The sequence below is a fragment of the Achromobacter pestifer genome (assembly GCF_013267355.1).
Lineage (GTDB): Bacteria > Pseudomonadota > Gammaproteobacteria > Burkholderiales > Burkholderiaceae_B > Achromobacter > Achromobacter pestifer_A.
In genome coordinates this window covers 5,517,983-5,575,353 of record NZ_CP053985.1, presented here as the reverse complement: position 1 = coordinate 5,575,353, position 57,371 = coordinate 5,517,983, and the positions used below count along the sequence as shown (strand labels likewise).

Genomic DNA, 57,371 nt, shown 5'->3' with positions numbered 1-57,371 from the left:
CGCTCGGCAAGGACGCGCTCGATGCGATCCGAGCGCTGGGCATGCGCGTCGTGGTCGATGATTTCGGCACCGGCGGCGCCAACCTCAAGTATCTGACGACGTTTACGTTCGACGACCTGAAGATCGACAAGGTCTTTGTGCAAGGCATAGGCACCAACGCCGTGACCGCCGAGGTCGCGTTCCATATCGTCCGGATCGCGAAATCGCTCAACATGGGCCTCATTGCGGAAGGCGTGGAGACTGACGTGCAGGCCGAAAGCCTGCGCCAGGCGGGCGTGGAATCGGCGCAAGGCTGGCTGTACTCGCGGCCGCGGACCACGGCGGCACTGATCGATGCGCTACCGGAGACGACGGCAGGCCCAACCGGCGCCGCGGCTCCGCGCCCATGACGGCAGCCGGCCAGGCTACCCGAGAATCAGCAGCTCACCGGGCTCGCGGCGGCACTCGCCAACTCCACCCGGTTCCCGCCCAGCGCCTTCGCCCGGTACAAGGCCCGGTCCGCCGCGGCCAGCGCATCGGCCAGAGGCGGAACCTTGTCCTCGAACTGCGCCAGCCCGACGCTGACCGTGGCCGGTATGCCCAGACTGTCGTCCCGACCCGATACCGTCACGGCAAAATGCTGCGCCACGGCTGCCCCCAGCACCGTGGCGCGGCGCGCATCGGGGCCGGACAAGAGCGCGGCGAATTCTTCGCCGCCGATGCGGGCCAGCAAAACGCCGTCGCCCAGCACGCAGCGCGCGGCGTCCGCAAAGAACTTCAGCACCTGGTCGCCCGCCTGGTGGCCGTGCCTGTCGTTGATGGCCTTGAACTGGTCCAGATCGAAGGCCAGCACGGCCACGGGCCCGCGCCCTGCTCCGCCCTCGATGATGCGGGCGCCCTGCTCGAAGAACCAACGGCGGTTGCCCAGGCGGGTCAGGTAGTCGGTCTGGGATTCCCGCAGCAGCTGGCCATGGGTCTCTTCGCGGATCAGCTTGAGCAGCGTCATCGGCAGAACGATTGAATACAGCACCCCTTCGTACATGGTGAGGGTGCTGGCGGCCAGATGTACCCCTGGCCCATGCTCGGCCACCCACCAGGGCAGGATGAAGGCCCGGGCGGTGTAGACCAGCGCGTGGATGCTCGCCACCGCAGTGGCGATGCGCAGGGGCGTCAGCGACCTGAGGGACTGGCAGCGCAGCAGCTCCCAGGCGGTCATGCCGCTGACCAGCGCGATGGGGAAGGCGCTGATGTACTTCCAGACCACGTCCTGCCCCTCGTCGCCGGCAGCCAGCCAGATCAGGGCCATGACGATCAGCAAACCGTAGGAAGCGGCGCGATAGCGCCTGCCGCTCAGCGAGGCCGCGCCATTCATGATCAACAGATAACCGCTGAGCACGATCAGATTGGCGACTGCCGAGCCGAACGCGCCAGGCAGCTTGGCGCGGAACAGCGCGACGGTGCACCCCACGGCAAGCGTGGCGAAGCCCGCCGCCAGGATACGCAATGATCCGCTGCGGCTGGGATGGGTCCGATGCTCCCAGAACGTCAGGCCTGCACTGGCGAGCAGCGTTCCGATGATGATGAAGTAAAGAGTGAGGAGATCGACGTACATCTTGAATGCATGGGTATCGCGCCGCCGCAACGCGGGGCCAGCAGGAATTCTACGTGGGAAATATGTCCTGGAAACATAGCGTAACCCCTTGCACAAAGCGGTTTCTCTCTATGAAAGCCAAGACGAAACAGCCCCCTCCCAACGCAAAAAAAGCGCCATAAGTGGCAAATTCGCCACTCATCTACAATCCGGGGCGGTGCCGGTTGCCAACCGCAATCGGGCAGTAGCTCACAGGTAGTAATGACGCGCGCGAAGACACCCGCTTCCAGGAAGAGAAGTCCCCCAAGCAGATCCAAGGCCCGTGCCGGTTCCCGGTCCAGCGGCCGTTTCCCCCGATTCCTGAAGGCCCTGCTGTTCTCGTCCCTGGCGAGTTTCGGCGCGGCCACCTATGTGCTGAATCCGCAGTGGCGGATTCCGGCGCCGGTGCAGGAAGTCATTACGCGCCTGGGCTGGCCGCAGCAACGCCAGCCCGCGGCCCCTGCAGCGGTGCCGACCGCGGCGCGGACTGGAGCGCCGGTTCAAACGATGTTTGCGGAATGCCGGCAGTTCTTTCCGCACTCGCGCCCGCCCGAGGTGCCGAGCGGCCAGAAGCTACGGGAGGTGTGTTTTTCGGCCTTCGCCATCCTGCATGACGGGCAGACCAAGACGCCGGTGTTCGTGGCGGAACGCCTGAACCGCCAGATGCTGACCCAGGCCCAGGGCCAACGCCGCACCGACAAGTTCTACGCCGAGGCGCGCCTGCCGCGCGCTGAACGGGCGGAACTGGACGACTATCGCGGCTCGGGCTATTCGCGCGGGCACATGGCCCCTGCCGGCGACATGTCCAACCCCGAAGCCATGGCGCAGAGCTTCTCCCTGGCCAACATGGTGCCCCAGGACCAGACGCATAACGGCGGCGCCTGGAGCAGCATCGAGCAGGACACTCGCAAATATGTGATGCGCGCGGCGGGTGACGTGTATGTCTTTACCGGGCCGGTCTACGCCGACAAGCCCAAGACCATAGGCTCCGGCGTGGCCGTGCCCACTTACATTTACAAGGTTGTGTACGACGCGACCTCGGGGCGTTCGTGGGTGCACTGGCAGGCGAACGCCGCCAGCACCAAGGCCGGGCCGCCCATCAGCTACGAGGAATTCGTCAAGCGCACGGGAATCCGGGTACTGCCGGCCGGGGGTTGAGGGCCGGGACCAACAGGCAGCTCATAGCTTGGATTCGAAAAACTCCACTTCGATGCGGTCCGCGCTCAGGTAGCCGCAGAGGTTGGCCGGGAAGCGCGCCCGGCTGCATGCGGTGTACGCGTTTCCATATAACACCGCGGTCTGGAGAAAATTGCGGCTGAGCGCCGTGCTGTCTGAGTGGATGCTGCGCTTGAGGTCGGCTTGCAGCCGCTCGCTCGCCGCGCGCATCGGGCGCAGGATTTCCGCCTCGAACCTGCGGGCCACGCCCGCTTCCGCTTCGTTCGCCGGCACGCTGGATTGCGCAGGGTCATAAGCATCCAGCAGTTCGTTCGGGGCTCGGCGTGCGCAATAGAATGCCTGATAGTACGAACCCGTCGCGGGCCGCTTGAGGCGGGCTCGCGCAAGGTAGGCCAGCGACGGCACGGAGGAACTCCAGGAAATCAGGGTACTGGTCGTGCCCGGCTTCACCGTGCTTACGTACGCGGGCAGGCAGGCGCCGAGGGGCTCGCGCCTGGACCGCAGATCCGCCAGCCTTGCGGCGGCGTAACGGTCGCCGTAGCGCAGCACGTCCTCGTAATTGCCGCTGAGATGGCTGCCGATGATTACCCCTTGCACCACCCAGATGCAGTAACCGTCGACGGACTGCCCGTCCTGGCAATATGTCGCCAACGCTCGCTTCATGCTGGGCCCCATCGCCTGAAAGCCCAGATCCAAGGCATCGGAATATGCTCTATACAACGCCTGGCTTCTCTCCTCTCCCAAGCCCAGCGGCGCGCCCAGGGTCGAAGACGCCAGCACGGCCGCCACCACCGAAGCGAACAATGGCATATCACTTCTCCTGTTGGGTGGCAGAAAGCCGGCTGCGGTCGCGCGCGCTCAGCACCGTATCGGGATAGCGGTACATCCAGCGTCCGTCCCGGCATTGATAGACACGCCTGCCATAGACGACGGTCGAACCTTCGCCGTAATAGTTCAGATGCGCGGCGTCCGAGGGGCGGGTGAAGTACTCGCAGGCCTGGCCGGCGTAGTCGGCCCCGGGATCCTTGGGCCCGGCATTGGCGGAAGCCGATGGATTTGGTGCATCGGCTGGAACATTGCGGGGCTTGTCGCGCATCGCGGAGTTGTTCCAGGGATTCAGGGCGGGATCCGTGCCGTAGCCCTCCTTGATCCGGTCGCGGTCCCGCTGGTAGTCGGCCTCCCGCTTCGCCCGGGCCTGGGCCTCCGCCGCGCGCTGCGCGTCCTCGTACTGCTGGCGCAATCGGTCCTGCGCGCCCTGGTCAAGCAGCGCGTCGTCCTGCTGGCCGGAACTGCGCAGATAATCGCTCAACACCTTTTGCGCCGCGTCGATGGCGGCGCCGGTGTTGCTGCGCGAAGAAGATGAGGAACGTGACGTGCCGGTGGCCTCGATGGCCTGTCCGGGCCCCGCATGGGCCCCGACGCCGCAACCTGCCAGCACGACCAGCGCCATGATGCGAACCGCGAGCCTGGCCATAGGAAAGCTCCCCGAGCAAAACAGCGCAAACGCCTGCTAGCCTCGGAGCGAGCCATGTGGATGGCCTGTCCCGGCGCGGCGCGGCGCTTCCATGATAGATCGCACCGCCGCCGCCGGAATCAGCCAAAAGGGGGAATCAGCCCCCTACCCCCGCCGCGCCGCCTCGATGGCCGCGATATCAATCTTGCTCATCGTCATCATCGCGTCAAACGCGCGCTTGGCGGTGGCGGGGTCCGGATCCGAGATCGCTTCGATCAACATGCGCGGCGTGATCTGCCACGACAGGCCCCACTTGTCCCGGCACCAGCCGCATTCGCTGGCCTGGCCGCCGTTGCCGATGATGGCGTTCCACAGGCGGTCAGTCTCAGCCTGGTCTTCGGTGGAAATCTGGAAGGAAAAAGCCTCGCTGTGCTTAAAGGCCGGACCGCCGTTCAAACCCACGCACGGGATGCCCGCGACGGTGAACTCCACCGTCAGCACATCGCCCTGCTTGCCGGAGGGATAGTCGCCCGGCGCGCGCAGGATCTTGCGCACGGCGCTGTCCGGAAAGGTCCGCGCGTAGAACTGCGCGGCTTCCAGGGCGTCGCTGTCGTACCAGATACAAACGGTGTTCTTGCTGGACATGTTTGCTCTCCTGTCTAGGGCGAGCGCAGGAACCGCCTGCTCGGCGAGTCCGAGGCGCGCTGCTCCAGGATAGGGAAGGCGCGCTTTCGGGCCGACCAGGGCCGCCGCTGCTCCATGTTGCCCGCATACCCCAATGGGGTTGTGCCCCCAAGGGGCCGGATGTCGCCAAGCCACGATTCTTCCTGGCGACTTGCAAAAAAAACTAGCATAGACTTAAGTGTTCGTTTTGAAAATCCGGCTTGCCAGCCTTTCTGGAAACCCAGAGTAGCGCTGATCTGCCGTGCGGCGGGTTGGGCCACCGTGCTTTTGAATGTCCGATTCGTGTTCTGGTAGTTCCCCCCCAAGGAGCGCAAGAATGAAACTTGGACTCGCAATTCTGTCGCTCGCCTTGCTGCCGCTGGCGACCGGCATCCCGGCCGCACTCGGCGCGCCGCAGGCGCCCGGCGCCAAGACCGCGCTGACGCTACCGGCGCCAGACGTCATCATGCACCCCGAGTACGCCAAGGCCATAGGCCGCTACGCCTATGTCTGGGGCTGGCCCATGGTGAACATGCTGAACCGCAATGACCGGATAACCAAGGCGCCCCGCCCAGGCTTGCTGGGCGGAATCCTGCCTGCCGCGCCGCGTGGGCAGGTGGGCATGCTCCACGATTACATCGTCCCGCAAGAAACCTTCGTAACCTGTCCCAACCAGGACGTGGTGTACGGCCTGGGCTTTTTCTCCTTGGACGAAGAGCCCGTGATCGCCCAGGTGCCCGACTTCGGCGACCGTTTCTGGGTCTATGCGCTCTATGACCAGCGCACCAACCAGTTCGGCCAGTTGGGCAAGCCCTACATGAGCAAGCCAGGGTTCTATCTGCTGGTCGGCCCCAACTGGAAGGGCAAGCGGCCGGCCGGCGTGCAGGCGGTCATCCGCAGTCCCACCGCGCTGGCCAACGCCATCCCGCGCATTTTCATGGATGACACGGAACAGGATCGCAAGGCCATCCAGGCCAAGATAAACCAGGTGGTGTTCTATCCGTTGAAGGACTTCAACGGCAAGATGAAGACCATAGACTGGAAGACCGCGCCCGAAATCCCGAACCCTCAGACCGACAGCGCCAACTCGGGCGAAACGCGGTGGGTGGTCCCCGAGACCTTCTTCGACCAGTTCGGCAAAGTGCTGGACATGGTGCCGCCGCTGCCCGGCGAAGAAGCCATGTACGCGCAGTTCCGTTCCGTGCTTGCCGCGGCCGCGCGCGATCCCGCCATCAAGGAAGCCCTGCTCCAGGCCGCCAAGGAAACCGAGGACCAGGTCATTGCGCCGTTCTTCCAGTGGAAGCACAACGGCCGCCCCGCCGGCAACAACTGGAACCGGTCCACCAACAACGCCCAGACCGGGCTGGATTACTTCAACCGCACGGGCACGGCCAAGTCGAACATGTTCGACAACCGGCCGACCGAAACGCAGTATTTTTATACGGACTTCGATTCGGCCGGCACGCAGCTGGACGGCAACCAGCGCTATGAAATCACCTTCCCCAAAGGCCAGCTTCCGCCCGTCAAGGGTTTCTGGTCGCTGACGCTCTACAACAAGCTGCACCTCTTCAGTCCGAACGAACTCAAACGCTACTCGCTGGGCACCAAGAACAAAAACCTCGCGCGCAATGCGGACGGATCCTTGACCCTCTACGTTGAGCCGACCTCGCCTGGCCAGGACAAGGAAGCCAACTGGCTGCCATCGCCAAAAGAACCGTTCTCGCTCTACATACGCGCGTACTGGGGCCAGCAGGCCGTACTCGATGGCAGCTGGAAACCGCCGCAAGTCAAGAAAATGGATTGATCTTCCGGGCCGGCCCGCCGGTCCGCGCTTTTTCCTTTCCACTTCGCCATGGCATGCGCGGAGCGTATCCGCAGCCGTTATCAGGAGTTCCTTCATGCGCAACAAACCGAGACTCACCCTGCTGTCCGCCGTGCTGCTGGCCGCTCTTTCCGCAGCAGCGGGCGCCGCGCAGGAACAGGCCACCGTCTCGCCGCTGGTCAAACAGCTCAACAACGGCAATTGGCTCGCACAGGACGAGGCGGAGCGCCTGCGCGACGAACTCTTTTATCAGCGCGCCATCCATGCCTACATGACGATGCTGCCCGCGCTCAACGTGATCGGCATGCGCGATGGCTCCGAGAAGACATTTGGAGCCGGGTACAACGTGCTGCCCATCTGGAAGGAGCGCATGGACGCCAAGACCATGGTGCCCACGCCCAATGCAGACGTCATCTATTCGATGAGCTACCTGGACCTGAAGAAGACCGGCCCGCTGGTGGTCAAGGCCCCGGCCAATGTCATCGGCATGTTTACCGACTTCTTCCAGCGCACCATCACCGACGTGGGCGCCATCGGCCCGGACCGCGCGCGCGGCGGCCTGTATCTGCTGCTGCCGCCGGACTACGACGGCCATATTCCCAGCAGTTATTTCGCATTCAAGTCACCGACCTACAACGTGTTTCTGTTTTTCCGCACCGTCATGGCGAAGGGCGACGGCAAGCCCGACCCCGGCCCCGCCGTCAAGGCGGCGGAGACCACTCGTGTCTATCCCTTGTGGGCCGAGGAGAAAAACATCAAGCCCATGGAATTTCCGGACGCCAGCGGCAAGCGCGTCGACATGATGTACCCGGTGGATGGCCAGTACTGGCAGAAGCTCAAGGACTTCGTCGACTACGAACCGGTGTCCGCCATCGATCCCGAGCTGCGCGGCGTCCTGGCGTCCATCGGCATCGTCAAGGGCCAGCCCTTCAAGCCGACCCCGCGCCAGCAGGAGATGCTGCAAAAGGCCGTGGAAACCGCGCCCAGGATGATACTGGCGCTGCGCCAACTGGGACGCGAGGACGGCCGCAATCTCTATTACAAGGACCGTCAATGGGAGCGCGCCTGGGCGGGCGGCACGGCGGAATGGATGCAGGAAACCTATCTGGACGTGAACCAGCGCGCCGGCTTCTTCCAGTACGCCTATTCATCGGCGCCGGCCATGGTCATGCGCACGACGGGCGCGGGCTCGAAGTATCCTTACACAGCCAGGGATGCGGCCGGGAACTTCATGAACGGTTCAAATACCTACAAACTGAGGCTGCCGGCAAACGCGCCGGCGGCCTTGTTCTGGGCGGTCACGGCGTACAACGTCACCGACGGCACCATGCCGGAAACGCAGCAGCTCATGCCGTCCACCAACGGCTACTACGACATCCCCAAGCAAGCGGACGGTTCACAGGAAATCTGGTTCGGGCCGCGGAAGCCGGAGGGCATCGCCGATGCCGCATTCATCCAGACCATACCCGGCCGCGACTTTCTGATCGCGTTGCGGCTATACGGAGCGGAAGATGCCTTCTACGACCAGACCTGGAAGCCGGACGACGTCGTCAAGATGAAGTAGGCGTGCATCCGTGCCAACCAACGCGGGAGGCCGATATCGGCCTCCCGCCCCCCGCCGCTAGGGCGTCACGATGTTGAACCAGAACGGGAAGTCGTCCAGCGCGCCGAAAACTTCGGCGAGCTTGGCCTGATCGCCGCTGACCTTGACATCGCCTTTGGCCATGGCGTCCTTCAGCGTAGTCTGCTTCAACATGATGTTGTTGAGGGTGTCGCGGGTCAGCGACACGCTGGCGCTGGGGTCCTTGGCCTGCCTGCCCTCGGAATGGTTGAGTACGCTGTTGGCCATTTCCAGCATGTATTGCTGTTTCGTGTCGGTGAAATCCACATTCAGCACGACGTGCTTGCCCTCGGTCTTTTCGCGGTTCAGCCGCACCGCAAAATAGTCGAACAACATGTCCAGCGTCATGGCGCGCACGGTGTCCGGGCTGGCGGTGTCCGGTACCGGCAGCTTCTGCACGCCTTCGCGCAATTCCTTGGCGCCGGTCAGGTAGAAGTTGCGCCACGGGCCGCTTTCAGCCTGGTAGCCCAGCTGCTCCAGCGCATCGGCCTGCAAGCTGCGTGCCTCCTGGTTCTTCGGATCCGCGAATACCGCGTAGTTGACGACCTCGGCCACCCAGCGGTAGTCGCCCTTGGCGTAGTATTCACGCGCCTTCTTCACCACGGCGTCCACGCCGCCCATCATGTCGACGTAGCGCTTGGCGCCTTCTTCGATGGGCAAGGTGTGCAAGGTGGCGGGATTGCCGTTGAACCAGCCGAGGTAAAGCACGTAAGTCGCGCGGACGTTGTGGTTGACGGACCCGTAGTAGCCCCGGTTGGAGAACTTGGTGGCGATCGACTTCGGCAGCTTGACCTGTTCGGCGATCTCTTCCTTGTTGAGGCCCATGTTGGCCAGGCGCAAGGTCTCGTCGTTGATGTAGCGGTACATGTCGCGCTGCAGGCTCAGCTGTTCGCGCACGTCCTTGTTGTTCCAGACCGGCCAGTGGTGCATGGCGTACATCACTTCGACGTCGTCGCCCCATAGGTTCAGGGCCTCGTTCAGGTACTTCGACCAGGCCAGCGGGTCGCGGATCTTGGCGCCGCGCAGGGAATAGGTGTTGTGCAGCGTGTGGGTGGAGTCCTCGGCGGTGTTGAGCGCCTTTTTCTCCCGGATGTAGTACAGCATCTCGGCGGGCGCTTCGCTGCCGGGCGCGTACAGAAATTCATAGGTCAGGCCGTCGATGGTGCGCTTCTCGCCGGTTTTCTCGATGATGTCGGTGGGCGGAATCAGCGTGACCGTGCCCGCCGAGGTTGTCGTGCCCAGGCCCGCGCCCACCTGGCCGGTCGCGCTGGGCGGCAGCAGGTTGCCGTACATGTAGCTGGCGCGGCGGCTCATGGCGGTGCCGGCCATCACGTTTTCGGCCACGGCATGTTCCAGGAATCCCAGCGGGGCATAGATCTTGACCTTGCCCGCCTTCACGTCGGCCTCGTCGACCACGCCGCGCACGCCGCCGTAGTGGTCCACGTGGCTGTGGGTGTATATCACCGCCACGACGGGTTTCTTGGGGCGGTGCTTATAGTAGAGGTCCAGTGCGGCCTTGGCCGTTTCGGTGGAGATCAGCGGATCCATGATCGTCAGGCCTTCCTTGCCTTCGACGATGGTCATGTTCGATAGATCCTGGTTGCGCACCTGATAGATCCCGTCCATCACCTGGAACAGGCCCGAGATATTGATCAGCTGCGCTTGCCGCCACAGGCTGGGATTGACGGTGTCGGGCGCATCCGAGCCTTCCTTGATGAAACCGTACTTGTCCGAATCCCAGACCAGGTTGCCCTCGGCGCCCTTGATCATGCCGGCGGGCAGCGGCGCGACAAAGCCCTTGTGCGCCAATTCGAAGGCCGTCTTGTCCGAGAACGGCAATTCCTTCAGCAGGGCCGCGTTGGCTGCCTTGGTGGGCGCTTCGGCAGGCTTGGGACCATCGGCCGCCCATGCCGGCGCCGCAAGCGCGATAGCCAGCGACGTCAATGCGGCCGGCGCCGAACGTGGGCGCCTGGGCACCGGGCTTTGCTGTGTATGGAAGACCGTCGCGCGGCGAAGCAGCTTCATGATCACTTTCTCCAGACGGGGCAGTGGACAAACCGCTCGGATGGGCGGTCCGGCAAGCAATGAAGTCAGGCGAATGCAGGAGCAAAATCACACGTGCGAGCGCGGCAAAGCGTGATGGATCAAGCGGCGGAAGTAATAAGAAATTACAGACGTGAACGGCATCACGCGGCGCTATGTTGGATATACCGCACAAAGCCTACACATTTTCTTCGTTAAATCAATCGTGGATTGCAATTACGGAAGCCCGGTATTGCGGCATGTTTCGTGCCCATTTATCGTTGTCAAACTAGACGCGGTCGATACACCAGTACGCATGGGATATTGCATGGAGTCTCGATGAGCCCTCGGTCAAGCTACACAGGCACGCGCAAGCGCAAGGTCGGATTGCATGCGGTACTGGTCACCCTGGCCGTGCTGAGCGTGGCCGTCGGCTTTTCCAACGCCATGTACTCCAGCTACCAGGTGCAGAAAGCGCAGATCATCAGGAACGCGCTGGCCGCCAACCACGCCCGCGCCGAAAAGCTGGCCGAGGTCATCGACGTCTATATTGCCGCGTTGCATCGCCAGGCCCGCAATGCCGCCAGTCAGTTCCCCGCGTCCATGGACAAGCCGCAGGCGCTGCAGAACGAACTGCAGCGCCTTGCCGGCCAGATCGACTCGCTGCACGCGGTCATGCTGGCCGACACCGCCGGCCGTATCGTTGCCCGCTCCCCTACCGGCCAGCTTGCAGATGCAAAGATCCTGCGTCTTGCCGATCTGGGCGTGAGCGCCCCGGGTCCGGGCGCCTGGGTGACGACGCTTCCCAGTACCCAGGCCGCGGTGCTTACCGTGGTGGAACCGGTGGAAGACCCGGCAGGTGCACCCCTGGCCTATCTGGCCATCGCCATCAAGCTGGACGCCGGCAGCGGCATGGACCGGATCATCGGCGACCGGGACGAAATCGCCGGCATGTCGGTGTTCCTGGTCGGCAACAACGGCGACGTGCTGTACCGCCGGCACGCCGCGCCCGGCACGCTCGATCTGGCCAGCGTCGAACCGGCGCGGCACGACGGCGCCGCCCTGTACCCGCAAGCGGAGGGCGGCGCCGTATTGACCGGCTACGCGCCCTTGGCCAAGGGCAATTGGGCGGTGGTGGCGCAGCGTACGCTGGACCAGGTGCTGTCGCCGCTGCGTGAATTGCTCGGGGATGCGTTGCGCGCCGCCATCCCCGCCATCGCGCTCACGCTGCTGCTGGTGTGCGGCCTGGCCTATGCCATCGCCTCGCCGCTGTCGCGCTTGACCCGCGCCATGACCGCGGGCAAGTCGGCCGGCGTGGACCTCGAGCGGCTCAACGCTTGGTACGCCGAGGCCGACACCTTGCGCGACGCCGTCCAACTGACGCTCAACCTGCATCAGGACGAGGTGGGACGCCTGAACACCCAGGCGCTGACGGATCCGATGACCGGTCTGCTGAACCGCCGGGCCATGACCGAGGTGCTGAGCGCCTACGCGGCCGACGGCACCTCCGTGGCGGTCATAGCCATGGATCTGGATCATTTCAAGCGCATCAACGACAGCTTCGGCCACATGACGGGCGACAAAGTGCTGGTCGCGCTGGCCGAGGTGATCCGGGCCTGCCTGCGCGACCAGGATCGCGCCTTCAGGGTGGGCGGGGAAGAATTCATCGCGCTACTGCCCACCCATTCGGCCGCCAAGGCGAGCGAGGTCGCCGAACGCCTGCGCACGGCCGTGGCCCGGCGTCTCATGCCAGACAGCGTGGGCCGCGTGACCGTGTCGATCGGCGTCGCGCTCTGGCCGCAAGACGGCGAATCCGCTGCCGAAGTCATACGGCGGGCGGACGAGGCCCTGTACGAGTCCAAGCAGACAGGACGCAACCGCGTCACGCTGTGGCGCGACCAGGCCCCGTCCGGGCCGCCATCGCCGGCTCGCAGCCGCTAAGCACACCGTGACCCCAGCGCAACTTACTCCGGAGATGACATGCCCCTGTCCCTGAGCATGGCGAGGCAACGTACAGGCTGGCTGCTTGCCCTGCTGGCCTGCGGGGCCGGACCGCAAGCGTGGGCGCAACAGGGCCTGCGCCTGAGCCAGGACGATCTGCAAAAGCGCGCCAACGGGGTGCTCGCCCTCATGTCGTTCTCCATCGTGCCGGACATCACAACCAGCTCGCTGAACATAGGCGGGAGCAGCGGATCGGTCACGGGGTCCAGCGAATTCGCCATGACGCAGCTGGGCGGCGGCGACACCATATCCAAGTCGGTCCCCATCTACCTGGAAGGCGTGCTGGCCGCGAGCCGCTACGATCCGACCTTTGTCGCCACGCAGGGCGCGGAGTCCCGCAGCGTCCCCACCAAGTGGAACAGCTTCTCGGCCACCGGCGGCATAGGCTGGGACTTCAAGCTGACCGACGAACTGAAGCTGCGGCCGATCTTCAATTTCGCGCTGGGCAACGTCACCAGCGACCTGCGCGCCGCCAGCTGGTATGTGGGACAGCAGACAGGCAAGGACATCAGTTTCCTCGACAAGGGTTCGCTCAACGCCTATGGCCTGGGCGGCTCGCTGATGCTGGATTACGAACACTACCGTCCCGGCTATGAGGTCGACGTAGAACTGCGCTACTCCGACATGCGGCTGCAAAGTTTCAACAGCTCTGCGGCGGTCCAGGGCCATGCCACGGCGCAGTCGGCCAATCTGTGGGCGCGCTACCGCGCGCCCACGGGATTGGTGATGCTGCAACGGCCGCTGCGCTACGTGCTGGAACTGACCCATTCGGAATTCCTGGGAGACCAGCGCGGCATCCTGGGGTTCGACCGGTTGACCTCCGTGGGCGCGGGCCTGGAGCTGGACTCCAGCGCCTATGACGTGATCATCACCCGCACCCGGCTGGTGGGCCGCTATGTGTTCGGCTCCAATGTGTCGGGTTTCTCGGTGGGGCTGGCGGTGAGCTTCTGAGGCCGGCGCCGGGTGGCATTATTCGTCGACGACCGTTGCGTGCTCGGCCGGCAAGATCACTTCCAGCAGTTCGCAGTCATCCGACCACCCCACGACGGTGTGCCGGATATTGGGCGGTTGTATCCAACAGGTGCCCGCCTTCATGGTCTGCACGCCCTGCCCTTCGAAATCGCTTTTGAACCAGCCTTTCAGCACATAAACCAGCTGGAATTGCACCTCGTGATGATGCCGCTGGCTGAACTTTTCCGAGAACGGCTCGATCATGCGGATGACGTGCGCGGTGGCGGCCCCTTGCGTCGCCGCGGCAATGCCCAGATCGCGATAGGACGAGTAACTGCGCAGCCCGCCCGTCTTGAAATCGTCTTCGTTGAGATGGCTGACCGTGAAGCGCTGGCTTTGCTTGGCATGACCTGTCATGACTATCTCCTTGGGGATGACCCATCTGATAGAACAGCACGAAACATTGCCGGGCACAAGCAGCGCAATGCAAACCCGGAATGTCGCCGCATTTGTTACTCCCCCGCTTGGAATCGACGGTGACAGACTACCTCTGGGGCCGCAAAGATTGGAGCCGCGCGCAAACCTGGCGTTCGGAGCCCGGCCCGATCTGGAGGTTTGAAACCATGGCTACATCAAGCAAGAACGAAGGCAAAGGCGGACGCTCCGCCATGCGCACGCCCCTGGTCGTATCGCCACAGGAGTGGCAGGCCGCCCGCCAGCAACTGCTGGTCAAGGAAAAAGCCCACACCCGCGCCCGCGACGCGCTGGCGGCCGAACGCCGGCGCATGCCCTGGACGCCAGTGACCAAGGCCTATGCGTTCGACGGCCCTGCGGGCACGCTAGCCCTGCCCGATCTGTTCGACGGCCGCCGCCAACTGATCGTCTACCGCGCCTTCTTCGAACCGGGCGTGTACGGCTGGCCGGAACATGCCTGCCGTGGCTGCTCCATGGTGGCGGACCAGGTCGCCCATCTGGCGCACCTGAACGCCCGCGACACCACGCTGGTCTTTGTTTCCCGCGCGCCGCAGGCGGACATCGCTCGGTTGAAAGCGCAGATGGATTGGAAAATGCCCTGGTACACGCTGACCGATGGGTTCGACGCCGACTTCGGCGTGGACGAATGGCACGGCACCAATGTGTTCTACCGCGACGGGGACCGCATCTTTCGCACCTACTTCCTCAACAACCGCGGCGACGAGCAGATGGGCGGCACCTGGAACTACCTGGACATCACGCCGCTGGGACGCCAGGAAGTCTGGGAGGATTCGCCCGAGGGCTATCCGCAGACGCCGACCTACAAGTGGTGGAACTGGCACGACAGCTATGTGCCGGACGCTGCGCCCGACAGGAAATGGGTCGAGATTTCCGATGCGGGCGAAGCCGCATTCCGGGCGCAGAGCGCAGCCGCCAAACAGTGAGAGGGCGGGGGGCATGGACTGGCGCGACGGCTGGCCGTATTCATTGGTAATGTAAATAACCAATGGATACATAAGCTCAAACAACAGCAATTATCGGGGTCCGATGACCGTGCTAAGTTATGCGCCCGCCGACCTTCGGCCCAAGCGCATCCGCGGCGGCGTCCCCGTCAGGCAGCCCTTGCCGGGCGGCCGCGCCCTCCTACCCCTTACTTGACGAGAACCATGCACAAGAACCTCGAAAGCGACACGATCATCGCCAAGGGAAAACAGCGGATGTCCAGCCTGCTGCTGGCGGCAGGCCTGGCGCTTGCAGCAACCGCGCCGGCCATGGCTGTGCCGCCGATAAAGGCGCACGGCGCGCCCGCCACCGCGCCCGCCGCGGCCGCAACCTCGGGTTCGGTGCAGAAGACCGACATCCAGAACCAGGCCGCCTACGAGCGCCTGCTGAACAACAGCGGTATCACCTTGCAATGGCTCTGGTCGGCGCAGCGCGGCCACCTGACCGCCACGGATGAAAACGACGTGGTGCGCATCGAGGGCACGCAGGCCAACCACGAGGGCACGCTCAAGATCAAAGGCGATATCGTCTCCATCGCCGGCGACCGCTTCATTTTCCGCGGCACCATCCTGATCCTGGACGCGCCGGACAAGGGCCGGCGCTGCGAACGCAACGGCGAATTCGAGTTCCGAGCGACGGGCAAGCGCAAGTACTGGCGCCTGCAGCAGATGGAAGCCTGCGGCGGGCTGACGGACTACGTGGACGTGTATTACTAAGCCAGCCTGCAAGAAGGCTATGCTTGCGGCTGCATGCCGGCGGCCTGCCCATCCACAGCCGCCGGCCCCCTGCCGCGCGGCATACACGAGGAGGCTCGCATGATTACCGAAACGGACAAGAAGCATCTGGCGCGCTGTGTCGAACTCGCCAGACGGGCGCTGGAAGCAGGCGACGAGCCCTTCGGCTCGGTGCTGGTTTCACCCGACGGCGTGGTCCTGTTCGAAGACCACAACCACGTGTCCGGCGGCGATCGCACGCGGCATCCGGAATTCGAGATCGCGCGCTGGGCCGCGAACAATGTGCCGCCGGCCGAACGCGCCGCCTGCACCGTCTATACCTCGGGCGAACACTGCTCCATGTGCGCCTCTGCGCACGGCTGGGTCGGACTGGGCAGGATCGTCTATGCCAGCTCCTCCGCGCAGTACCGGGAATGGCTGCGGGAATGGGGTGTCGCCCCCACGTCCAAGGTGCGGCCGCTGGCCATCGCCGAGGTCGTGGACGGCATCCCCGTCGACGGGCCGGCGCCAGAGTTCGCCGAACAGGTCAGGCTGCTGCACCAGGAAAGAATGCGGCGCCGGGCCTAGGCGCAGCGGCCCCGCCCTGATGACGGTTACCGCCCGTCTCATTCGTCAGTAGCAATCCGCAGTATTCTCGCTGCACCGCATTATGAACAGGACTCCCGCATGCCTTCTGCCCTGACCAAGTGGCTCACCAGCATCGCGTTCGGCCTGCTCGTCGCCTGGGCCAGCGGCGGCGTCGTCAATCCGGTCATGCAGCAGGCATTCGGGCTGGCGGACTTGACAGGGCTTGCCTATATGGCAGCGCTGGACAGGATGCTGATTGCGACGGGCATCGTGTCGCTGCTGATCGGCGTGGCGCTCGTCGCGGCGCTGGTCCGCATTCCCAATTTCCGCCGCCTGATCGGCTGGGGCTGCGCCATGCTCGGCCTGGCCGTCCTGCTGAACCTGCTCGGCGCCCTGCTTGCGATGGAGCCCGGCATCTTCAATCCGGCCACCGGCGGCAAGCAGGCGGCCAACGACGCCTATACGGCGCTGTTTTTCTGGGTGCTGATTTTCGGCCTGCCTTATCTGGGGGCCGGCCTGGCGCTGACCATAGGCGGCTGGGTCCTGATCCGCAGGAATCCCGGCCCTGGCGCAGCCCGGCCGGCATGACACGGCCGCCGCGCGCCTTTACAGTGTGAATTTACCGGGAGCCCAGGCGGCTCCCTTCTCCCTATTTTTTCTCGTCCTACTCGCTCCATGTCCAACCTCATCGTCCACGGCGGCACCCCTTTGCGCGGCCGCGTCATCCCTTCGGCCAACAAGAACGCGGTCCTGCCGGTGCTGTGCGCCACCCTGCTGACGGACCAGCCGCTGCGGCTGCACGGCGTGCCCGACATCACGGACGTGCGCAAGATCCTGGAAATCTTCCGTACCCTGGGCAGCGACGTGCGTCTGGACGAGTCCACCCGCACGCTGGACCTGCACCACCGCGACACCGCCTTCGACGCCGCCCGCCACCGGCTGCCCGAGGAAATGCGCTCTTCCATCATGCTGGTGCCGCCGCTGCTGGCGCGCTTTGGCGTGGCGCGGCTGGAAGACAACGTCAAGGGCTGCACGCTGGGCGTGCGCGAGATCGATCCGCACGTGGACATCTTCCGCTCCTTCGGCGGCGAGGTGGAACGCGCCAGCGGCTCGCTGCTGGTCCGCAGCAGCGAGCCGCTAAAGCCGACCCACCATTGGCTGGACTACGCCTCTGTGACGACCACCGAGAACTTCGTGCTGTGCGCCGCCGCCGCGCACGGCGAATCGACCCTGACGAACGCCGCCTCCGAGCCGCACGTGCAGGAGTTCTGCCGCTTCATGGCGATGATGGGCGCGGACATCGACGGCATCGGCACGTCGCGGCTGACGGTGCGCGGCGGCGCCCGCCTGGGCGGCGGCGAGTTCACCTTCGAGGAAGACTTCCACGAGATCACCACCTTTCTCGCGCTGGGCGCGATCACGGGCGGCGACGTGGTGGTGCGCAACAGCACGCCGGAGAACTTCCCGCTGATCGACCGCACCTTCGCCAAATTCGGGGTGCGGATCGTGCATGAGAACGGCTGGTCGCGCGCGCTGCGCGCCGGCCCGCTGAAGGTCCAGACGCCCTTCACCAGCAATGTGCTGACCAAGGTCGAAGCGGCGCCGTGGCCCTATTTCCCGGTGGACCTGCTGCCCATCTTCATCGCGCTGGGCGTGTGCGCCGAAGGCAACGCCATGTTCTGGAACAAGGTCTACGACGGCGCGCTGGGCTGGACCGGCGAACTGTCCAAGTTCGGCGCCCACGTGTTTTCGTCCGATCCGCACCGACTGATCACGTTCGGCGGCCGGCCGCTGACGCCCGCGGTGGTCGAGAGCCCCTACATCATCCGCGTCGCCATCGCGCTCTTCATGATCGCCAGCAGCATCGACGGCCGTTCGGAGATCCGCAACGCCACGCCGATCCGCCGCGCCCATCCGCGCTTCGTCGAAAACCTGCGCAGCCTCGGCGTGCAGGTGGAATGGACCAGCGAGGAGTAAGCTTTCCGGATACGCACGCCACGGCGCGCAAAACGGGAGCCGGCCGACTGGCTCCCGGCGCGGCGCGCCGCCCTTCCAGGGGCATGGCCCCTCACGCAGGAGGCGTATCCCATGCCGCGCCCGAATCCATAGACGGCCCGGGCCTGCCCACAGGCCCCAGTTTCAGAGGTTGTTCACGAAGCAGCACCTTCAAGGAGGTGTGTGATGAGCAAGCTTTCCGATAGCGCCCTGGATGATCTGAAAGCCTCGGCCCGAGGCCAGGTCCTCTGCCCGGGCGACCCCGGCTACGACGACACCCGCAAGATCTGGAATGCGATGATAGACCGCCGGCCGGCGGTGATCCTCCGATGCGCCGGCGCCGCCGACGTGCGACGCGCCGTGGATTTCGCGCGCGATAACGGCCTGGTCCTGTCCGTGCGCGGCGCAGGCCACAATATCGCAGGCACCGCGGTCTGCGACGACGGGATGATGATCGACCTGTCGCCGATGAAGTCGGTGCGCGTCGATCCCCTGCGCGCCCGGGCCTATGTGGAGCCCGGCGCGACGCTGGCCGATTTCGATCATGAGGCCCAGGCTTATGGGCTGGCCACGCCACTGGGCGTGAATTCCACCACCGGCGTGGCCGGGCTGACGCTGGGCGGCGGCTTCGGCTGGCTGACCCGCAGGTTCGGCATGACCATCGACAACCTGCTTTCGGCCGATGTCGTCACCGCGGACGGCAAGCTGCTGCACGCCAGCGAACAGGACAACCCGGACCTGTTCTGGGCGATCCGGGGCGGCGGCGGCAATTTCGGCGTAGTCACGATGTTCGAATTCCAGCTGCATCCGGTCGGCCCCGAGGTTTATGGCGGCCTGGTGGTGCTGCCGCTGGAACAGGGCAAGGAAGCGCTGTCGAAGTACCGGGATGCGCTGGCGACCCTGCCCCAGGAACTGACGGTCTGGGCCGTGCTGCGGCTGGCGCCGCCGCTGCCCTTCCTGCCGCAAGCGGTACATGGCAAACCCATGGTCGCCTTCGCCATGTGCTATTCGGGCGATCCGGCACTAGGTCCGGCCGCGGTCGACGTGGTGCGCGGCTTCGGCAAGCCTTATGGCGAGCATCTGGGGCCCATGCCGTACACCGCCTGGCAAAAGGCTTTCGATCCCTTGCTTACGCCCGGCGCCCGCAACTACTGGAAGTCGCACAATCTGGGCGGCCTGGAAGACGGACTGATCGACGCCATTGTCGCCGCGGTGGAAAACCTGCCTTCGCCGCAATGCGAGATCTTCCTGGGCTACATCGGCGGCGTGGCCGCGCAGGTCCCGGTGTCCGCCATGGCCTATCCGCACCGTTCGGCGCAATTCGCCATGAACGTGCACGGACGCTGGGACTTCCCGGAAGAAGACGAGCGCTGCATCGCGTGGGCCCGGACGCTGTTCCGGACCACCGAGCCCTATGCGCAAGGAGGGGTGTACGTGAACTTCCTGACGCAGGACGAACCGGAGCGGCTGGGCGCGGCCTACGGGCCGAACTTCGACCGGCTGGTCCAGGCCAAGACCCGCTACGACCCGCAGAACCTGTTCCGGCATAACCAGAACATCAGGCCGGCGGCTGTCTGACCTGATCGGCGCGCCAGTTTGCCCTGGCTGCTATCCTGATGCCCCGGCGTCCGCCGGGGCACGGGACGCCTGGGCCGGATTCCTGGCGTGCGTGGCAACGACATCCGAGGTTTGCTTCCCTGCATGGCTTCCTGCTTTTCCCTCCCTCGCATTTTTGCCGTCGGCTTCTCTCTATGGGCGTCGTGGTGCTCCGCCCAGACCGTGGCCCTGACTTTCGACGACGGACTCAATCCCGATAAGCAGCCCCAGGCCGCGCTATGGAATTCCCAACTGCTGGACGCCTTGCAAAAGCACGGGATCCAGTCCGCGCTGTTTCCTGCGTTGAGCAGCATAGGCGGCGCCGACGGGCTGGAACTGGTGGCGCAATGGTCGCGGGCGGGGCATTGGGTCGGAAACCATACGGCCAGCCACCGCAGCCTTGCCGACCCCAAGGTGTCGCTGGAATCGTTCATTGCCGATGTAAAAATCGCGGATGCCGCCCTCAGGAGCCTGCCTGCCTTCGTGCCGATGCTGAGGTTCCCGTACTTGAGAGAAGGCGATACGCAGGCCAAGCGAGACGGCATGCGGGACTGGATGGCGCAGAACCGCTACAGGAACGGGCTGGTATCCATAGATGCAAGCGACTGGTACTACAGCCGCGTCTATGCCGGTCACATGAAGGCGGGCGACACCGCCCGGGCCCAGGGCGTGAAACAGCGATACGTCCGCCATTTGCTGGACCGGGCGGCCTATTACGACGGGCTGGCCCGCAAGGTCCTGGGCCGCAGCCCCAAGCATGTCATGCTGCTGCACACCAACCAGCTCAATGCAGAAGCCCTGCCGGACGTGATTGCGGCGCTGAACGCCCAGGGCTGGACGATCACCCCGGCGAGCGCCGCATTTGAAGATCCGCTGTACGCGCAGGCGCCTGATACGCTGCCCGCCGGCGAAAGCATCGTCTGGGCGCTGGCCAAGGCCAGCAAGCTTCCGAACCTGCGATATCCGGCGGAGGGCTCCGAATATGAGGAGCCGCTGTTGCGGGACGCCGGGCTGTTGCCCTGAACCCCAGGCGCAAGCTATTTTTTCACGCTTGCGGACTTGCCCGCCCCATTCAGGCGCACCGCGGCGCGGATCAGCGCCTGCAGCGCCGTTTCGTCCAGGGTTCCGCCCTCGCGGATATCGATGGCGCGCCGCGTGTTGCCGTCCAGGCTGGCATTGAAAAGCCCTGCGGGATCGGCCTGCCTGATGATGTCCCTGACCCGCGCGAGCGTCTGGCCGCGCCAGTCGTCCAGTTCGCGGATCCTGGCGTCTATCAGGCGGGAGGGGGTCTCTTGCGTTGCCTCTTTTCCTGCGCTGCTCGTCTTGGTGTTCATGCCATGTCCCGGGAAAGATCGCAGACGGATGCGTCAGGAAGAATACCTGCATAGCTGCCGGAAAATTTGTTAACTTGGTTAGCAAACCAAAATATCGAGCACCGTAACGGGGTCACGGGAGAGGAGAATCAAGCGCAATGGCTAATCTGGTTTTGCTGCTGCTGGGCGTGGACTATCTGCGCAAGCGCGCCCGCGGACTGTATGTCATCGGCGGCCTGCTCTTCATTACGGGCGTCACGCTGTTCATAGACGCGCTCGACAACGCCGTCTATTTCCCGCTGAATTTCTTCGCGGCCCTGCTGGTCATCGAAGGCCTGGCCACGCTGCTGATCGCCAAGTCCGGCGTGGGCGGCCAGCGGGTGCTGCGCTATGCCAAGGGCGCCATCGTGCTGACGGCGGGCATGCTGGTCCTGATCGGCCACCACCACGGGCACTTCGTGCTGTCCATGCTGTTCGGCCTGATGTTCCTGGTGGATGGCCTGATCCAGTGCACCGCCGCCTACGTGGTGCGCTACGAGCGCTGGCGCTATGTCTTCGCCTCGGGCGTGGCGGAAATCCTGCTGGCCATCTTCTTTTTCCAGCCCTACCCGACCCACTACGTCGGCACGGTGCCTTACTGCCTGGGCCTGTTCCTGGCGTTCTCGGGCCTGCGGCTGCTGTCGCTGGCGCGCCGCGTCCGCAACCTGGACTCCAACCCGGCGCTGGACGTCAATCCGCATCCGGACTTCATGCCGACGCGCGCCGACGCCCATGCGCAAAAGGTGTTCGATGGCCCGCCCCTGGAATCGGAGCGCGCGCTGACCGTGCACGTCTGGACGCCGTCGGGCTCGGCCAAGAACGAGACGCGCAACTATCCCGTGGTGAACCGCTACATCGCCGCGGTCGACATCAATGGGGTGGTGTCCACCGGCCACGCCGCGCTGGAATCGCCGGAAGGGGTGTACATCAGCCTGTATCCGGCCCAGGAGATCGACCACTCCCCGGAGCAATTCGGCACCCTGCTGCGCGCCACGGCCGAGAACAACGTGCCGGGCGTGTTCCAGCCCGACTACGCCACCGAATCCAAGGCCTGGACGCCGTCCACGATGCGGGTGCGCATCCGCAACTACGACGCGGCCAAGCTGCAGGCCTTCTGGGACGAGTACCGCAAGACCGCGATCTACAACCTGACGCACCGCAACTGCTCCAGCTCCGTGTCCAGCGCGCTGGAAGCGGCGCTGGACGGCGTGGTCGGCCGCCTACATGGCCCGGATGCCGGATGGCGCGTGCTGCTGCGCCTCTTGCTGACGCCGGAACTGTGGGTGGCGGCGCAGATCCGCAAGCGCGCGCTGACCATGGCCTGGACCCCGGGCCTGACGCTGGACTATGCGCGCGCGCTCAGCATGCTGGCCGACCCGCGGCCGTTCGGTTGGTGGAAGATGTCGCAGGACGCGCTGCGCCAGATCGCCCGCATGCGCGCCGGCTGGCGCAAGCAGGACCGCAAGGCGCTGGCCCGCAACGCGGAGCAAGCCGAATCCTCGCAAGGGGCGCAATGACTGCCGCGCGCGGGAACGGCCCCGCTACACGCATGCAAGCGCCATGATTCTGCAGATCGCGACCGGCGTGGCCATCATGGCCGGCGCCGCCTGGGGTGCGCCGGCGCTCTGGTTCCAATCTCCGTACACCGGCCGCGGGCGCGCCGTCCTGCCCGCAGCCTGGCTGGCGTTGGCAGCGGCCGCGCTGATCGGCCTGGCTATCGGACAGCCCCTGCCCGCATGGCTGTTCGGCGTCCTGCTGCTGGCGCTGTTGGCCTGGTGGTGGCTGGGCGTGCGACCGTCGAACGAGCGCCAATGGATGCCGGAGGTGGCGCGCCAGACGCAGGGCTCGGTCGAGGGCGATGTCGTCACCCTGCGCAACGTACGCAACTTCGACTGGCGTTCGCGCACTGACTACGACATACGCTGGGAGACCCGCAGCTACGACCTGTCACGCCTGGAATCGGTGGACCTGGCGCTGTCCTATTGGGGCCGGCCCGCCATCGCGCACGCCTTGGTGTCGTTCGGCTTCGGGGACGGCCAGTACGTGGTGTTCTCGGTGGAGATCCGCCGCAAGCTGCACGACGTGTTCTCGGAGATCGGCGGTTTCTTCCGCCAGTACGAGCTGTCGGTGCTGGCCTCGACCGAGGAGGACAGCCTGCGCGTGCGCACCAATGTGCGCGGCGAGGAAGGCTATCTGTACCGCGTGCACATGCCGGAAGGCGCGGCCCGCAAGCTGTTCCTGGCCTATGTGGAAACCGCCACCCGGCTGGCGCAGAAGCCGCGCTTCTACAACACGCTGACGGGCAACTGCACCACCATCGTGTATCGGCTGGCCGACCAGATCGTGCCAGGACTGCCGCTGGATTACCGCGTGCTGTTTTCGGGCTATCTGCCCGAGTACCTGTACCGCCTGGACGCACTCGTAGGCGCGGACAGTCCGCTAGCGTATCGGCAGGCTGGGCATTACACGCAACGCGCCCGCGCCACCGTGGACGCGGCCGAATTCTCGCGCAACATCCGCCGCGGCGTGCCAGGCGTGCCGCAGGCGCCCGTCCTCGCTCAGGATGCCAGGGCCATGCCCGGCGCAGGCGCGCGCAGCAGCTCCACGTAAGCCCCCAAGGTCTCCACGTGGCGTTCTTCCGCGCGCAGCCCGACATGGCCGTCCGCCCTGACGGCCAGCACCAGGATATGCCGCACGCCTAGCCTCCCGGCCACCGAGAGATCCAGATAGCCGTCGACGCCGTCCATGTCCGCATTCGCCGTCAAGGCGACCACGGCTTCAATGATGGCGCCGTCGGATAGCGGCTCGATTGCGGCGCGGACCTGAGCGAGCATATCCGCGGACGTCCGCGGACCGCCCAGGATGAAGACCGTGTGGCCCTTGCGGTGGGTGCGCTCGTGCAACATCCCCGCGCCGCCCGCCGCAAGGCGGATCGGGATCTGGTCCGGCAGCCGCTGGCCCGGCGAAACCGGGTCGTGCCGGTCTCCCATGACGATGGGCGAATCGCGGTAGTCGATGTCCAGCTCCGCCTCGGCCACCGCCTCGTGATGCTGCGAGGCGCCGTCCTCGAAGGCTTTGCGGATGGCGGCATTGCGCTCGCGCAGCACGTCCGGGTCCGTGGCCAACTGAGCGCCTTCAGCTTCGTCGCCCGATGCCAGCACGCGCTGCGCGGCCGGCCGGCGCTCTGCCTGGTAGCTGTCAAGCAGACTATCCGAGCACTGCCCGCCGCAGACCAGCGCGAGTTTCCAGGCCAGGTTGACGGCGTCATGCAGGCCGCTATTCATGCCATGGCCCTGGGCCGGACTGCAGGTATGCGCGGCGTCTCCGGCCAACAGGACGCGGCCGGCCCGGAATTGCCGCGCGACCTTGGTGTAGCAATGGAAGCGCGCCGGATGGGCCACGTCCTCGAAGTTGGCCTCGGGCAGATAGCGCCGCAGCGTGGACAAGGCATCGGCCACCAGATCGGAGTCTTCGGCGCTGGGCCGCAGATACACGCGCCAGCGCTGGCCTGGCAGCGCCGTCAGGATCACCGGGATCCGGTCCAGGTAGGCGTAGTTGGCCTCGAAGATCTCGGGCCAGCCGCTGATCGCCGCGTCGAACACGGCCCAAGGCTGGCTGATGTCGTGGCCGTCCTGCTCGATGCCGGTCAGCTCGCGCACCGTGCTGTGGTGGCCGTCGCAGCCTATCACCCAGTCGGCCAGCACTTCGATATTGCCGTCCGGCTGTTCGATCCTCGCCAGCATGCCGTCCGGCCGTTCCTGCAGGTCCACCAGCTTGCTGGCCCGCTGCACGCCGCCGCCATGGCTGGCCAGATAGTCGGCGAGGATGGACTCGGTGACCTCTTCCGAAATCCCGATGTTGTAGGGGTAGCGGCTGCCGCAAAGGTTCAGATCGATCTCGCCCAGCACCTTGCCGTCGGCATGGATGCGCGCGCCGCGCTGCTTCACGCCCGCGGCCAGCAGCGGCTCGACGATGCCCAGCGAGTCGAAGATCTCCAGCGAGCGGGGGTGGACCACCGTTGCGCGGTCCCACTCCAACGGCCGCTCGTGCGCGTCGATCAACAAGCATTGCACGCCGCGCCGTTGCAGCTCGGCGGCGGTCAGCAGGCCCGCCGGACCGGCGCCAACCACCAGGACTGTCGTTGCAATCACCATGATGTCGCCTCGCGGAATTTCGAGGCGGCGTGGATTGCGCCTCGGCAGGAATCCAAAAAAATAAGACCGCGCATCGCTTACCGTCAAAGATATTGAGGCTTACGCCGCTGGCATGACGCCGCGGACTGTTCTCAACCTTTTGGACCGATCCCTAGCGGCTCATGGGTGGCCGGCCAGCTGCGCGGCCTCGCCCAGCAGCGCGTCCAGCAGGCGGCGCGCCGGCACGGTCAACGGCGCATCGGCGCGGTGCGTTACGTGGATGACGGTCTTGGGCAAGGGATCGGCGATGGCCAGCCGCAGCAGCCCCAGCGCCGGGCCGTAACGGTCCAGGAACCCCTGCGGCATGATGCCGATCAGGTCCAGCTGCGGCATCAGCGCCAGCAGCGTGGAGAAGGACTCGCATTCGAGCTGCAGATGCAGCGCGCGCGCCTGCGCTTCGTTGGCATACAGTGCCCGCGGGTCGCCCGGCCCCTGCGCCGGCCCGGTCAGCACCCAGGCGGCTTCGGCCAGCTCGCTCAGGCGCCGGGCGCCTGCCAGCGGATGCGACGCCCGCGCGACGATGACCGACTGGCTTTCGAACAGCGGCTGCACGGCCAGGTCGCCGCCGCCGCCCGCGACGGGCAGCGGCCCCAGCGCCATGTCCAGCTCGCCCGAACGGATGCGCTCCAGCGCCTGCGGATACAGCGTGTCACGCACCCGCAGCCGCACCTGCGGCCAGCGCGCGCCGTAGCGCGCCACCGCGCCCGGCGCCAGCAGGATCGCGGCGGCGGGCGACACGCCCAGCGTCACCTGGGCCTCGGCGCCGCGCAGATGCCAGGCCAGATCTTCGCGGGCCTTTTCGATTTCGCGCATGACGACCGCGGCGCGCGCCGCGAGGATCTCGCCGGCCTGCGCCAGCCGCACGCCCTTGGGCGTGCGCACCACGAGTTCGGCGCCGACCTCTTCCTCCAGCTGGCGCAGCGACTTGGTCAGCGCCGGCTGCGACACGTTCAGCACCTGCGCCGCGGCGCGCATGCTGCCGGTCCGGGCCAGGGTGAGCAACAGGTTCAGATGCTGGAGTCGCAAGCCGCCTCTCCGGCCGATTACCTGGAGTAATCGACATCAAAACAATTCAAGGGATGCGCGCGCAGGCCGTCGATAGAATTCCTGCATGCCCCATCGGAGCAAGGAGCCTAGCATGACCCGAGGCGTGAAGAACATTCTCTTCATCATGTGCGACCAACTGCGCTACGACCATCTTTCCTGTTTTGGGCACCCCACGCTGAAAACGCCGAATCTGGATGCGCTGGCGGCGCGCGGCATGATCTTCGACCGGGCCTACGTGCAGTCGCCCGTTTGCGGCCCGTCGCGCATGAGCTACTACACGGGGCGTTATGTGCACGCGCACGGCGCCAGCTGGAATTTCGTGCCGCTTAAGGCCGGCGAAATGACCATAGGCGACCATCTGCGGCCGCTGGGCCTGCGTTCCGTGCTGGTGGGCAAGACCCACATGCGCGCCGACATGGCCGGCATGTCGCGGTTGGGCATAGACCCGGCCTCCGTCATCGGCCGCCGCATCGCCGAATGCGGCTTCGACGCCTATGAGCGCGACGACGGCATCCACCCGTATTCGGGCCACGACCCGGACCCGCGCTACAACGACTATCTGCGCGCGCAGGGCTACGGCGGCGACAACCCCTGGGAAAGCTGGGCCAATTCCGCCCTGGACGCGGACGGCGCGGTGCGCTCGGGCTGGTTCCTGAAGTATTCCAACCTGCCCGCGCGCGTGCCCGACGAGCACTCGGAAACGCCCTACATTACACGCCGCGCGATGGACTTCATCAGCGAGGCCGGCGAGCAGCCTTGGTGCCTGCACCTGTCCTACATCAAGCCGCACTGGCCCTATCTGGCGCCGGCGCCCTATGCCGGCATGTACAGCGCCCAGGACGCGCTGCCGGTGGTGCGATCGGAGGCCGAACGCGCCGAGCCGCATCCGGTGTACGCGGCGATGATGCAGCATCGCGTGTCGGCAACCTTCTCCGAACCCGGCGTGCGCGAGGCGGTCATGCCGGGCTACATGGGGCTGATCAAACAGATCGACGACCAGCTCGGCGTGCTGTTCCGCTTCATGGAGGCGCGCGGCCTGTTCGACAACACCATGATCGTGTTCACCTCCGATCACGGCGACTATCTGGGCGACCACTGGATGGGAGAAAAGGACCTGTTCCACGAGCCGGTCATCCGCTCGCCGCTGATCGTCTACGACCCGGATCCGCGCGCCGACGCGGCACGCGGCACGCGCTGCGCGGCCCTGGTCGAAGCGATAGACCTGGCACCGACCTTCCTGGAGGCCTGCGGCGGTGTGCCGGTGCCGCACATCATGGACGGCCGGTCGCTGCGACCGCTGCTGTTCGGCCAGACGCCGCCGGACTGGCGCGACCACGTCATCTGCGAATACGACTACGCCTTCCAGGATTCGCGCATCACGCTGGGCACGCCGGCGCGCCAGGCCTGGCTGCGCATGGTGCGCGACGACCGCTGGAAGTACGTGCTGGCGGAAGGCTACCGGCCGATGCTGTACGACCTGCAGGAAGACCCCCACGAGTTCGTCGACCTGGGCGCTTCGCCCGCGCACGAGGTGGTGCGCAAGCGCATGGAGGACATGCTATTCCGCTGGGCCCGCCAGCCGCGCCAGCGCAACACCGTGGCCGATGGCACCATCGAATCCACCGAGGTGCAGCCACGCATTTCTGAAGGCGGCATCCTGATCGGCTATTGGGACGAAGCCGACCTGGCCCGCGCCAGGCAGACGTTCAAGCCCCGTTACGCTTCATCCAACCCGCTCGTGAAGCCGACGCTGGATCGGCTGTCGCAATCCTGAGGAGTGCAGCATGATTCTCGAAACCCCCGACATCACCCGCGCCCAGGCCGGCCTGGACGGCGTCTCCTGGAACATCCTGGGCCAGGTGTACGTGCCCAAGCAGATCAGCCTGGACAGCATTTCCTGGCACGCCACTTTTCCGGTGGAGACTTTCGTGCCGCCGCACGTGCATCCGAACCAGGACGAGTACATCTTCGTGCTAGCCGGCCGCATCGACCTGCTGCTGGACGGCAAGAAAGCCTCGGCCGGCCCCGGCGACCTGGTGCGCATGCCTCGCGGCGTGCCGCATGCCTTCTTCAACAATTCCGGCGTTCCTGCCACCGCGCTGTTCTGGGCCGCCCCCGCGGGCAAGCTGCTGGCGCTTTACCGCCGCATCCACAACATGTCGAGTCCTGCGGAGGTAGTGGCAGTGGCGCCGGAGTATGACGTGATCTTCATGCCGCCTGTTTCGTCCGTGGCCTGAGCCATGCGCCGCCGCACGCTACTCAAGGGCCTGTCCGGGGCCCTCGCCTGTACCCTGCCGTGGTCCACGCGGGCCGCCTACCCGGACAAACCGCTGCGCATCATCGTGCCGCTGCCGGCGGCCAGCCCCGCCGACGTGCTGGCGCGTGTGCTGGCCGAAAGGCTGCAGCGCCTCTGGGGACAACCGGTGGTGGTGGAAAACCGACCGGGCGCAACCGGCATGATAGGCCTGGACGCGGTCGCTCGCGCCGCGCCCGATGGTTATACCGTGGGCATCATGTTCCTGAGTCACACGGTGCTGCCGGCGCTGTTCGGCAAGGTGTCCTACCGTACCGACGGCGATTTCGCGCCGATCGCCAACCTGGTCTGGCTGTACAACGTCCTGATGGTCGCGCCTGGCAGCGACATTACCGACGTGCGCAGCCTGGTCGAGCAGGCAAAGCGCCAGCCCGGCAAGCTCAGCTATGGTTCGGGCGGCAATGGGTCGCCCGCCCATTTGCTGGGCGCAGCCTTCTGCCAAGCGGCGGGCATAGACATGCTGCACGTCCCGTACAAGGGTCCCGCCGAAGCCGTGCAGGCACTCATGGGCGGCTATGTCCAGACCATGTTCGCCACGGCGTCCATCGCCGTGCCGCTGGCGCAATCCGGCAAGCTGCGCGCCCTGGCGGTCACGCGCGACGGCGGCATGGGCGCCCTGCCGGGGATTCCCACGCTGGCCGAAGCCGGCGTGCCCGCGTACAACCTGAAGGAATGGGAGGGCGTCGTCGCGCCCGCCGGCACGCCGGCGGATCTGATCGCCAAGTGGAACGGCGCCATGACGACCATCCTGGCCGAACCCCAGGTCCGCGAAAAGCTCGCCGGCCTGGGCATGGAAGCCGCGGATGCCAACACCCCGACGGCGTTCGCGGGGCTGATACGGGGCGAACTGCAGCGCTGGTCGGCGTTCGTATCGGAACAGAAGCTGCGCAACGGGTAGCCGCCGCGCCCGCGGGGCAGGCCTGCCCGGCCGCTCGCCTGCCCGCATTCCTGCCGCGTTGCCAGACCGTCTGCCAGACGCGTTCCGGCCCGCTTGCATGGCCGTTTATCGGGTCGCGCCCCCCACTCTCCCCAAGAAATCCAGCACCGCCAGATAGGATCCTTCATTCCCCGCCGCGTTCGCGCTGGGCGTTCCGCCCGCGTCCAGCAGCAGGCCGGACATCGCGTGCGGCTTGCTGATCAGCGTGGCGGGCAGGCAGGGATAGTGCACGTGGTGGCCGGCGCCCATGCAGACGTGGTGAAAGGTCGGCAGACCATGTTCCTGGCGCCGGCGCATGACGATTTCCGAATAGGCGGTGCTGGGCCAGAAGCCGTCATCGGAAGCGCTGACCAGCATGACCGGGCCGGGATAGTTCTCGACCGGGATGCGGGCGCGCTCGAACGCGGCGCTGTCGCGCGTGGCGCTGAGGAAGGCATGCGTCTGGCGGTATGGCGGCTGCGAAGCATAGGCCGCGTCCCAGTTGGCGCTGGCGTTGTCTTGCCACAGATGCGGCAGCGGTTCGCCGGCCTTGGTCCAGACTTGTGCGTCGCGGCCGGTGCCGGGCGCGCCGGCGCTGACGACGCCATGCATGACGGGCGACGGCACGTAGGCAACCACCGCGCTGACCAGATCCGGATAGTGCGAAGCCACCAGCAGCGAGGTCTCCCCGCCGCGGCTGATGCCGGACAGGGCCACGAAGCCATCGCGCGGCGCCAGTTCGGCGCGGGCCCAGCGCAGCGCATGCGCGAAGTATTCCAGCGGCATGTCGTTCAGGTACTTGGGACGGCCCTCGTAGTTGAAGATGGCCAGCGCCAGGCACTGGTAGCCGCGGGACGCGAACAGCGCGGCGCGCGGCGCGTTGACGCCGCCGGACGATCCGTTCATATAGATCACCAGCGGGTGCGGGCCGGGGCCGGCGGGCGTGTAGAGCTCGCCCGACAGCGTCATGCCGTCAACCGGTACACGCACGGCGCGGTGGGTCACGCCTTCGGCCAGGAATTCCTGCACCAGGGTCGCCGTGGCCGTCTGGCGTCCGTCGCTGGCTTCGAGGTGGATGGTGAGCGGTTCGGTCCGGTCCGGCGGGAACACCACGCCGGCGATGTCCTCGCAGGCCATGGACCAGACGATGCCCATGGCCGACGGTTCGGCGTAGCTGCCAGACACCGGGCAATCGCGGGCGAGGTCCAGGCTGCCGTCGTGGCCCGCCACGAACATGGCTTGCGAGCGCCAGGGCGCGCCGCACATCGTCATGCTGGCCGTGACGGTGATGAAGGCGTAGGCCGGAAAGCCGCCGATGCGGATCTCGCGCGTCACATCGATCAGGGCGACTTCCGGGGTGACGGTGATGCTGGGTTGTTCTGCCACGGTGGCTCCTTAGCTCTTCAGGTCGGTCTTGGGCACGCCGTTGGCCTTGATGACCTGGGCCCACATGGCGGATTCATCGGCGATCACCTTGTCCAGGTCGGCCGAGGACGTGAACTCCACGGTCACGCCCTGATCCGCGAATTGCTGCACCAGGCTGGGATCGCGCGTGCCTTCGCGCACGGCGTTCTCCAGCGCCGCGACCACCGGAGCCGGCATGGCGGCTGGACCCGAGATCATCATGCGGGTATAGAGCTCGAAGCCGTCCACGCCCGCTTCCTTCATGGTGGGCACGTCCGGCAGGCTGGACAGGCGCTTGTCGGAGGTGACCGCCAGCACCTGCAGCTTGCCCGACTTGATGTTGGGCAACGCGGAAGTCGGGAAGTCGAAGGTGCTTTGCACCGTGCCCGCCATCAGGTCCAGCAGCGCGGGACCGCTGCCCTTGTAGGGCACGTCCTGGAACTGCGTGCCGGTCTTGGACTGGAAATGCAGCAGCGCCAGATGATTGATCACGCCGCGTCCCGCGTGCGCGCAAGTGATGTCGCCGGGTTTTTTCTTGGCCAGCGCGACGAACTCCTGCACGTTCTTCACCCCCAGATCGGGATGCACGATCAGCAGCATCGGCGACTTGCCCATGGAGCCCAGTTGCTTGAAGTCCGAGGGCTGGTAAGGCAGGTTGTTGTAGAGCAAAGGGTTCAGGATCATGCCGTTGGTGCCGGCGAACCCCAGCGTGTAGCCGTCGGGCTCGGCGCGCGCCACCGCCACGGTGGCGATGATGGCCTGGCCGCCGGGGCGGTTTTCCACCACCACGCTCTGCTTGAGCGTCTTGCCCATGCGCTCGGCCAAGGCGCGCGCCGCGATATCGGTCAGCCCGCCAGGGGCAAAGCCCACCAGCAGGCGCACGGGACGGGTCGGGAAGGTGTTCTGGGCCCAGGCGGGGCGCGAGATCAGGGGCAGCGCGGCAAGCGCGCCCAGGGCATGGCGGCGGGTAAATCGCATACAACTCTCCAGGCAAGGACAACGCCCCCGCGCCCGGGAGAGGCCGCGGGGCAAAGCAATCGAAGGGAAAGAATGCGTGGACCGCCCACCTTACGGCGAGCTGTCACGGCGTCAGTATGTTGTATGCAATACCGCGGACGGGCTATCTAGGGATATCCCGATGCTCACCGGGAGAAAGCGCGCCTTGTATTCCGCATTGTGGTATTTGGTATGCGATCCGATCAACGACTCGGATCGACCGGCCATCCCGCCAGATGTCTGTTTGCAGAACAGGGCATCAAGCCTTGGTCATCAGCTTCTTCCACCCTTCCAGGCCCAGCCGCTTCATCGTGTCGATGTTCTTCTCGTAGATCTCGGCGGCGTCCGGGAAGGACTCCACCGCGCGGTCGATGCTGTCTTCGCGCAGCAGATGCAGGATGGGGTACGGCGAACGGTTGGTGTAGTTCTCGATGTCGTCCGGCTGCGTGTCGGCGAACTGGAACTGCGGATGGAAGGTGGCCACCTGCAGCTCGCCCACCAGGCGCATGCGCTTGAGCAGGCGCTCCGACAGCTCTTCGAAGTCGTTGAAGTCCATGAAATCGTCGAGCGCGTCCGGGATGATCAGCAGCGTGGTGTCGATTTTTTCCGGATCGGTTTCGGCCAGCAGCGCCAGCTCGTCCTGCAGATCCGTCAGGACGCCTTCCGCGTCGGTGGCGTCGCTGACGGCAAAGCGGATCTGGTCCTTGACCTGCACCGCTTTGGCGAAAGGACAGAGGTTCAGGCCGATGACGGCCTGGTTCAGCCAATGTTTGGTCTCTGCAACCACGTTGGCGTAGGCGTCGGAAGTGGAAATCATGGGGTCCGTCCTGGAAAAAAGAAAAGCGCGGGCGTTGCGGCCCGCGCCTTGAACAGCGTCGCCGCCGCTTACGCGGTCGGCATGGCCGCCATGGTCTGGGCCACGGCCGCGGTCAGTTTCTTGCCGTAGGGCACATGCAGGAATTCATTGGGGCCGTGGGCGTTGGACTTGGGGCCCAACACGCCGCAGACCATGAACTGGGCCTTGGGAAAGCCCTTCTGCAGAATGCTCATCAGCGGAATGGTGCCGCCCTGGCCGATGTAGCCGCAGGACGCGCCGTAGTACTGCTGCGAGGCCGCGTCCAACGCCTGGGTCAGCCAGGGCGCGGAGGCCGGGGCGTTCCAGCCAGTGGCGGCGCCTTCGTTGGCCTTGAACAGCACCTTGGCGTTATAGGGCGCGTCGGCTTCCAGCAGGGCCTTGATCTCTTGCGAGGCGGCCACGGCGTCGATCAGCGGCGGCAGGCGCAGCGACAGCTTGAAGGCGGTGCGCGGGCGCAGCACATTGCCGGCGCTGGACAGCGGCGGCAGGCCCTCGGCGCCGGTCACGGACAGCGTCGGACGCCAGGTGCGGTTCAGCAGGGCCTGTTCGGGTTCGGTCGTCATGGGCAGCACAAAGCCGCCGTCGGCGCCGCAGCTCCAGGGGAATCGGCGCCAGACTTCGTCGCCCAGGATGCGCGCGGTGGCGTGCACTTGTTCGACGCGGTCGGCGGGGATCTCGCAATGCAGGCTTTGCGGCAGCAGGCGGCCGGTGCCGCTGTCTTCGAGGCGGTCCAGCAGATGGCGCAGGATGCGGAACGAGGACGGCACCACGCCGCTGGAGTCGCCCGAGTGCACGCCTTCGTCCAGCACCTGCACTTCCAGCGTGCCGGACACCATGCCGCGCAGCGAGGTCGTCATCCAGAGCTGGTCGTAGTTGCCGGCGCCCGAGTCCAGGCACACCACCAGGGCCACGTTGCCCAGGCGGTCGCGCAGCGCGTCCACATAGGGCAGCAGGTCGTAGCTGCCGGATTCCTCACAGGTTTCGACAATGCCCACGCAGCGCGGACGCGGAATGCCCTGCTTGTCCAGCGCCATGATGGCGGTCAGCGAGGCGTACACGGCGTAGCCATCGTCGGCGCCGCCGCGGCCATAGAGCTTGCCGTCTTCGAGCTTGGGGGTCCAGGGGCCCAGGCCTGCGCGCCAGCCGGAGAATTCGGGTTGCTTGTCCAGGTGGCCGTACAGCAGCACGGTGTCGCCGTTGTCGCTGCGGGTGGCGGGCGCGTCAAAGAAGATGACGGGCGTGCGGCCCGGCAGGCGCACCACTTCCAGCTTCAGGCCCGAGACCTTCTGCGCCTCGACCCACTGCGCGGCGTCGCGCACCACGCGTTCGATGAACGCGTTCTTTTCCCAGTCCGCGTCGAACGCCGGGCTCTTGGCCGGGATGGCGATGTAGTCGGTCAGCGCCGGGATGATCTCGTTGTCCCATTTTTCGTCAACGAAAGCTTGCAGGGCCTTCGGGTCCAGGGTGGGAGGAAGAGCGTCTTCGGGGATGCGTGCGTTCATGGCGCGGGATCCTGTGTGCGGAGAGGGGGTAGGCAATCCGCTATTTTATGCCTGCGCGGCGCGGCTGGCACCTTTTGTCCCTGATTGTTGCCGCTTCCGGGAAATGGTGCCGCCTACCCCGCCCGTTCCCATGACGACAAAGCCCCCAGACGCGACGCGCTGGGGGCTTGCGGTGGGTTCATGGCCGGCCATCCGCGGCCGGCCGCGATGCCGGCGCGCTCAGGCGCCGATCAAGGCCGGTTCGCCATTGCGGCCCAGGGCCGGCGCGTCGGCGTCGATCACGCCGCCGGCCTGCAGCTTGAACACCGCCACGGCGTCGCGCAGGCGCTGCGCCTGGGTTTCCAGCGAGGCTGCGGACGCCGCGGCCTCTTCGACCAGCGCGGCGTTCTGCTGCGTCACGCTGTCCATCTGCGACACGGCCTGGTTGACCTGCTGGATGCCCTGCGACTGCTCTTCGGACGCGCTGGAGATCTCGTTGATGATGTCCGTCACGCGGCGCACGGAAGTCACGATTTCCTGCATGGTGGCGCCGGCGGCCTCCACCTGGTCCGAACCGACCGATACCTTCTGTACCGAGTCGTCGATCAGGCCCTTGATTTCCTTGGCGGCGGCGGCGCTGCGCTGCGCCAGCGCGCGCACTTCGCTGGCGACGACCGCGAAGCCCTTGCCCTGCTCGCCCGCGCGCGCCGCTTCCACGGCGGCGTTCAACGCCAGGATGTTGGTCTGGAAGGCGATGCCGTCGATCACGCCGACGATGTCGGCAATGCGGTTGGAGCTGTCGGCGATACCGCGCATCGTGCCGACCACGTCGCCCACCGCGCGGCCGCCGCGCGAGGCCACCTCGGACGCCGCCACGGCCAGTTCCGAGGCGCTGCGCGAGCTGTCCGCGTTGTTCTTCACCGTGGACGACAGCTCGTCCATGCTGGCGGCGGTTTCTTCCAGCGAGGCGGCTTGCTGCTCGGTGCGCGACGACAGGTCGATGTTGCCGGCGGCGATCTCGCGCGCGCCGGTGTGGATCTCTTCCACCCCCAGGCGCACGGCGGACACCGTGCGGGCCAGGCTGTCCTGCATGCGCTTGACGGCGGCGTACAGCACGCCGATCTCGTTGTTGCCGCGTTGCTCGATGCGGTTGGTCAGGTCGCCGCCGGCGATACGGTCGAACAGGCGGCCGGCTTCATGCAGCGGACGGAACACCGAGCGGCCGAACACCGCGTACAGGCCCACCACCAGCACGGCCACCACGATCAGCAGGCCGACCAGCAGCGCGATCGCGCCGTTGATGCGCGCGGAAGCCTCGCGGGCCACGCGTTGGCCGACCTCGTCGGCGTAGTCCAGATACTTCTGGATGGCGGCAGTGAAGGTGAGGCCCAGCGGCGTCACTTTTTCCAGGTTGAGACGGCCGGAATCCTGCGCGTTGCCGGCGCGGATGGCCGCGATCATCGGCACGATGGCGTCGCGCTGATAGACGTCGTAGGCCGCCAGCGCGGCGTCCAGCAGCGGCTTGCCCTGGGCCGAGGTTTCCGGGGTCTGGCGCACCAGCTGGATCAGTTCGCCGGCCTTCTTGGTATAGCCGTCCAGGCGCTGCATGCTGGCCAGGTTGTCGAGGCTCTTGCCTTCCATCAGCGCGGTCTGGGCCGACAGCAGCACCAGGCGGGCGCGCAACAATTCGGTGCCGGCGCCGTTCACGGCATTGGCGCGGACCAGATTGGTGTCCAGCAGCACTTCGATCGAATTGCGGTTGGAAGTCAGCTGCTGGTGCACGGCAATGCCGGTTACCAGGAAAAGCGCGAAGAAAACGGCTAAAGCGGTCGTCAAGACCGCGCGAATACTGAGATTCTTGAACATTGGGGTCACTCCGGGTTGCGTATAGCGGCTACCTATGCTTTACGACAGGTTGCAATGAAAAGTTAAACATCTCATTACGTTGCACACCACGGATCCAGAGCAGGCCCGGCGGAACATGAAAAACGCCCCGCCATTCGGACCCAAGAGGGCCACAAATGGCGGGGCGTGTCGCACGCGCCGGGAAGGGTCCCGGCGGCGGCTACAGGCTTACTTCAGCCAGACGCGCGCGTTGCGGAAGATGCGCATCCACGGGCTGAACGCGCCGCCCGCATCCGCCTTGCCCCACTTCTCGGGCGCCCACGACATCATGACGTTGCGCGTCACGCGTTCCGGGTGCGGCATCATGACCGTGAAACGGCCATCCGCGGTGGTGACGGACGTCAGGCCGCCGGGGCTGCCGTTCGGGTTGAACGGATAGGCTTCGGTGATCTGGCCGCGGTTGTCGATGAAGCGCGCGCCAGCCAGCACGCGGCTGGCGTCGCCTTGCTGCGAGAAGTCGGCATAGCCTTCGCCGTGCGCCACGGCGACCGGGATGCGGGCGCCTTCCATGCCGGCAAAGAAGATCGAGGGCGACTTGGCCACTTCGACCATGGACAGGCGGGCTTCGTACTTTTCCGACTGGTTGCGCGTGAAGCGCGGCCAGAACTCGGCGCCCGGGATCATCGGCGCCAGCGCGGCCATCATCTGGCAGCCGTTGCACACGCCCAGCGCGAAGGTGTCGGGACGCGCGAAGTAGGCGGCGAACTGGTCCGACAGCTTGCTGTTGAAGCGGATGGTGCGGGCCCAGCCTTCGCCGGCGCCCAGCACGTCGCCGTAGCTGAAGCCGCCCACGGCCACCAGGCCCTGCACTTGCGCCAGGTCGACGCGACCGGACAGCAGATCGGTCATGTGCACGTCGATGGCTTCGAAGCCGGCGGTGTCGAAGGCCCAGCCCATTTCCACCTGGCTGTTGCAGCCCTGCTCGCGCAGGATCGCCACGCGCGGACGCTTGCCGGTGTTGATGAACGGCGCAGCCACGTTTTCCTGGGGATCGAAGTCCACGTTGGGGCTCATGCCCGGGTCCGTGGCGTCGTTCCAGACGTCCAGCTCGGCCTGGGCGCAGGCCGGGTTGTCGCGGCGCGACATGATGCGGTAGGACACTTCGCTCCAGGCGCGGCCGAGTTCGGCGCGCGGCTGGCCCCAGACCTTCTTGCCGTCGCGGTAGAACTCGACTTCGTCGGCGCCATTCAGGCCGCCGATGACATGCGAATGCGCCGACAGGCCCGCGCCGCGCAGCACCTGCATGACGGCGTCGCGCTGGGCGGCCGGCACCTGGATGACGGCGCCGGCTTCTTCGGAGAACAGCGCCTTGAGCGTCAGTTCCTCGCGCTGCACCGCCACCTGCTCGGGGCGGATCTTGTAGTCGCCCCAATCCGCCGATTGCGGATCGAAGGTCAGCATGTCCAGGTTCACCGAGATGCCGGTGCGGCCGGCGAAGGCCATTTCGGTCAGGGTGGCGAACAGGCCGCCGTCGGAACGGTCGTGGTAGGCCAGGATGGTGCCGGCTTCGGCCAGGGTGCGGATGGTGACGAAGAACGCGCGCAGGTCCTGCGGCGCGTCGATGTCCGGCACGGTTTCGCCGACCTGGTTGTAGGCCTGCGCCAGGATCGAGCCGCCCATGCGATGGCGGCCGCGGCCCAGGTCGATCAGGATCAGGACGCTGTCACCGGCGTCGGTGCGCAGCTGCGGGGTGAGGCTGGCACGCACGTCGCCGACGGGCGCGAAGGCCGTCACGACCAGCGACACCGGTGCCACCACCTGGCGCTGCTCGCCGTCCTGTTCCCAGGACGTCTTCATGGACAGGGAATCCTTGCCCACCGGAATCGACAGGCCGGTGGCCTGGCACAGTTCGCTGACGGCCGACACGGTGTCGTAGAGCGCGGCGTCTTGCCCAGCCACGCCGCAGGCGGCCATCCAGTTGGCCGACAGCTTGATGTCTTCCAGGCGCGCCACGTCGGCGGCGGCCAGGTTGGTCAGGGCCTCGGCCACGGCCATGCGGCCGGAAGCCGGCGCGTCCAGCATGGCGATCGGCGTGCGTTCACCCATGGACATGGCTTCGCCGCGGAAGCCTTCGTAGTCGGCCAGGGTCACGGCGCAGTCAGCCACCGGCACCTGCCACGGACCGACCATCTGGTCGCGGCTGGACAGCCCGCCCACGGTGCGGTCGCCGATGGTGATGAGGAAGGACTTGTTGGCCACCGTGGGGTGGCGCAGCACGCGGTAGGCGGCTTCGGTCAGGTCGATGCCCGCCAGGTCCAGCGGCGCGGACACGCCGGGCAGGCGCGTGACGTCGCGGGTCATGCGCGGCGGCTTGCCCAGGATGACGTCGATCGGCACGTCCACCGGACGCACCTCGGCTTCGCCTTGCGGACGGATGGTGTCCAGGCCAGGCAGGCCCTCGCCATCCACCACGCGCAGCTGGCGTTCTTCGGTGGCCACGCCCACCACCGCGTAGGGGCAGCGTTCACGGCGGGCGATGGCGTCGAAGCGTTCCAGGTCCTTGGGCAAGATCGACAGGACGTAGCGTTCCTGCGATTCGTTGCTCCAGATTTCGGCGGGCGACAGGCCCGATTCTTCCAGCGGCACGCGCTTCAGGTCGAAGATGGCGCCGCGGCCGGCGTCGTTCACCAGTTCGGGGAAGGCGTTGGACAGGCCGCCCGCGCCCACGTCGTGGATTGCGATGATGGGGTTGTTCTCGGCCTGCTGCCAGCAACGGTCGATGACTTCCTGGGCGCGGCGCTCGATTTCAGGGTTGCCGCGCTGGACGGAATCGAAGTCCAGTTCGGCCGAGTTGCTGCCCATGCTGATGCTGGAGGCGGCGCCGCCGCCCATGCCGATGCGGAAGCCCGGGCCGCCAAGCTGGATCAGCAGCGCGCCCGGAGGAATCACGTCCTTGTGCGTCAGGCCGGCATCGATGCTGCCCAGGCCGCCCGCGATCATGATGGGCTTGTGGTAACCCCAGCGCGTGCCGCCGGCGGTCTGTTCGAACGAACGGAAGTAGCCCAGCAGGTTGGGACGGCCGAATTCGTTGTTGAACGCCGCGCCGCCGATGGGGCCGTCGATCATGATGGACAGCGGCGAGGCGATGCGCTCGGGCAGGCCGTGGTGATCGGCTTCCCAGGGCTGCAAGGCGTCGTCGAAGCGCAGGTGCGACACGGTGAAGCCGGTCAGGCCGGCCTTGGGCTTGGAGCCGCGGCCGGTCGCGCCTTCGTCGCGGATCTCGCCGCCATTACCCGTGGAAGCACCGGGGAACGGCGCGATCGCGGTCGGGTGGTTGTGCGTTTCCACCTTCATCAGCGTATGCACGGTGGTGTCGCGGCGGATGTACTTGGCGCCTTCGACGCCCTCGCCCGTCACGCCCGGCACGCCGGCCTGGAAGCGCTGCGCGGGGCCGCCTTCCATGATGGCGGCGTTATCCGAATAGGCGACCACGGTGCCCGCGGGCTGCGCCTTGTGCGTGGCGCGGATCATGCCGAACAGCGTGTTGGGCTGTTCCTGGCCGTCGATCACCCACTCGGCGTTGAAGATCTTGTGGCGGCAGTGTTCGCTGTTGGCCTGCGCGAACATCATAAGTTCCACGTCGGTGGGGTCGCGGCCCAGGTCGGTGAACGACTTGGCCAGGTATTCGATTTCGTCGTCGGACAGCGCCAGGCCCAGCGAGATGTTGGCTTCGGCCAGGGCTTGGGCGCCCTGCGCCTGCACGCCGACCGTGCGCATGGGCTTGCCGGCCAGCGGCTGAAACAGCGCCTGGCCGTCGAAGCCGGCGTCCACCACGGTTTCGGTCATGCGGTCGTGCAGGCAGTCGGCCGCGCGCGCCAGCATGGCGTCGTCGAAGGTCTTGACGCCCAGCAGGCCGCGCTCGGGGGTGATCACGTAGCGCACGCCGCGTTCAATGCGGTGCACCGACGACAGGCCACAGTTATGGGCGATGTCGGTGGCCTTGCTGGCCCACGGGGAAATCGTGCCCAGGCGCGGGATCACCAGCAGGGACAGGCTCTTGGCCGGCGCATCGCCGGTGACGGGCGTGCCGTAGTCCAGCAGTTGGGTCAGGTGTTGCTGCTGCTCGGCCGTCAGGGCCGCGTCGGTGCTGACGAAGTGCTCGTAGCGGGCGGATATGTCGGCCACCGGCAAGCCGGCTTCCTTCAATTGCGCCAGCAGGCGATCGCGACGGAAGGAGGACAGGACGGAGGAACCAGGCAGATGCTGAACTAGGGACACGATGCGGGCGCCGTATAAAGAGAGGAGAGCAAAAAGAGATTTTACCTGTTTAGGGGGTTTTCCCGGAGCCGTTGTTCGATCGATCCCGAACGCCTCTGTTTCGGCCATTGTTACAAAAGAATTCCGAGCGCCTTGCACCATCATGATGCACAGCAGCATTCGCGGCAACTCCGCGCCGCTGTGGATCTTTCCCATTCCCGCCAGGCCCTCTGCCGCTTGTTTTATGCTGCGTCGCAGCATGTTGCAGCCATCCCGCACCGCGGGAAAACACGAACTACCGGTCCCACGGCGCGACGGTAGGATGCAGCGACCCCATAAATGAATAGCGCCTATCCGGCGCTGGCCGTTGCCTCACATGTCCCGCCCCGAAGCCCCCGCCGAGCCTGTCGAACCGATCATTCCCACAGAATCAGATCCCGCAGTCAAAGTGCCGCTGGCCATCGAGGACTGGCTGGCCGTGATCCTGTTGGCGACCCTGGCCATCATTACCTTCCTGAATGTGCTGGTGCGCTACTTCACCGACCAGTCCTTCGCCTGGACGGAAGAGATCTCGGTGTTCCTGCTGATCGTGCTGACCATGGCGGGCGGCAGCGTGGCCTTCGTGCGCAACCACCATATCCGCATCGAGATCCTGGCCGACTCCGGCTCGCCGCGCCGCCAGCGCATCATGGCGCTGATCTCCAACGGCTGCGTGCTGGCCTTCTTCCTGCTGCTGACCGTGCTGTCGGTGAAGCTGGTGGCCGACGAATACATCTACGAAGAGACCTCGCCCGCCATCGGCGTGCCGACCTGGTGGTATTCGATCTGGCTGCCGGTGATGGCGGCGGCGATCTCGCTGCGCACCGTCGGCACGCTGCGCCGCATCGCCAAGGGCGCCGCCGGGCAGGCCCCGCAATGATCGCCGCCATCCTCTTCACCGTCTTCATCGTCCTGATGCTGATCGGCGTGCCGGTCGGCGTGGCGCTGGGCCTGGGCGGCACGGTGGCCATCGTGCTGTCCAACTTGGACACGCCCTGGTATGGCCTGTTGACCGTGCCCCAGAACTTCTACGCCGGCCTGGCCAAGTACCCGCTGCTAGCCATTCCCATGTTCGTGCTGGTCGGGTCCATCTTCGACCGCTCCGGCGTGGCCAAGCGGCTGGTGGACTTCGCCATCGCCATCGTCGGGCGCGGCCCGGGCATGCTGCCGCTGGTGTCGATCGCGGTGGCCATGTTCCTGGGCGGCATCTCCGGTTCCGGTCCGGCCTGCGCGGCCGCGGTGGGCGCGGTGATGATCACGGCCATGTCGCGCGCCGGCTATCCAGGCTCGTTCTCGGCTGCGGTGGTCGCGGCAGGCGCGGCCACGGACATCCTGATCCCGCCGTCGGTGGCCTTCATCATCTACTCGGTGCTGGTGCCCGGCGCCTCGGTGCCCGCGCTGTTCGCCGCCGGCATGATCCCCGGCATCCTGGCGGGCTTCGCCCTCATCGTTCCGGCGGTCTGGCTGTCGCGCAAATACAAGATGGGCGGGCTGGAAGCCCACCTGCCCCGCCCGCCCTTCTGGGCCAGCCTGCGCGAAGCCTCATGGGGCCTGGCCGCGCCGGTGCTGATCCTGGGCGGCATGCGCATGGGCTGGTTCACGCCCACCGAAGCCGCCGTGGTCGCGGTGTTCTACGGCCTGTTCGTGGGCATGTTCATCCACCGCACCATCAAGCTGCGCGACCTGTACAAGATCCTGCGCGAAGCCGCTGAACTGTCCGCCGTCATCATGCTGGTGGTGACGCTGGCCGGCATCTTCGCCTGGGCCCTGTCCACGCTGAGCGTGATCGATCCCATCACCCACGCCATCGTCAATTCGGGGCTGGGCGAATGGGGCGTGCTGGCGCTGCTGATCCTGCTGCTGATGACCGTGGGCATGTTCCTGGACGGCATCTCCATCTTCCTGATCTTCGTGCCGCTGCTCATGCCCATCGCCAACGCCTATGGCTGGGATCCGGTGTGGTTCGGCGTGATCCTGACCTTGAAGGTGGCGCTGGGCCAGTTCACCCCGCCGCTGGCCGTGAACCTGATGGTGTCTTGCCGCATCGCGCGCGTACCGATGGAATCCACCGTGCGCTGGGTGGTGTGGCTGCTGGGCGCCATGTTCCTGGTGCTGGTGGCGGTGCTGGTGTTCCCGCAGCTGGCGTTGTGGCTACCCAAGAAGCTGGGTTATTGAAAGGGCCGGACGGGGCAACCCCAAGGCCGGCGTTACCGGTATTCATTACAACAACAGACACGCAAAGAGAGGAGACGCAACATGAAATTCCGCAACCTGATCGGAGCGGCCCTGTGCGCGGCGGCCGTCGTCGGCATGGCGCCCGCCCATGCGCAGAACTACAAGCCCGAGTACAAGCTCTCCATCGTCGTCGGCACCACCTTCCCCTGGGGCCAGGGGGCCGAAATCTGGTCGAACTTGGTGCGCGAGCGCACCCAGGGCCGGATCAACATCAAGGTCTACCCCGGCACCTCGCTGGTCCAGGGCGACCAGACGCGCGAATTCACCGCCATCCGCCAGGGCGTGATCGACATGGCCGTGGGCTCCACCATCAACTGGTCGCCGCAGGTCAAGCAGCTGAACCTGTTCTCCCTGCCCTTCCTGATGCCTGACTACGCCGCCATCGATGCGCTGGTGCAGGGCGACGTGGGCAAAGAGATGTTCAAGCTCATCGAAAAGGCCGGCGTGGTGCCGCTGGCCTGGGGCGAAAACGGCTACCGCCAGCTCAGCAACTCCAAGCACGAGATCAAGAAGCCCGAGGACATGAAGGGCCAGAAGCTGCGCGTGGTGGGTTCGCCGCTGTACATCGACACTTTCACTGCCCTGGGCGCCAACCCCACGCAGATGAGCTGGGCCGACGCCCAGCCCGCGCTGGCCAGCGGCGCGGTGGACGGCCAGGAAAATCCCCTGTCGATCTACACCGGCTCCAAGCTCTACACCGTGGGCCAGAAGTACCTGACGCTGTGGAACTACGTCGCCGATCCGCTGATCTTCGTGGTCAACCGCGAGGTCTGGAATTCGTGGTCCGAGAAGGACCGCGACATCGTGCGCCAGGCCGCGCTGGACGCCGGCAAGCAGCAGATCGTGATCGCACGCAAGGGCGTGACGCCCGAAGACCCGTCGTTGCTGAAGGAAATCGCGGGCCACGGCGTGACCGTGACCGCGCTGTCGCCGGCGGACCACGAGGCCTTCGTCAAGATCACCAAGCCCGTCTACGACAAGTGGAAGAAGCAGATCGGCGAAGACCTGGTGAACCTGGCCGAAAAGTCGATCGCCAATCGCAAGAAGTAAACGCGCAAGAACAAGCAGCAAGCCCCAGGGGAACGGCGGCGCAAGCCGCCAACCGAGGCAGGGACGTCAGATCCCGCCCACCAACGGGCGCCGGCCACAAGCTGGCGCCCGTTTTCTTTGCCGCGTCGGAACTCCGTTGCCGACCCCGGCCAGATCGGCAGACTAGGCCGGATAACTGACTTCCAGGATATCCAGCTCTTCGATCCCGCCCGGCGTGCGCAGCACCACGGTGTCGCCTTCCTTGGCCTTGATCAGCGCGCGCGCCACCGGCGAGATCCAGCTGATCTTGCCCGCCAGCGGCTCGGCCTCGTCCACGCCGACGATGGTCACGTTGTGTTCCTCGCCGGCCTTGTCGGAATACTGCACCGTGGCGCCGAAGAAGACCTGGTCACGATTGGGCTGCGCGGCCGGGTCGACCACTTCGGCGATATCCAGGCGCTTGGTCAGGAAGCGCATGCGGCGGTCGATCTCGCGCAGGCGCTTCTTGCCGTACAGATAATCGCCGTTCTCGGAACGATCACCGTTGGACGCGGCCCACGACACCACCTGCACGACGGATGGACGTTCCACGTTCATCAGGTGCGTGAGTTCACCGCGCAGGCGCTCGTAGCCGCCGGGCGTCATGTAGTTCTTGGTGCCGGCAGGCAGGGCCTGGGCTTGCGGCAGATCGTCGTCGTCCTCGTTGTCCGACTCTTTGACAAAGGCTTTGTTCATGGCGGTTGCGCCGGTCGGGCGCGATCACAGTCGATAGTGTGCAGGGCAAGGCGGCTTGGCCGCCGCCCGCGTCAGAACCAGTCGTGCCAGACCGGTTTAAGGTCGGGCGGCAGCGCCGGCAAGCGGCCCAGGTCCACCCGGCTTTCCTTCGGACTATGGAAGTCCGAACCGCGCGACGCCAGAAAACCGTAGCGGCGCGCCACATCCGCATAATAGCGGGCCTCTTCCGAGGTATGGCTGCCCGTGGTGACCTCGATGCCCAGGCCGCCCAACTGCAGGAATTCGTCGAACAGCGCGGCGAATTGCAGCGGCGTGTACTTGTAGCGGCCGGGATGCGCGATGACGGCGACGCCGCCCGCGCCGCGGATCCAGCCCACGGCCTCCGCCAGCGTGGCCCACTGCATGGGCACGTGGCCGGGCCGGTCGTCGCCCAGGTGCCGGGTGAACACGGCCTGCACGTCGGGGCAGTAGCCGGCTTCGACCAGGTAGCGGGCGAAGTGGGTGCGGCTGATGAGTTCGGGGTTGCCGGCGAACGGCAGCGCGCCTTCGTAGGCGCCGGGCATGCCCATTTCGGCCAGGCGTTCGCCGATGCGCTTGGCGCGTTCGGCGCGGCCGGAGCGGGTCTTGCGCAAGCCTTCGACCAGCGCGGTGTTCTCGGGGTCGAAGCGCAAGCCCACGATATGCACGGTCACGCCGGCCCAGGTCACGGAGATCTCGACGCCGGTGGCGAAGTCCATGTCCAGCTCGCGCGCCGCGCGGGCCGCTTCGGCCAGGCCGCCCACTTCGTCGTGGTCGGTCAAGGCCCACACGTCCACGCCATTGGCATGCGCGCGCTGCGCCACGTCGCGCGGCGCGAGCGCGCCGTCCGAGACGGTGGAATGGCAGTGCAGATCGATGTTCAGTGTGCGCGCGTTCATCCAGCTATTGTAGAGAAGGCCCGGCAGCGTGGATAGCGCCAAGCCGTCCCCCGTTTATCGCGTGGTCAGGACAGCAGAAAGGACGCGACCGGATCCACCTGCTCGTCCGACATCAAGGTGGGCGCATGGCCCACGCCGGATACCTCGTGGGCCTGCGCGCGCGGATTGCGCTTGAGCATTTCATCGACGGTGGCGCGCGTCAGCAGATCGGATTGCGCGCCGCGCACGATCAGCACGGGGCACGGCAGGGAATCATAGGAACGCCACAGGATCTGTTCGCCCGCCGCCAGTTCCTCGGGGGTCTGGGCCGCCAGGGCCTGGGACAGCGCCAGGTCGTAGTGCTTGACCCATTTTTCGCCCTGCCGGGGGTACAGGTAGCGCGCCAGTTCCGCCCACTGCGCATCGGTATGCGGGCCAAACGTGGCGGAGTTGGCGCGCATGGTGGCCACGGCCTCTTCGAAGCTCGCGAACTCGCCGGGTTCGCCCACATACTGGCCGATGCGCGCCAGGGCGCCCGTCTCCAGCCGTGGCCCGACGTCGTTGAGCACCAGCTTGTCGAGGTGGAAGCCCTGTTCGGGCGGCAGCATGCCCGCGTGCGGACGCATGGCCAGCATGGCGCGCGCAAACACCGCCGCGCCCGACAGCGCCATGCCGATCAGCCCGCCCATGGACGTCCCCACCCAGGCCAGCCGCGCCGGTTTCAAGCGCGCAAGCAGCGTCACCATGTCCGAGACGTACTGCGGCACCGTGTAGAACGCGGGGTTGGCCAGCCAATCGGAACGCCCCCGCCCCACCACGTCCGGGCAGACCACGCGATACTGCCCCGCCAACCGCCGCGCCAGCGTATCGAAATCACGTCCGCTGCGGGTCAGGCCATGCACGCATACCAGTACCTGGTCATTGGCCGGGTCGCCCCATTCCCAGTAGGCCATGCGGTGCAGTCCTGCCGGGCTGGCGCAGGTGACGAAATCCAAACGGGGTTCCAGGCTGGCGTCCACCATCGATACACTCCACAAGTCGTTGCGCGCCGCAGCTAGAGGCGCACCAGGCCGGTATCTTATAGGACAGCGAGCGGCGCCGCCGCAACACCCGGACCGCCCGGTTCTGGACTATCGGCCCGGTCGTCGCTACGATTCTTGCATCCGGATCGCCGCCCAGCCCCCCCTGCCCGCGCGGAATTGCCATTGCCTATCGAGGCGATCCAATCATTAAATTGGAGTTGCGGAGCTGTTAGGATCAGAGTTGGAAGTCTCAAGCATTGCCAGATCAGTCATCCCAAAATTGATATGGAGTCCGTATGCAGCAAAGCAGTCCTTCCTCGCCGCTGGCCACCGGCCACCCATCCCTCAGTTCCCCTCCCCCCGAACCGCCCAAAGTGCTCCAGGACATCCTGGCCCGGGCCGATGTCCGCATCAACGGCAACCGCCCCTGGGACATTCAGGTTCATGACAAGCATATGTACGACCGCGTCTTCGCCAGCTGGTCGCTGGGCCTGGGCGAATCCTACATGGACGGCGAATGGGACTGCGACCAGCTCGACGAGCTGTTCACCCGCCTGCTCCGCGCGGACATGGGGTCGGCGGCCCTGGGCCTGGCGCGCGTCAAGCTGATCGCCGAGCACCTGCGCCACAAGCTGTTCAACCTGCAGTCCAAGCACCGCGCCTTCGAGGTCGGCGAACAGCACTACGACGCCGGCAACGACGTGTTCGAGGCCATGCTGGACAGCCGCATGATCTATTCCTGCGCCTACTGGGAAAACGCCCAGACGCTGGAGGAAGCGCAACTGGCCAAGCTGGAGATGATCTGCCGCAAGCTGCAGCTGCGCGCAGGCGAAACGCTGCTGGACATCGGCTGCGGCTGGGGCGGGCTGGCGCGCTTTGCCGCCGAACGCTATGGCGTCGAGGTCACCGGCGTGACCGTGTCCAAGGAGCAGCTGGCGCTGGCGCAGGAAAGAGTGAAGGGCCTGCCGGTGCAACTGCTGCTGCAGGACTACCGCGACCTGCAGGGCAGCTTCGACAAGGTGGTCTCGGTAGGCATGTTCGAACACGTCGGCCCCAAGAACTACGACACCTACTTCAGCAACGTGCAGCGCCTGATGGCGCCCGACGGCGTGTTCCTGCTGCACACCATCGGCATCGCCGCCACCAGCCAGAGCACTGATCCCTGGATCGACCGCTACGTCTTCCCCAACGGCAAGCTGCCGTCCGCCCGCGAGATCGCCACCGCCGTGGAAGGCCGCTTCATCATCGAAGACTGGCACAACTTCGGCGCCGATTACGACCGCACGCTGATGGCCTGGTGGGACAGGTTCGAACGCGCCTGGCCCGAGCTGGAAACGCGCTACGGCAGCCGCTTCTACCGCATGTGGAAGTACTACCTGATGTGCTGCGCCGGCTTCTTCCGCTCGCGCGAGGGCCAGCTCTGGCAAGTGATGCTGACTCATCCGCAACGCCAGGAGATGTACCGCTCGCAGCGCTGAACGCGGTGACGCCATCGCCAGGAAGCCGCCCCTAGGGCGGCTTCCTTTTCTGCGACGCCTGCGTCGATTCAGCGGCCTGCGGCGTCCTCGCGGATCATGTCGGCAGCCCGCTCCGCGATCATGATGGTCGGCGAATTGGTGTTGCCCGACGTGATCAACGGCATCACCGAGGCGTCGGCGATGCGCAGGCCCTCCAGTCCATGGACGCGCAGCCGCGCGTCCACCACCGCCCCGCCGTCCGCATCACGTCCCATGGCGCAGGTGCCCACCGGATGGAAGATGGTGGTGCCGATCTTGCCAGCCGCTTCCCGCAGCTCGGCGTCCGTCTGGAACGCCGTTCCTGGCAGCCATTCCTGCGGCTGATAACGCTGCAAGGCTGGCGCCGCCGCGATCCGCCGCACCAGCCGGATGGAATCCGCCGCCACGCGCAGGTCTGCGTCGGTGCTGAGGTAATTGGGCGCGATGACGGGCGCGCCTTGCGGCCCCTGGGCGTGCACGCTGCCGCGCGATGTCGGCCGCAGATTGCACACGCTGGCGGTGAAGGCGTCAAAGCCATGCAGCGGTTCGCCGAAAGCGCCCAGCGACAGCGGCTGCACATGGAATTCAACGTTGGCGCGCGCCTGGCCCGGGTCCGACTTGGCGAACGCGCCCAGCTGCGACGGCGCCATGCTCATCGGGCCGCTACGTTTGAGCAGGTACTCCAGGCCGATGCCGGCCTTGCCCAACCAGGTGGAGGCGATGCGGTTCAGCGTCTTCACGCCCTGCACCTGGATGATGACGCGCAGCTGCAGGTGATCCTGCAGGTTCTCACCCACGCCCGGCAGGGCATGGTGCAAGGCGATGCCGCTTTCGCGCAGGCGCTCGGGCTCGCCCACGCCGGAGAGTTCCAGCAGGTGCGGCGTATTGACGGCACCGGCCGCCAGCACTACCTCGCGGCGCGCGCGCACGGCGATGTTCTGCCCATTGCGGCGCAACTGCACGCCGACGCAGCGCTTGCCCTCGAACACCAGTTGCTCGGCCTGGGCGCCCGTCGACACGCGCAGGTTCGGGCGTTTCCGCACCGGCCGCAGGAACGCCTTGGAGGTATTCCAGCGCCAGCCGCCGCGCTGGTTCACTTCAAAGTAGCCGCAGCCGAAGTTGTCGCCACGGTTGAAGTCCTGCACCCGCGGAATACCCTCCTGCTCGGCCGCGCCGGCAAAGGCCTCCAGGATGTCCCAGCGCAGGCGCTGCGATTCCACGCGCCATTCGCCGCCGGCGCCATGGAACTCGTCCGCGCCGCGGTGGTAGTCCTCGCTGCGCTTGAACACCGGCAGCACCTGGTCCCAACCCCAGGCCGGATCGCCGGACAGCTCGGCCCAGTCCTCGTAGTCCTGGCGCTGGCCGCGCATGTAGATCATGCCGTTGATCGATGAACTGCCGCCCAGCACCCGACCGCGCGGATAGATCAGCGACCGCCCCGCCAGACCGGGCTCCGCCGCGGTGCGGTACATCCAGTCCGTGCGGGGGTTGCCGATGCAATGCAGGTAGCCCACCGGGATATGGATCCAGTGGTAGTTGTCGCTCCCGCCCGCCTCCAGGAGCAGCACTTGCACGCCAGGATCGCGGCTCAGGCGGTTGGCCAGCACGCAGCCGGCCGAGCCCGCGCCCACGATGATGTAGTCGTATGTCTCCATAAGCTCTTCTTATCTTCTTGCCGGGGCGGTACGTCCGCGGACTGGGTGAGCCGACCCGGCGCGCCGGGCATCTACCGTGACTCTCGCGCAGCGGCGCGCAACTGTCCAATGAATTGTTGAAAAACGGCTTATAAGCAACTTAAATAATGCTTGACCCCTTTTCGCCCCTGGCCACTTACTCCGGGAACCGTCCCATGGACCTGAAGCACATCCGCACCTTTGCCGCCGTGGCCCGCGAGGGCAACCTGACGCGGGCGGCCGAGCATCTGCACCTGACCCAGCCCGCGCTCAGCCTGCAGCTGAAGAACTTCCAGGAATCGCTGGACCTGACTTTGTTCTCGCGCACAGCGCAAGGCCTGGCGCCCAACGCCGACGGCCGCGCGCTGCTGCCCTCGGCGCAACGCATCCTGGACGCGCTGGATGACTTCCAGCGCGCCCTCGGCGCCCTGCGTGACACCGTCCAGGGCGATCTGCGCATCGGCACCATCCTCGATCCCGAATTCCTGCGCCTGGGCGCCACCCTGCAATACCTGGTCGAGCACTATCCCAAGATCCGCCCCACCCTACGCCACGGCATGTCCGGATCGGTGGCGAAACAGGTGCGCGCGGGCGAGCTGGACGTGGGTTTTTCCCTCGGCCCGCAAGGGCGCGATGCGGCTCCCGCCGGACTCGAAGCGCTGCCGCTCGCCTCCTTCGCCTATTTCGTCGTGGCCCCCAAGGGCTGGGGCGCGCAGGTGGCCGGCCGCGACTGGGCCGCGATCGCCGCCCTGCCCTGGATCTGGACGCCCCCGGACTCGGTGCACCACCGGCTGCTGTCGGACAAATTCGACGCGTTGGGCGTCGCGCCCAACGCCGTGGCCGAAGTGGATCAGGAAGCCTCAATGCTGGACCTGGTGCGCTCGGGCGTGGGCCTGTCGCTGGCGCGCGACTCCATCGCGCTGCGCGAGTCCCAGGCCAGCGGGCTGGTGTTGGTCAAGGGCCTGGCCATCCAGGCCGAACTCGCCTTCATCACCCAGGCCTCCCGCCGCGAGGATCCCCTGGTCTCCGCGGCCTTCGATGCCGTCCAGGCGGCGTTTGCCTAGGCCCATCCGCTGCGCCAAACGGGTGCGGCGCCGCACAGGAATATGCACCGCCTTGACGCACGCCGGCTTTGGCCGCGCGGCGCAAGACCGGGCCGCCGGCGGCCTGCCTGACGCCGCTTTCCCTATGAAATCCCCGGCGCGCCAACCCGCGCGGATGCGCTCCGGCATCCCTGGCATGGACTTTGCTTGATGGTTCATGCGCGGGCCGCAAGGCCGGCGAGACAACTAGAGCAGTAACGGCAATGGCGCCCCGACCGCAAGGTCCAGGGCGCCTTTGCGTTTTCTGAAACCACGATACCCAAGCCCACGGGGACATCCCATGAAAGTAGCGGCCTCATCCGATTCTCTGCAGACCCTCGTCGTCATCGGCAACGGCATGGTGGGCCACCATTGCGTCGAGCAACTCATCGCCGGCGGCGCGCTTGCGCGCTACCGCATCCATGTCTACGGCGAGGAAAGCCGCCGCGCCTACGACCGCGTGCACCTGTCCGAATACCTCAACGGGCGCGACGCGGAATCGATGGCGCTGGGCGATGCGGCGCTGTATGAACAGGAAGGCGTGACTCTGCACCTGGACGCGCCCGTGCTGGAGATCGACCGCCGCCAGCGCCAGGTCGTGACCGCGCGCGGCCGCAGCGCCTACGACAAGCTGATACTTGCCACGGGCTCCTACCCCTTCGTGCCGCCGATCTCGGGCGCGGAAGGCGCATCGCGCCTGGTGTACCGCACGCTCGACGACCTGGACCTGATCCGCGAGGCCGCGCACGGCGCGCGCCGCGGCGTGGTGGTGGGCGGCGGCCTGCTGGGGCTGGAAGCGGCCCATGCGCTGAAGTCGCTGAAGCTGGAGGCCCACGTGGTCGAATTCGCGCCGCGCCTGATGCCGGTGCAGTTGGACGAGCAAGGCGGCGCGGCGCTCAAGGCGCGCATCGAGGCGCTGGGCGTGGGCGTCCACCTGTCGCGCGCCACCCAGGACATCAAACCCGGCACGCAGTACCGCTACCGCATGCGCTTTGCCGAGGGCGCGCCGCTGGAAACCGACCTGATCGTGTTCTCGGCCGGCATCCGGCCGCAAGTGGCGCTGGCGCGCAAGGCCGGACTGACGCTGGCCGAGCGCGGCGGCGTGGCCATCGACGACCAGTGCCGCAGCAGCGACGAACACATCTATGCCATCGGCGAATGCGCGGCCTGGAACGGCAGCGTGTTCGGGCTGGTCGCGCCCGGCTACCAGATGGCGCGCACGGTAGCGGCGGCGCTTTGCGGCAACGCCGGACAGGCGTTCGGCGGCGCCGACATGTCCACCAAGCTCAAGCTGCTGGGCGTGGACGTGGGTTCGATCGGCGACGCCCACGGCGCATCGCCCGATGCGCGCAGCTATCGCTACATCGACGAGGCCGGCTCCAGCTACCGCCGCCTGGTGGTGTCGGCCGACGGCAAGCGGGTGCTGGGCGCGGTCCTGGTCGGCGACAACAGCTACTACGACACCTTGCTGCAATACGTGCAGAACGGCATTGCGCCGCCCGCGGACCCGGCCAGCCTGATCCTGCCGCAAGGCCAGGGCGCGCCGCTGCTGGGCGTGGACGCGTTGCCCGCCGCCGCCACCATCTGTTCCTGCCACAACGTGAGCAAGGGCGCGGTCTGCGCCGCGATCGACGGCGGCTGTGCCGACCTGGCCGCGGTCAAGGGCTGCACCAAGGCGGCTTCCGGCTGCGGCGGCTGCGCCAGCCTGCTCAAGCAGGTGGTCGAACACGAACTGGCCAGCCGCGGGGTCGCCGTGGACAAGAGCCTGTGCGAGCACTTCCCCCACACTCGCCAGGAGCTCTACGCCATCGTGCGCGTCAACGGCATCGAATCCTTCGAGCAACTCCTGGCCAGCCACGGCCGCGGACAACAGGGCTGCGACATCTGCAAGCCCGCCGTGGGCTCCATCCTGGCCTCTTGCTGGAACCGCCCGATCCAGGATCCTCACCTGGTGCCGCTGCAGGACACCAACGACACCTTCATGGCGAACATGCAGAAGAACGGCACCTATTCGGTGGTGCCGCGCATCCCCGCCGGCGAGATCACGCCCGACGGCCTGATCGCGATCGGCGCGGTCGCCAAGAAATACCAGCTGTACACCAAGATCACCGGCGGCCAGCGCATCGACCTGTTCGGCGCGCAACTGCATGAACTGCCGGACATCTGGGCGGAATTGATCGCCGCCGGGTTCGAGACCGGCCATGCCTACGGCAAGTCCACCCGCACCGTGAAGTCCTGCGTCGGCAGCACCTGGTGCCGCTACGGCGTGCAGGACAGCGTCAAGATGGCGCTGGACATCGAGCACCGCTACAAGGGCCTGCGCTCGCCGCACAAGCTGAAGTTCGCCGTCTCCGGCTGCACCCGCGAATGCGCCGAGGCGCAAAGCAAGGACATCGGCGTCATCGCCACCGAAAACGGCTGGAACCTCTATGTCTGCGGCAACGGCGGCATGCGCCCGCGCCACGCCGAACTGTTCGCCACCGACCTGGACGACGCCGCCCTCATCCGCACCATAGACCGCCTCTTGATGTTCTACATCCGCACCGCCGACAAGCTGCAGCGCACCTCGGTCTGGCGTGAATCGCTGGAGGGCGGCCTGGACTATCTGAAGCAGGTGGTGCTGGAGGACAGCCTGGGCCTGTGTGCGGAGCTGGAAGCGCAGATGCAGCTGGTGGTGGACCGCTACGAATGCGAATGGGCCAACGCGCTGAACGACCCGGAAAAGCTCAAGCGCTTCCGCACCTTCGTCAACCATCGCGGCGCCGACCCCGACATCCAATTCGTGCAGGAACGCGGCCAGCCCCGGCCCGCTCCCGCGCGCGTCATCGCCATCGCCGAGGAGATTGCCTGATGGACGCCCTGATCCGCGAACCCCAAGACTGGCGGCCGGTATGCCGGCGCCAGGATCTGGTGCCCAATTCCGGCGTGGTGGCGCTGGTGGATGGCGCGCAGATCGCGCTGTTCTACGTGCCGCAAGCCGCCGGCGACGGCGTCTACGCGATGGAAAACCGCGACCCCAAGTCCGGCGCCAACGTCATCGGCCGCGGCATCGTCGGCCATATGGGCGGCGAACTCGTCGTGGCCTCGCCGCTCTACAAGCAGCATTTCCGGCTCGCCGACGGCGCGTGCGTGCAGCACCCGGAACAACGGCTGCGGACCTGGCGGGCGCGCTTGAACGGCGATGCGGTGGAGATCGCCTGAGACACGCCGCCGCCCGCTCAGCCCAGCCCGATGCGGCGCGCGCCCGCCCGGAACAGCGCCTCGGCATCCCCGGCCAGGCGGAAGGCCGCCAGGAAATCGTCCACGCGGTACGAGGGATGCGTCTTGCGGATCGCGGCCAGCAGGCCGGAGGTTTCGTCGTCCTTGCCGGCTATCGCCAGGCAGCAGGCCGCGATCGCCAGGATGTGTACGTGGGCGTTGGGGCGGGCCGCCGCCTTCAGCGCCCAGCCGGCGGCTTCCTCGTACCGGCCCAGGCGCACCAGCGCCAGCGCGCGCACGGCCAGCATGCCGAACAGCAACGGGTCGTAGGGACTGAGGTCGCGCGAATGGTCGGACGAGCCTATCGCCGCCTCGGCATCGCCCGACTGGCAGTTGACGAAGCCCAGGGTGTAATGCGCCAGGGCGAAATTGGGGCTCAGGTCCACGGCGCGCGCCAGTTCGGCCAACGACTGGTCCTGGTTGCCGCGCAGCCATAGCGCCCGCCCCATGGCCCAGTGCGCCGCCGGGTCGCGGTCGTCGGCGATCAGGCCCTGGCCAGCGGCCTCGAACGCCAGATCGATGGCCGGCGCCTGCTCGCCCCAACGCTGGAACGCGTCCTGCCAATGGGTGAACGACAGGCCCGCATAGGCCCGCGAGAACGTCGGGTCGAGCCGCAAGGCCGTCTCGAAAAAGTGCCGCGCCTGCTCGTTGTCGGCCCGGTTGAAGCGGTACATATGCCACAGGCCGCGGTGATGGGCCTGCCAGGCGTCCAGGGAGTTCGGCGGCCTCAGAATGGCGCGGTTGCGCTCTGCGGCCTCGATTTCGAGGTCGATGGCGGCCACGATCCGGTTGCCGATTTCGTCCAGGGCCAGAAAGGCGTCATCCAGCTCCCGGTCATAGACGTCCGCCCACACGATGCGCGCGGTCCTGGACTCCACGATTTCCACGCTCACGGCGATGCGTTTGTCCCGGCGCTGCAGCGACCCGCTCACCACATAGTCCACGTTGAGCGTGCGGCCGGCCTCGTCCGGCCCCACGTTGCGCTGGTCCAGGGCGAAAACCGTGCCTTGGGCGATGACGAACAGGCTGCGCAGCTTGGCCAGCCGCGTGATGATGTCGTAGGCCAGGCCATCGGCCAGCCCACCCCGCACGCCGGCCTGCGCCGAGCGGTCCGCGAACGGCATCACCGCGATCGAAGCGCGGCCCGCGCGGTCCCGGGCGTCCGAGAGCGGTACCTCGGACGCCTCTCCTGGCGCGGCGTCCTGCCTTGGCGCCTGGCTGGCGCGCCCCCTCAACTCCCGCCATACATCGCGCAAGGGCCGCCAGTCCAGCCCGTCCGCCTCGAAGGCGCGCACTGCCGCGGCCAGATGCTCCTCGCCTTCGCGCCATTGGCCGCGCTGCGCCAGCAAGCCCAGCAGCATCTCGTGCGCGCGCCGATCGAACGGGACCAGCTGCAACCACTGGTCCAGGCAGGCGAAGGTCTCGCCCGACGCAGCCGGCAGACTGGCCGCCAGATGCTCCAGGACCGCGGCATGGCAGGCCCGCAAACGCCGGCGCTGCGCGGTCAGCCAGTTGTTGAAAAAGGGATTGCGGTCGATCTCGAGCCCCTCGAGGAAATCACCCGCAAACAGCGCGGCCAGCGCTTGCAGCCGCCCGCAGTCCAGCTGGGCGATGCCCTGCTGCATCGCGCTGCCGATTTCGATGGCGTCCACATGGCAGTCGGCCAGGTCCAGCCTCACCGTGTCCTGCGCCGTCTCCACCCTGCGCCGGCCGGGCTCGTCCAGCAAGGCCCTGGCCTTGCTGAGGCACCAGCGCAGCTCGCCGCGCGGATCGTTCGGAATGTCCCACAGCAGCTCGCACAGGTGCGCGCGCTGCACGGGATGCGGCGCAAGCGCCAGATAGGCGACGAGCGCGCGCAGCTTGCGCGACGGCGGCAGCGCCAGGGCGGCGCCCGCCCGGCTGATTCCCATGGGTCCAAGCAGGCGCAGCCGGACCTCGCCTCCGGGGCCGGAACCGGCCGGCGGCGCGGGGCCGGCCGATACCCGGGCCGATTCCACGCCGGCTACCACGCCCGCCTCCATGGCCGGCTCTTAACTTGGATTCCGGGAAGCACGGTACGCGCAAGCCTGCGCGGCGCCGGTTGCGATTCCCCGGCAGGCCGGCCTCGCGCGCTGCCGCATACACAGAGCATTAACGGAGACAGACCATGTCCATTTCCTCCCTCGCCACCAGCCCCGTGCGCGATTCCGCGCAGCCCGACCTGGCCGCCTTGAAGACACGCCAGCAGGGCACCTGGGCTTCCGGGGACTATGCCGTTGTCGGCACCACGTTGCAGATCGTAGGAGAACAGCTGTGCGAATCGCTGGATGTCCGCGCCGGACAGAAGGTGCTTGATGTGGCCGCCGGCAACGGCAATGCCTCGCTCGCAGCCGCCCGCCGCTGGTGCGACGTCGTTTCGACCGACTACGTGCCGGCGCTGCTTGGACGCGCCCGCGAACGCGCCGCCGCCGAACACTTGAAGATCGAGTTCCAGGAGGCCGATGCCGAAGCCCTGCCGTTCCCGGACGGCGGATTCGACGCGGTCGTCTCCACCTTCGGCGTGATGTTCACCCCCGACCAGGACAAGGCCGCCGCCGAACTGGTGCGAGTGTGCCGGCCGGGCGGCAAGATCGGCTTGGCCAACTGGACCCCCGATGGCTTCATCGGCCAGGTCTTCAAGACCATAGGCAAGCATCTGCCGCCGCCTGCCGGCGTCAAGTCGCCCGCCCTGTGGGGCACCCCGGCGCGCATCGAGGAAATGTTTGGCCCGCACGCATCCTCGATCAAGACCGAGCCGCGCCACTTCGTGTTCCGCTATCGCTCGCCCGAGCACTGGCTGCAAGTCTTCAAGACCTACTACGGCCCGCTGCTCAAGGCATTTGGCGCGCTGGATTCGGCGGCGCAGGCCGCGCTGACCAGCGATCTCATAGTGCAAATAGACCGGTTCAACCGCTCTGGCGATGCCGCGATGGTCGTACCCAGTGAATACCTGGAAATCGTGGTGACCCGCCGGTGACCGGGCTTTGATGCCAGCCTTCGGACAGTCCGGGCCATCCACGCGGATAGCGGACACGAAATGAGCCATGGCGCAACGCCTTCACGGCCGCCCGCTGAATGGCCCGGGCGGCCGATGTTGAGCAACCATACGATGAGGTAGGCAATGGCGTGCCGGCCATTGCCGGACGGGGTGCGAGCCCTTATGCGGAATCATACGCCCGCCGCGGCTCGCGCGCCGCTATAGCGCTGACGCCAGCGCGTACTCCATATAGAGCTGCCGCAGTTCCCGGCATACGGGTCCCGGCCGGCCCGTGCCGACGGGCTGGCCGTCCAGGTCGATCACCGGCAGCACGAAGTGCAACGCCGACGTCAACACCAGCTCGGAAGCGCGCCTGCACTCGTCCAACGTGAACTTGCGCTCTTCCACCGCCACCCCGCGCTTGGCGGCCAGCGCCAGCACCGCCGCGCGCGTGCAGCCCGGCAGAATCTCGCGCGACAAGGGCCGCACCACGATCCGCCCTTGCGCGTCGACCAGCAACGCGCTCGATGACGCGCCCTCCGTCACCACGCCGTCGGCATCGAC

At 66.6% G+C, this 57,371-nt stretch carries 47 protein-coding genes (2 of these 47 running past the window's edge); 26 read left to right on the top strand and 21 right to left on the bottom strand.

Features of this window, described 5'->3' with window-relative positions:
- On the top strand, positions 1-389 hold the end of the coding sequence (locus FOC84_RS26405) for an EAL domain-containing protein (protein ID WP_173147456.1). 1,225 nt of this gene lie to the left of the window's left edge; the window shows 389 of its 1,614 coding nt (coding positions 1,226-1,614); the start codon falls outside the window, past its left edge; its stop codon occupies positions 387-389.
- A gap of 26 nt (positions 390-415) precedes the next feature.
- Here the strand turns inward: FOC84_RS26405 and FOC84_RS26400 are convergent, their stop codons facing one another.
- Positions 416-1,591: a GGDEF domain-containing protein gene (locus FOC84_RS26400; RefSeq protein WP_173147454.1), complete on the bottom strand. Its 1,176-nt coding sequence runs from the start codon at positions 1,589-1,591 to the stop codon at positions 416-418.
- Between the two features lie 240 nt (positions 1,592-1,831).
- Between FOC84_RS26400 and FOC84_RS26395 the strand changes: the two genes are divergently transcribed.
- Positions 1,832-2,767, top strand: coding sequence for a DNA/RNA non-specific endonuclease (locus FOC84_RS26395; protein ID WP_173147452.1), 936 nt, complete (start codon positions 1,832-1,834; stop codon positions 2,765-2,767).
- A gap of 21 nt (positions 2,768-2,788) precedes the next feature.
- Here FOC84_RS26395 and FOC84_RS26390 read toward each other — a convergent pair whose 3' ends face one another.
- The 3 genes from FOC84_RS26390 to FOC84_RS26380 form a co-directional block, all read right to left on the bottom strand.
- The gene (locus tag FOC84_RS26390; protein ID WP_173147450.1) at positions 2,789-3,595 is read right to left on the bottom strand and encodes a hypothetical protein; all 807 of its coding nucleotides are present in this window, start codon (positions 3,593-3,595) and stop codon (positions 2,789-2,791) included.
- Between the two features lies 1 nt (position 3,596).
- Positions 3,597-4,259: a hypothetical protein gene (locus FOC84_RS26385; RefSeq protein WP_173147448.1), complete on the bottom strand. Its 663-nt coding sequence runs from the start codon at positions 4,257-4,259 to the stop codon at positions 3,597-3,599.
- 144 nt (positions 4,260-4,403) lie between these two features.
- Positions 4,404-4,883, bottom strand: a complete 480-nt coding sequence (locus FOC84_RS26380) for a VOC family protein (RefSeq protein ID WP_173147446.1) — start codon at positions 4,881-4,883, stop codon at positions 4,404-4,406.
- A gap of 355 nt (positions 4,884-5,238) precedes the next feature.
- Here FOC84_RS26380 and FOC84_RS26375 point away from each other — a divergent pair, with 355 nt between their 5' ends.
- Positions 5,239-6,705: a DUF1254 domain-containing protein gene (locus FOC84_RS26375; RefSeq protein ID WP_173147444.1), complete on the top strand. Its 1,467-nt coding sequence runs from the start codon at positions 5,239-5,241 to the stop codon at positions 6,703-6,705.
- Between the two features lie 94 nt (positions 6,706-6,799).
- Complete coding sequence (locus tag FOC84_RS26370) at positions 6,800-8,287, top strand: DUF1254 domain-containing protein (RefSeq protein ID WP_173147442.1); 1,488 nt, start codon at positions 6,800-6,802, stop codon at positions 8,285-8,287.
- 57 nt (positions 8,288-8,344) lie between these two features.
- On the opposite strand, the gene FOC84_RS26365 is transcribed toward FOC84_RS26370, so the two are convergent.
- Complete coding sequence (locus FOC84_RS26365; RefSeq protein ID WP_254241789.1) at positions 8,345-10,369, bottom strand: alkyl/aryl-sulfatase; 2,025 nt, start codon at positions 10,367-10,369, stop codon at positions 8,345-8,347.
- Between the two features lie 336 nt (positions 10,370-10,705).
- On the opposite strand from FOC84_RS26365, the gene FOC84_RS26360 reads away from it, so the two are divergent.
- Entirely contained in the window at positions 10,706-12,307 is a 1,602-nt protein-coding gene (locus FOC84_RS26360; protein ID WP_173147440.1) for a GGDEF domain-containing protein, read from the top strand.
- Positions 12,308-12,346: 39 nt separating this feature from the next.
- Positions 12,347-13,318 carry a hypothetical protein gene (locus FOC84_RS26355; RefSeq protein ID WP_254241788.1) on the top strand — a complete coding sequence of 324 codons (972 nt, stop codon included), beginning with the start codon at positions 12,347-12,349 and terminating at the stop codon, positions 13,316-13,318.
- Positions 13,319-13,336: 18 nt separating this feature from the next.
- On the opposite strand, the gene FOC84_RS26350 is transcribed toward FOC84_RS26355, so the two are convergent.
- Positions 13,337-13,735: a cupin domain-containing protein gene (locus tag FOC84_RS26350; RefSeq protein WP_173147438.1), complete on the bottom strand. Its 399-nt coding sequence runs from the start codon at positions 13,733-13,735 to the stop codon at positions 13,337-13,339.
- A 206-nt stretch (positions 13,736-13,941) separates the two neighbouring features.
- Between FOC84_RS26350 and FOC84_RS26345 the strand changes: the two genes are divergently transcribed.
- The 7 genes from FOC84_RS26345 to FOC84_RS26315 all read left to right on the top strand — a co-directional run bounded on the left by FOC84_RS26345 (position 13,942) and on the right by FOC84_RS26315 (position 20,709).
- A complete protein-coding gene (locus FOC84_RS26345; RefSeq protein WP_173147436.1) occupies positions 13,942-14,736 on the top strand; it encodes a DUF899 domain-containing protein in 795 nt (264 codons plus the stop codon).
- A gap of 222 nt (positions 14,737-14,958) precedes the next feature.
- Positions 14,959-15,510: a hypothetical protein gene (locus FOC84_RS26340; RefSeq protein WP_173147434.1), complete on the top strand. Its 552-nt coding sequence runs from the start codon at positions 14,959-14,961 to the stop codon at positions 15,508-15,510.
- A gap of 99 nt (positions 15,511-15,609) precedes the next feature.
- Positions 15,610-16,095 carry a nucleoside deaminase gene (locus FOC84_RS26335; RefSeq protein ID WP_173147432.1) on the top strand — a complete coding sequence of 162 codons (486 nt, stop codon included), beginning with the start codon at positions 15,610-15,612 and terminating at the stop codon, positions 16,093-16,095.
- A gap of 99 nt (positions 16,096-16,194) precedes the next feature.
- On the top strand, positions 16,195-16,683 hold the full coding sequence (locus FOC84_RS26330) for a hypothetical protein (protein WP_173147430.1): 489 nt from the start codon (positions 16,195-16,197) through the stop codon (positions 16,681-16,683).
- Between the two features lie 87 nt (positions 16,684-16,770).
- Positions 16,771-18,072 (top strand): UDP-N-acetylglucosamine 1-carboxyvinyltransferase, encoded by a 1,302-nt coding sequence (locus FOC84_RS26325; RefSeq protein ID WP_173147427.1) that lies wholly within the window; start codon positions 16,771-16,773, stop codon positions 18,070-18,072.
- Positions 18,073-18,276: 204 nt separating this feature from the next.
- The gene (locus tag FOC84_RS26320; RefSeq protein WP_173147426.1) at positions 18,277-19,668 is read left to right on the top strand and encodes an FAD-binding oxidoreductase; all 1,392 of its coding nucleotides are present in this window, start codon (positions 18,277-18,279) and stop codon (positions 19,666-19,668) included.
- 201 nt (positions 19,669-19,869) lie between these two features.
- Positions 19,870-20,709, top strand: a complete 840-nt coding sequence (locus FOC84_RS26315) for a polysaccharide deacetylase family protein (RefSeq protein ID WP_254241787.1) — start codon at positions 19,870-19,872, stop codon at positions 20,707-20,709.
- 14 nt (positions 20,710-20,723) lie between these two features.
- Here the strand turns inward: FOC84_RS26315 and FOC84_RS26310 are convergent, their stop codons facing one another.
- Entirely contained in the window at positions 20,724-21,020 is a 297-nt protein-coding gene (locus tag FOC84_RS26310) for a hypothetical protein (RefSeq protein ID WP_173147422.1), read from the bottom strand.
- 137 nt (positions 21,021-21,157) lie between these two features.
- Here FOC84_RS26310 and FOC84_RS26305 point away from each other — a divergent pair, with 137 nt between their 5' ends.
- Positions 21,158-22,555: an HdeD family acid-resistance protein gene (locus FOC84_RS26305; protein WP_173147420.1), complete on the top strand. Its 1,398-nt coding sequence runs from the start codon at positions 21,158-21,160 to the stop codon at positions 22,553-22,555.
- A gap of 43 nt (positions 22,556-22,598) precedes the next feature.
- Complete coding sequence (locus tag FOC84_RS26300) at positions 22,599-23,648, top strand: Lnb N-terminal periplasmic domain-containing protein (RefSeq protein WP_173147418.1); 1,050 nt, start codon at positions 22,599-22,601, stop codon at positions 23,646-23,648.
- Here the strand turns inward: FOC84_RS26300 and FOC84_RS26295 are convergent.
- Both FOC84_RS26295 and FOC84_RS26290 read right to left on the bottom strand, forming a co-directional pair.
- Positions 23,597-25,192, bottom strand: a complete 1,596-nt coding sequence (locus FOC84_RS26295) for an FAD-dependent monooxygenase (protein ID WP_173147416.1) — start codon at positions 25,190-25,192, stop codon at positions 23,597-23,599. The genes FOC84_RS26300 and FOC84_RS26295 overlap by 52 nt on opposite strands.
- A 159-nt stretch (positions 25,193-25,351) precedes the next feature.
- The gene (locus FOC84_RS26290; RefSeq protein WP_173147414.1) at positions 25,352-26,257 is read right to left on the bottom strand and encodes a LysR family transcriptional regulator; all 906 of its coding nucleotides are present in this window, start codon (positions 26,255-26,257) and stop codon (positions 25,352-25,354) included.
- 112 nt (positions 26,258-26,369) lie between these two features.
- On the opposite strand from FOC84_RS26290, the gene FOC84_RS26285 reads away from it, so the two are divergent.
- The 3 genes from FOC84_RS26285 to FOC84_RS26275 are packed head-to-tail and all read left to right on the top strand — an operon-like array spanning position 26,370 to position 29,490.
- A complete protein-coding gene (locus FOC84_RS26285; protein ID WP_173147412.1) occupies positions 26,370-28,052 on the top strand; it encodes an alkaline phosphatase family protein in 1,683 nt (560 codons plus the stop codon).
- Positions 28,053-28,062: 10 nt separating this feature from the next.
- Positions 28,063-28,515, top strand: a complete 453-nt coding sequence (locus FOC84_RS26280; protein WP_173147411.1) for a cupin domain-containing protein — start codon at positions 28,063-28,065, stop codon at positions 28,513-28,515.
- A 3-nt stretch (positions 28,516-28,518) separates the two neighbouring features.
- Positions 28,519-29,490, top strand: coding sequence for a Bug family tripartite tricarboxylate transporter substrate binding protein (locus tag FOC84_RS26275; protein ID WP_173147409.1), 972 nt, complete (start codon positions 28,519-28,521; stop codon positions 29,488-29,490).
- Between the two features lie 105 nt (positions 29,491-29,595).
- Here the strand turns inward: FOC84_RS26275 and FOC84_RS26270 are convergent, their stop codons facing one another.
- The 6 genes from FOC84_RS26270 to purL all read right to left on the bottom strand — a co-directional run bounded on the left by FOC84_RS26270 (position 29,596) and on the right by purL (position 40,368).
- A complete protein-coding gene (locus FOC84_RS26270; RefSeq protein WP_173147407.1) occupies positions 29,596-30,894 on the bottom strand; it encodes an acyl-CoA thioesterase/bile acid-CoA:amino acid N-acyltransferase family protein in 1,299 nt (432 codons plus the stop codon).
- A 9-nt stretch (positions 30,895-30,903) separates the two neighbouring features.
- Positions 30,904-31,890: a Bug family tripartite tricarboxylate transporter substrate binding protein gene (locus FOC84_RS26265; RefSeq protein WP_173147405.1), complete on the bottom strand. Its 987-nt coding sequence runs from the start codon at positions 31,888-31,890 to the stop codon at positions 30,904-30,906.
- A 277-nt stretch (positions 31,891-32,167) separates the two neighbouring features.
- Positions 32,168-32,725, bottom strand: coding sequence for a DUF1415 domain-containing protein (locus tag FOC84_RS26260; protein ID WP_173147403.1), 558 nt, complete (start codon positions 32,723-32,725; stop codon positions 32,168-32,170).
- Positions 32,726-32,793: 68 nt separating this feature from the next.
- The gene (locus tag FOC84_RS26255; RefSeq protein ID WP_173147401.1) at positions 32,794-34,266 is read right to left on the bottom strand and encodes a M20 family metallopeptidase; all 1,473 of its coding nucleotides are present in this window, start codon (positions 34,264-34,266) and stop codon (positions 32,794-32,796) included.
- Between the two features lie 219 nt (positions 34,267-34,485).
- Positions 34,486-36,111, bottom strand: a complete 1,626-nt coding sequence (locus tag FOC84_RS26250) for a methyl-accepting chemotaxis protein (protein WP_173147399.1) — start codon at positions 36,109-36,111, stop codon at positions 34,486-34,488.
- Positions 36,112-36,318: 207 nt separating this feature from the next.
- Positions 36,319-40,368: a phosphoribosylformylglycinamidine synthase gene (gene purL, locus FOC84_RS26245; protein WP_173147397.1), complete on the bottom strand. Its 4,050-nt coding sequence runs from the start codon at positions 40,366-40,368 to the stop codon at positions 36,319-36,321.
- 355 nt (positions 40,369-40,723) lie between these two features.
- On the opposite strand from purL, the gene FOC84_RS26240 reads away from it, so the two are divergent.
- From FOC84_RS26240 to FOC84_RS26230, 3 genes are all read left to right on the top strand, one after another.
- The gene (locus tag FOC84_RS26240; protein WP_173147395.1) at positions 40,724-41,266 is read left to right on the top strand and encodes a TRAP transporter small permease; all 543 of its coding nucleotides are present in this window, start codon (positions 40,724-40,726) and stop codon (positions 41,264-41,266) included.
- Positions 41,263-42,561 carry a TRAP transporter large permease gene (locus FOC84_RS26235; RefSeq protein ID WP_173147393.1) on the top strand — a complete coding sequence of 433 codons (1,299 nt, stop codon included), beginning with the start codon at positions 41,263-41,265 and terminating at the stop codon, positions 42,559-42,561. Before FOC84_RS26240 ends, FOC84_RS26235 begins: the two co-directional genes overlap by 4 nt.
- 81 nt (positions 42,562-42,642) lie before the next feature.
- Positions 42,643-43,671, top strand: coding sequence for a DctP family TRAP transporter solute-binding subunit (locus tag FOC84_RS26230; protein WP_173147391.1), 1,029 nt, complete (start codon positions 42,643-42,645; stop codon positions 43,669-43,671).
- Between the two features lie 162 nt (positions 43,672-43,833).
- Here the strand turns inward: FOC84_RS26230 and greB are convergent, their stop codons facing one another.
- From greB to FOC84_RS26215, 3 genes are all read right to left on the bottom strand, one after another.
- Positions 43,834-44,385: a transcription elongation factor GreB gene (gene greB / locus FOC84_RS26225; RefSeq protein WP_173147389.1), complete on the bottom strand. Its 552-nt coding sequence runs from the start codon at positions 44,383-44,385 to the stop codon at positions 43,834-43,836.
- A gap of 71 nt (positions 44,386-44,456) precedes the next feature.
- On the bottom strand, positions 44,457-45,302 hold the full coding sequence (locus tag FOC84_RS26220; RefSeq protein WP_173147387.1) for a 3',5'-nucleoside bisphosphate phosphatase: 846 nt from the start codon (positions 45,300-45,302) through the stop codon (positions 44,457-44,459).
- A 65-nt stretch (positions 45,303-45,367) separates the two neighbouring features.
- A complete protein-coding gene (locus tag FOC84_RS26215) occupies positions 45,368-46,303 on the bottom strand; it encodes an alpha/beta fold hydrolase (RefSeq protein WP_173147385.1) in 936 nt (311 codons plus the stop codon).
- Positions 46,304-46,599: 296 nt separating this feature from the next.
- On the opposite strand from FOC84_RS26215, the gene cfa reads away from it, so the two are divergent.
- Positions 46,600-47,781: a cyclopropane fatty acyl phospholipid synthase gene (cfa, locus tag FOC84_RS26210; RefSeq protein ID WP_173147383.1), complete on the top strand. Its 1,182-nt coding sequence runs from the start codon at positions 46,600-46,602 to the stop codon at positions 47,779-47,781.
- A gap of 68 nt (positions 47,782-47,849) precedes the next feature.
- Here the strand turns inward: cfa and FOC84_RS26205 are convergent, their stop codons facing one another.
- Positions 47,850-49,454, bottom strand: a complete 1,605-nt coding sequence (locus tag FOC84_RS26205) for a GMC family oxidoreductase (protein ID WP_173147381.1) — start codon at positions 49,452-49,454, stop codon at positions 47,850-47,852.
- A gap of 194 nt (positions 49,455-49,648) precedes the next feature.
- Between FOC84_RS26205 and FOC84_RS26200 the strand changes: the two genes are divergently transcribed.
- From FOC84_RS26200 to nirD, 3 genes are all read left to right on the top strand, one after another.
- Positions 49,649-50,536, top strand: a complete 888-nt coding sequence (locus tag FOC84_RS26200) for a LysR family transcriptional regulator (protein WP_173147379.1) — start codon at positions 49,649-49,651, stop codon at positions 50,534-50,536.
- 319 nt (positions 50,537-50,855) lie between these two features.
- A complete protein-coding gene (nirB, locus tag FOC84_RS26195; RefSeq protein ID WP_173147377.1) occupies positions 50,856-53,405 on the top strand; it encodes a nitrite reductase large subunit NirB in 2,550 nt (849 codons plus the stop codon).
- Positions 53,405-53,755, top strand: coding sequence for a nitrite reductase small subunit NirD (gene nirD, locus FOC84_RS26190; protein ID WP_173147375.1), 351 nt, complete (start codon positions 53,405-53,407; stop codon positions 53,753-53,755). The genes nirB and nirD overlap by 1 nt, the downstream gene beginning before the upstream one ends.
- 17 nt (positions 53,756-53,772) lie before the next feature.
- On the opposite strand, the gene FOC84_RS26185 is transcribed toward nirD, so the two are convergent.
- Positions 53,773-55,833 (bottom strand): transcriptional regulator, encoded by a 2,061-nt coding sequence (locus FOC84_RS26185; protein WP_173147373.1) that lies wholly within the window; start codon positions 55,831-55,833, stop codon positions 53,773-53,775.
- Positions 55,834-55,958: 125 nt separating this feature from the next.
- Between FOC84_RS26185 and FOC84_RS26180 the strand changes: the two genes are divergently transcribed.
- Positions 55,959-56,807: a class I SAM-dependent methyltransferase gene (locus FOC84_RS26180; RefSeq protein ID WP_173147371.1), complete on the top strand. Its 849-nt coding sequence runs from the start codon at positions 55,959-55,961 to the stop codon at positions 56,805-56,807.
- A 219-nt stretch (positions 56,808-57,026) separates the two neighbouring features.
- Here FOC84_RS26180 and FOC84_RS26175 read toward each other — a convergent pair whose 3' ends face one another.
- Positions 57,027-57,371, bottom strand: the 3' portion of a protein-coding gene (locus FOC84_RS26175) for a D-amino acid aminotransferase (RefSeq protein WP_173147369.1). The gene runs 516 nt beyond the window's last position; 345 of the gene's 861 nt are visible here — the last part of the coding sequence; its start codon lies off the right edge, out of view; its stop codon occupies positions 57,027-57,029.

What these genes read in the sequence shown, in the direction of transcription:
- FOC84_RS26400 (WP_173147454.1), bottom strand. Translation starts at nt 1,591, where the DNA reads ATGTACGTCGATCTCCTCACTCTTTACTTCATCATCATCGGAACGCTG.
- FOC84_RS26395 (WP_173147452.1), top strand. Translation starts at nt 1,832, where the DNA reads ATGACGCGCGCGAAGACACCCGCTTCCAGGAAGAGAAGTCCCCCAAGC.
- FOC84_RS26390 (WP_173147450.1), bottom strand. Translation starts at nt 3,595, where the DNA reads ATGCCATTGTTCGCTTCGGTGGTGGCGGCCGTGCTGGCGTCTTCGACC.
- FOC84_RS26385 (WP_173147448.1), bottom strand. Translation starts at nt 4,259, where the DNA reads ATGGCCAGGCTCGCGGTTCGCATCATGGCGCTGGTCGTGCTGGCAGGT.
- FOC84_RS26380 (WP_173147446.1), bottom strand. Translation starts at nt 4,883, where the DNA reads ATGTCCAGCAAGAACACCGTTTGTATCTGGTACGACAGCGACGCCCTG.
- FOC84_RS26375 (WP_173147444.1), top strand. Translation starts at nt 5,239, where the DNA reads ATGAAACTTGGACTCGCAATTCTGTCGCTCGCCTTGCTGCCGCTGGCG.
- FOC84_RS26370 (WP_173147442.1), top strand. Translation starts at nt 6,800, where the DNA reads ATGCGCAACAAACCGAGACTCACCCTGCTGTCCGCCGTGCTGCTGGCC.
- FOC84_RS26365 (WP_254241789.1), bottom strand. Translation starts at nt 10,369, where the DNA reads ATGAAGCTGCTTCGCCGCGCGACGGTCTTCCATACACAGCAAAGCCCG.
- FOC84_RS26360 (WP_173147440.1), top strand. Translation starts at nt 10,706, where the DNA reads ATGAGCCCTCGGTCAAGCTACACAGGCACGCGCAAGCGCAAGGTCGGA.
- FOC84_RS26355 (WP_254241788.1), top strand. Translation starts at nt 12,347, where the DNA reads ATGCCCCTGTCCCTGAGCATGGCGAGGCAACGTACAGGCTGGCTGCTT.
- FOC84_RS26350 (WP_173147438.1), bottom strand. Translation starts at nt 13,735, where the DNA reads ATGACAGGTCATGCCAAGCAAAGCCAGCGCTTCACGGTCAGCCATCTC.
- FOC84_RS26345 (WP_173147436.1), top strand. Translation starts at nt 13,942, where the DNA reads ATGGCTACATCAAGCAAGAACGAAGGCAAAGGCGGACGCTCCGCCATG.
- FOC84_RS26340 (WP_173147434.1), top strand. Translation starts at nt 14,959, where the DNA reads ATGCACAAGAACCTCGAAAGCGACACGATCATCGCCAAGGGAAAACAG.
- FOC84_RS26335 (WP_173147432.1), top strand. Translation starts at nt 15,610, where the DNA reads ATGATTACCGAAACGGACAAGAAGCATCTGGCGCGCTGTGTCGAACTC.
- FOC84_RS26330 (WP_173147430.1), top strand. Translation starts at nt 16,195, where the DNA reads ATGCCTTCTGCCCTGACCAAGTGGCTCACCAGCATCGCGTTCGGCCTG.
- FOC84_RS26325 (WP_173147427.1), top strand. Translation starts at nt 16,771, where the DNA reads ATGTCCAACCTCATCGTCCACGGCGGCACCCCTTTGCGCGGCCGCGTC.
- FOC84_RS26320 (WP_173147426.1), top strand. Translation starts at nt 18,277, where the DNA reads ATGAGCAAGCTTTCCGATAGCGCCCTGGATGATCTGAAAGCCTCGGCC.
- FOC84_RS26310 (WP_173147422.1), bottom strand. Translation starts at nt 21,020, where the DNA reads ATGAACACCAAGACGAGCAGCGCAGGAAAAGAGGCAACGCAAGAGACC.
- FOC84_RS26305 (WP_173147420.1), top strand. Translation starts at nt 21,158, where the DNA reads ATGGCTAATCTGGTTTTGCTGCTGCTGGGCGTGGACTATCTGCGCAAG.
- FOC84_RS26300 (WP_173147418.1), top strand. Translation starts at nt 22,599, where the DNA reads ATGATTCTGCAGATCGCGACCGGCGTGGCCATCATGGCCGGCGCCGCC.
- FOC84_RS26295 (WP_173147416.1), bottom strand. Translation starts at nt 25,192, where the DNA reads ATGGTGATTGCAACGACAGTCCTGGTGGTTGGCGCCGGTCCGGCGGGC.
- FOC84_RS26285 (WP_173147412.1), top strand. Translation starts at nt 26,370, where the DNA reads ATGACCCGAGGCGTGAAGAACATTCTCTTCATCATGTGCGACCAACTG.
- FOC84_RS26280 (WP_173147411.1), top strand. Translation starts at nt 28,063, where the DNA reads ATGATTCTCGAAACCCCCGACATCACCCGCGCCCAGGCCGGCCTGGAC.
- FOC84_RS26275 (WP_173147409.1), top strand. Translation starts at nt 28,519, where the DNA reads ATGCGCCGCCGCACGCTACTCAAGGGCCTGTCCGGGGCCCTCGCCTGT.
- FOC84_RS26265 (WP_173147405.1), bottom strand. Translation starts at nt 31,890, where the DNA reads ATGCGATTTACCCGCCGCCATGCCCTGGGCGCGCTTGCCGCGCTGCCC.
- FOC84_RS26260 (WP_173147403.1), bottom strand. Translation starts at nt 32,725, where the DNA reads ATGATTTCCACTTCCGACGCCTACGCCAACGTGGTTGCAGAGACCAAA.
- FOC84_RS26255 (WP_173147401.1), bottom strand. Translation starts at nt 34,266, where the DNA reads ATGAACGCACGCATCCCCGAAGACGCTCTTCCTCCCACCCTGGACCCG.
- FOC84_RS26250 (WP_173147399.1), bottom strand. Translation starts at nt 36,111, where the DNA reads ATGTTCAAGAATCTCAGTATTCGCGCGGTCTTGACGACCGCTTTAGCC.
- FOC84_RS26240 (WP_173147395.1), top strand. Translation starts at nt 40,724, where the DNA reads ATGTCCCGCCCCGAAGCCCCCGCCGAGCCTGTCGAACCGATCATTCCC.
- FOC84_RS26235 (WP_173147393.1), top strand. Translation starts at nt 41,263, where the DNA reads ATGATCGCCGCCATCCTCTTCACCGTCTTCATCGTCCTGATGCTGATC.
- FOC84_RS26230 (WP_173147391.1), top strand. Translation starts at nt 42,643, where the DNA reads ATGAAATTCCGCAACCTGATCGGAGCGGCCCTGTGCGCGGCGGCCGTC.
- greB (WP_173147389.1), bottom strand. Translation starts at nt 44,385, where the DNA reads ATGAACAAAGCCTTTGTCAAAGAGTCGGACAACGAGGACGACGACGAT.
- FOC84_RS26220 (WP_173147387.1), bottom strand. Translation starts at nt 45,302, where the DNA reads ATGAACGCGCGCACACTGAACATCGATCTGCACTGCCATTCCACCGTC.
- FOC84_RS26215 (WP_173147385.1), bottom strand. Translation starts at nt 46,303, where the DNA reads ATGGTGGACGCCAGCCTGGAACCCCGTTTGGATTTCGTCACCTGCGCC.
- cfa (WP_173147383.1), top strand. Translation starts at nt 46,600, where the DNA reads ATGCAGCAAAGCAGTCCTTCCTCGCCGCTGGCCACCGGCCACCCATCC.
- FOC84_RS26205 (WP_173147381.1), bottom strand. Translation starts at nt 49,454, where the DNA reads ATGGAGACATACGACTACATCATCGTGGGCGCGGGCTCGGCCGGCTGC.
- FOC84_RS26200 (WP_173147379.1), top strand. Translation starts at nt 49,649, where the DNA reads ATGGACCTGAAGCACATCCGCACCTTTGCCGCCGTGGCCCGCGAGGGC.
- nirB (WP_173147377.1), top strand. Translation starts at nt 50,856, where the DNA reads ATGAAAGTAGCGGCCTCATCCGATTCTCTGCAGACCCTCGTCGTCATC.
- nirD (WP_173147375.1), top strand. Translation starts at nt 53,405, where the DNA reads ATGGACGCCCTGATCCGCGAACCCCAAGACTGGCGGCCGGTATGCCGG.
- FOC84_RS26185 (WP_173147373.1), bottom strand. Translation starts at nt 55,833, where the DNA reads ATGGAGGCGGGCGTGGTAGCCGGCGTGGAATCGGCCCGGGTATCGGCC.
- FOC84_RS26180 (WP_173147371.1), top strand. Translation starts at nt 55,959, where the DNA reads ATGTCCATTTCCTCCCTCGCCACCAGCCCCGTGCGCGATTCCGCGCAG.